Annotated in this window: 47 protein-coding genes, 1 tRNA gene, 4 pseudogenes and 1 riboswitch (2 of these 53 cut by a window edge); of the genes and pseudogenes, 23 read left to right on the forward strand and 29 right to left on the reverse strand. The window is 70.9% G+C overall.

The window, feature by feature from the left end:
- From ACIP94_RS09640 to bldG, 3 genes are all read right to left on the reverse strand, one after another.
- Positions 1-184, reverse strand: partial view of a sodium-translocating pyrophosphatase gene (locus tag ACIP94_RS09640; protein WP_402422007.1) — the 5' portion only. It extends 2,219 nt beyond the left edge of the window; only the first 184 of its 2,403 coding nucleotides appear in the window; it begins with the start codon at positions 182-184; its stop codon lies off the left edge, out of view.
- Between the two features lie 448 nt (positions 185-632).
- Positions 633-1,070, reverse strand: a complete 438-nt coding sequence (locus ACIP94_RS09645; RefSeq protein WP_402422010.1) for an ATP-binding protein — start codon at positions 1,068-1,070, stop codon at positions 633-635.
- Positions 1,071-1,173: 103 nt separating this feature from the next.
- Positions 1,174-1,515, reverse strand: coding sequence for an anti-sigma factor antagonist BldG (gene bldG, locus ACIP94_RS09650; protein ID WP_010986038.1), 342 nt, complete (start codon positions 1,513-1,515; stop codon positions 1,174-1,176).
- A gap of 79 nt (positions 1,516-1,594) precedes the next feature.
- On the opposite strand from bldG, the gene ACIP94_RS09655 reads away from it, so the two are divergent.
- A complete protein-coding gene (locus ACIP94_RS09655) occupies positions 1,595-4,111 on the forward strand; it encodes a DEAD/DEAH box helicase (protein WP_402422013.1) in 2,517 nt (838 codons plus the stop codon).
- 170 nt (positions 4,112-4,281) lie between these two features.
- Here the strand turns inward: ACIP94_RS09655 and ACIP94_RS09660 are convergent.
- The 7 genes and pseudogenes from ACIP94_RS09660 to ssd all read right to left on the reverse strand — a co-directional run.
- Positions 4,282-4,773, reverse strand: a pseudogene (locus ACIP94_RS09660) (Rv3654c family TadE-like protein); the annotation flags it as partial.
- Positions 4,774-4,910: 137 nt separating this feature from the next.
- Positions 4,911-5,240, reverse strand: coding sequence for a TadE family type IV pilus minor pilin (locus ACIP94_RS09665; RefSeq protein WP_402422017.1), 330 nt, complete (start codon positions 5,238-5,240; stop codon positions 4,911-4,913).
- A 49-nt stretch (positions 5,241-5,289) separates the two neighbouring features.
- Entirely contained in the window at positions 5,290-5,508 is a 219-nt protein-coding gene (locus tag ACIP94_RS09670; RefSeq protein ID WP_402422019.1) for a DUF4244 domain-containing protein, read from the reverse strand.
- Between the two features lie 179 nt (positions 5,509-5,687).
- Positions 5,688-6,395, reverse strand: a complete 708-nt coding sequence (locus ACIP94_RS09675; RefSeq protein WP_402423034.1) for a type II secretion system F family protein — start codon at positions 6,393-6,395, stop codon at positions 5,688-5,690.
- A 278-nt stretch (positions 6,396-6,673) separates the two neighbouring features.
- Entirely contained in the window at positions 6,674-7,516 is an 843-nt protein-coding gene (locus ACIP94_RS09680) for a type II secretion system F family protein (protein ID WP_402422022.1), read from the reverse strand.
- Between the two features lie 14 nt (positions 7,517-7,530).
- Complete coding sequence (locus ACIP94_RS09685; RefSeq protein ID WP_402423037.1) at positions 7,531-8,769, reverse strand: TadA family conjugal transfer-associated ATPase; 1,239 nt, start codon at positions 8,767-8,769, stop codon at positions 7,531-7,533.
- A gap of 111 nt (positions 8,770-8,880) precedes the next feature.
- Positions 8,881-9,972, reverse strand: coding sequence for a septum site-determining protein Ssd (ssd, locus tag ACIP94_RS09690; protein WP_402422025.1), 1,092 nt, complete (start codon positions 9,970-9,972; stop codon positions 8,881-8,883).
- A 601-nt stretch (positions 9,973-10,573) separates the two neighbouring features.
- On the opposite strand from ssd, the gene ACIP94_RS09695 reads away from it, so the two are divergent.
- The gene (locus ACIP94_RS09695; protein ID WP_402422028.1) at positions 10,574-11,398 is read left to right on the forward strand and encodes an HAD family hydrolase; all 825 of its coding nucleotides are present in this window, start codon (positions 10,574-10,576) and stop codon (positions 11,396-11,398) included.
- A 511-nt stretch (positions 11,399-11,909) separates the two neighbouring features.
- On the opposite strand, the gene ACIP94_RS09700 is transcribed toward ACIP94_RS09695, so the two are convergent.
- Positions 11,910-12,734 (reverse strand): oxidoreductase, encoded by an 825-nt coding sequence (locus tag ACIP94_RS09700; RefSeq protein ID WP_402422030.1) that lies wholly within the window; start codon positions 12,732-12,734, stop codon positions 11,910-11,912.
- A 100-nt stretch (positions 12,735-12,834) separates the two neighbouring features.
- Between ACIP94_RS09700 and ACIP94_RS09705 the strand changes: the two genes are divergently transcribed.
- Positions 12,835-13,815: an ATP-binding protein gene (locus ACIP94_RS09705; protein ID WP_402422032.1), complete on the forward strand. Its 981-nt coding sequence runs from the start codon at positions 12,835-12,837 to the stop codon at positions 13,813-13,815.
- Between the two features lie 103 nt (positions 13,816-13,918).
- On the opposite strand, the gene ACIP94_RS09710 is transcribed toward ACIP94_RS09705, so the two are convergent.
- Complete coding sequence (locus tag ACIP94_RS09710; RefSeq protein ID WP_402422035.1) at positions 13,919-15,181, reverse strand: hypothetical protein; 1,263 nt, start codon at positions 15,179-15,181, stop codon at positions 13,919-13,921.
- Positions 15,182-15,522: 341 nt separating this feature from the next.
- Here ACIP94_RS09710 and ACIP94_RS09715 point away from each other — a divergent pair, with 341 nt between their 5' ends.
- The 6 genes from ACIP94_RS09715 (at position 15,523) to ACIP94_RS09740 (ending at position 23,866) form a co-directional block, all read left to right on the forward strand.
- The gene (locus ACIP94_RS09715; protein WP_402422038.1) at positions 15,523-17,904 is read left to right on the forward strand and encodes a bifunctional SulP family inorganic anion transporter/carbonic anhydrase; all 2,382 of its coding nucleotides are present in this window, start codon (positions 15,523-15,525) and stop codon (positions 17,902-17,904) included.
- 216 nt (positions 17,905-18,120) lie between these two features.
- Positions 18,121-20,076, forward strand: a complete 1,956-nt coding sequence (acs, locus tag ACIP94_RS09720) for an acetate--CoA ligase (protein WP_402422041.1) — start codon at positions 18,121-18,123, stop codon at positions 20,074-20,076.
- A gap of 394 nt (positions 20,077-20,470) precedes the next feature.
- On the forward strand, positions 20,471-21,901 hold the full coding sequence (gene nhaA, locus ACIP94_RS09725; RefSeq protein ID WP_402422044.1) for a Na+/H+ antiporter NhaA: 1,431 nt from the start codon (positions 20,471-20,473) through the stop codon (positions 21,899-21,901).
- Between the two features lie 140 nt (positions 21,902-22,041).
- On the forward strand, positions 22,042-22,521 hold the full coding sequence (locus ACIP94_RS09730; protein ID WP_402422047.1) for a phage holin family protein: 480 nt from the start codon (positions 22,042-22,044) through the stop codon (positions 22,519-22,521).
- Entirely contained in the window at positions 22,518-23,468 is a 951-nt protein-coding gene (locus tag ACIP94_RS09735) for an alpha/beta fold hydrolase (protein WP_402422049.1), read from the forward strand. The genes ACIP94_RS09730 and ACIP94_RS09735 overlap by 4 nt, the downstream gene beginning before the upstream one ends.
- Positions 23,469-23,686: 218 nt before the next feature.
- Positions 23,687-23,866: a hypothetical protein gene (locus ACIP94_RS09740; RefSeq protein WP_402422051.1), complete on the forward strand. Its 180-nt coding sequence runs from the start codon at positions 23,687-23,689 to the stop codon at positions 23,864-23,866.
- Between the two features lie 39 nt (positions 23,867-23,905).
- On the opposite strand, the gene ACIP94_RS09745 is transcribed toward ACIP94_RS09740, so the two are convergent.
- The 3 genes from ACIP94_RS09745 to nth all read right to left on the reverse strand — a co-directional run bounded on the left by ACIP94_RS09745 (position 23,906) and on the right by nth (position 27,380).
- Positions 23,906-25,105 carry a MarP family serine protease gene (locus ACIP94_RS09745; RefSeq protein ID WP_402422055.1) on the reverse strand — a complete coding sequence of 400 codons (1,200 nt, stop codon included), beginning with the start codon at positions 25,103-25,105 and terminating at the stop codon, positions 23,906-23,908.
- Positions 25,106-25,225: 120 nt separating this feature from the next.
- A complete protein-coding gene (locus ACIP94_RS09750; protein ID WP_402422057.1) occupies positions 25,226-25,912 on the reverse strand; it encodes an NUDIX hydrolase in 687 nt (228 codons plus the stop codon).
- Between the two features lie 175 nt (positions 25,913-26,087).
- Positions 26,088-27,380, reverse strand: coding sequence for an endonuclease III (gene nth / locus ACIP94_RS09755; protein WP_402422060.1), 1,293 nt, complete (start codon positions 27,378-27,380; stop codon positions 26,088-26,090).
- Between the two features lie 275 nt (positions 27,381-27,655).
- Here nth and ACIP94_RS09760 point away from each other — a divergent pair, with 275 nt between their 5' ends.
- Both ACIP94_RS09760 and ACIP94_RS09765 read left to right on the forward strand, forming a co-directional pair.
- A complete protein-coding gene (locus tag ACIP94_RS09760) occupies positions 27,656-28,330 on the forward strand; it encodes a Crp/Fnr family transcriptional regulator (RefSeq protein WP_103837943.1) in 675 nt (224 codons plus the stop codon).
- Positions 28,331-28,570: 240 nt separating this feature from the next.
- Positions 28,571-29,399: pseudogene (locus tag ACIP94_RS09765) on the forward strand (nucleotidyltransferase domain-containing protein).
- 16 nt (positions 29,400-29,415) lie between these two features.
- On the opposite strand, the gene ACIP94_RS09770 reads toward ACIP94_RS09765, so the two are convergent.
- The 4 genes from ACIP94_RS09770 to ACIP94_RS09785 form a co-directional block, all read right to left on the reverse strand.
- Positions 29,416-30,246 (reverse strand): MBL fold metallo-hydrolase, encoded by an 831-nt coding sequence (locus tag ACIP94_RS09770; protein ID WP_402422063.1) that lies wholly within the window; start codon positions 30,244-30,246, stop codon positions 29,416-29,418.
- Between the two features lie 25 nt (positions 30,247-30,271).
- The gene (locus ACIP94_RS09775; protein WP_402422066.1) at positions 30,272-31,141 is read right to left on the reverse strand and encodes an NUDIX hydrolase; all 870 of its coding nucleotides are present in this window, start codon (positions 31,139-31,141) and stop codon (positions 30,272-30,274) included.
- Positions 31,142-31,269: 128 nt separating this feature from the next.
- Positions 31,270-31,737, reverse strand: a complete 468-nt coding sequence (locus tag ACIP94_RS09780) for a RidA family protein (protein ID WP_402422068.1) — start codon at positions 31,735-31,737, stop codon at positions 31,270-31,272.
- Positions 31,734-31,895: a DUF4177 domain-containing protein gene (locus ACIP94_RS09785; protein WP_003975360.1), complete on the reverse strand. Its 162-nt coding sequence runs from the start codon at positions 31,893-31,895 to the stop codon at positions 31,734-31,736. The genes ACIP94_RS09780 and ACIP94_RS09785 overlap by 4 nt, the downstream gene beginning before the upstream one ends.
- 138 nt (positions 31,896-32,033) lie before the next feature.
- Between ACIP94_RS09785 and ACIP94_RS09790 the strand changes: the two genes are divergently transcribed.
- Both ACIP94_RS09790 and ACIP94_RS09795 read left to right on the forward strand, forming a co-directional pair.
- On the forward strand, positions 32,034-33,011 hold the full coding sequence (locus ACIP94_RS09790) for an ArsA-related P-loop ATPase (protein WP_402422071.1): 978 nt from the start codon (positions 32,034-32,036) through the stop codon (positions 33,009-33,011).
- A complete protein-coding gene (locus ACIP94_RS09795; RefSeq protein ID WP_402422074.1) occupies positions 33,008-34,495 on the forward strand; it encodes an ArsA family ATPase in 1,488 nt (495 codons plus the stop codon). Before ACIP94_RS09790 ends, ACIP94_RS09795 begins: the two co-directional genes overlap by 4 nt.
- 461 nt (positions 34,496-34,956) lie before the next feature.
- On the opposite strand, the gene ACIP94_RS09800 is transcribed toward ACIP94_RS09795, so the two are convergent.
- On the reverse strand, positions 34,957-35,295 hold the full coding sequence (locus tag ACIP94_RS09800; protein ID WP_402422077.1) for a WhiB family transcriptional regulator: 339 nt from the start codon (positions 35,293-35,295) through the stop codon (positions 34,957-34,959).
- Between the two features lie 409 nt (positions 35,296-35,704).
- Between ACIP94_RS09800 and ACIP94_RS09805 the strand changes: the two genes are divergently transcribed.
- The gene (locus ACIP94_RS09805) at positions 35,705-38,020 is read left to right on the forward strand and encodes a transglycosylase domain-containing protein (RefSeq protein ID WP_402422080.1); all 2,316 of its coding nucleotides are present in this window, start codon (positions 35,705-35,707) and stop codon (positions 38,018-38,020) included.
- Between the two features lie 130 nt (positions 38,021-38,150).
- Here ACIP94_RS09805 and ACIP94_RS09810 read toward each other — a convergent pair whose 3' ends face one another.
- Positions 38,151-38,618 (reverse strand): GatB/YqeY domain-containing protein, encoded by a 468-nt coding sequence (locus ACIP94_RS09810; RefSeq protein WP_402422083.1) that lies wholly within the window; start codon positions 38,616-38,618, stop codon positions 38,151-38,153.
- A gap of 238 nt (positions 38,619-38,856) precedes the next feature.
- On the opposite strand from ACIP94_RS09810, the gene ACIP94_RS09815 reads away from it, so the two are divergent.
- From ACIP94_RS09815 to ACIP94_RS09830, 4 genes and pseudogenes are all read left to right on the forward strand, one after another.
- A complete protein-coding gene (locus ACIP94_RS09815) occupies positions 38,857-39,783 on the forward strand; it encodes a metallophosphoesterase (protein ID WP_402422086.1) in 927 nt (308 codons plus the stop codon).
- Positions 39,784-39,919: 136 nt separating this feature from the next.
- Positions 39,920-40,690, forward strand: coding sequence for a Pr6Pr family membrane protein (locus tag ACIP94_RS09820; RefSeq protein WP_402422089.1), 771 nt, complete (start codon positions 39,920-39,922; stop codon positions 40,688-40,690).
- A gap of 48 nt (positions 40,691-40,738) precedes the next feature.
- A tRNA-Pro gene (locus ACIP94_RS09825) sits at positions 40,739-40,812 on the forward strand.
- 281 nt (positions 40,813-41,093) lie between these two features.
- A pseudogene (locus tag ACIP94_RS09830) lies at positions 41,094-41,180 on the forward strand (hypothetical protein); the annotation flags it as partial.
- Between the two features lie 387 nt (positions 41,181-41,567).
- Here the strand turns inward: ACIP94_RS09830 and ACIP94_RS09835 are convergent.
- From ACIP94_RS09835 to ACIP94_RS09845, 3 genes are all read right to left on the reverse strand, one after another.
- The gene (locus tag ACIP94_RS09835) at positions 41,568-42,866 is read right to left on the reverse strand and encodes an NRAMP family divalent metal transporter (protein ID WP_402422092.1); all 1,299 of its coding nucleotides are present in this window, start codon (positions 42,864-42,866) and stop codon (positions 41,568-41,570) included.
- Positions 42,863-44,209, reverse strand: coding sequence for a magnesium transporter MgtE N-terminal domain-containing protein (locus ACIP94_RS09840; RefSeq protein WP_402422095.1), 1,347 nt, complete (start codon positions 44,207-44,209; stop codon positions 42,863-42,865). Before ACIP94_RS09840 ends, ACIP94_RS09835 begins: the two co-directional genes overlap by 4 nt.
- A 336-nt stretch (positions 44,210-44,545) precedes the next feature.
- A riboswitch (M-box (ykoK) riboswitch) is annotated at positions 44,546-44,719 on the reverse strand.
- Positions 44,720-44,906: 187 nt separating this feature from the next.
- On the reverse strand, positions 44,907-45,257 hold the full coding sequence (locus tag ACIP94_RS09845) for a hypothetical protein (protein ID WP_402422097.1): 351 nt from the start codon (positions 45,255-45,257) through the stop codon (positions 44,907-44,909).
- A 173-nt stretch (positions 45,258-45,430) separates the two neighbouring features.
- On the opposite strand from ACIP94_RS09845, the gene ACIP94_RS09850 reads away from it, so the two are divergent.
- Positions 45,431-45,730, forward strand: a complete 300-nt coding sequence (locus ACIP94_RS09850) for a putative quinol monooxygenase (protein WP_402422100.1) — start codon at positions 45,431-45,433, stop codon at positions 45,728-45,730.
- Between the two features lie 226 nt (positions 45,731-45,956).
- Here the strand turns inward: ACIP94_RS09850 and ACIP94_RS09855 are convergent, their stop codons facing one another.
- The 3 genes from ACIP94_RS09855 to ACIP94_RS09865 form a co-directional block, all read right to left on the reverse strand.
- Entirely contained in the window at positions 45,957-46,400 is a 444-nt protein-coding gene (locus ACIP94_RS09855; protein ID WP_402422103.1) for a transposase, read from the reverse strand.
- A gap of 306 nt (positions 46,401-46,706) precedes the next feature.
- Positions 46,707-46,952 carry a hypothetical protein gene (locus tag ACIP94_RS09860; protein ID WP_402422106.1) on the reverse strand — a complete coding sequence of 82 codons (246 nt, stop codon included), beginning with the start codon at positions 46,950-46,952 and terminating at the stop codon, positions 46,707-46,709.
- A 24-nt stretch (positions 46,953-46,976) separates the two neighbouring features.
- A complete protein-coding gene (locus ACIP94_RS09865) occupies positions 46,977-47,561 on the reverse strand; it encodes a hypothetical protein (RefSeq protein ID WP_402422109.1) in 585 nt (194 codons plus the stop codon).
- On the opposite strand from ACIP94_RS09865, the gene ACIP94_RS09870 reads away from it, so the two are divergent.
- Positions 47,560-48,453, forward strand: a complete 894-nt coding sequence (locus ACIP94_RS09870) for a phosphorothioated DNA-binding restriction endonuclease (RefSeq protein WP_402422112.1) — start codon at positions 47,560-47,562, stop codon at positions 48,451-48,453. The genes ACIP94_RS09865 and ACIP94_RS09870 overlap by 2 nt on opposite strands.
- A gap of 249 nt (positions 48,454-48,702) precedes the next feature.
- Here the strand turns inward: ACIP94_RS09870 and ACIP94_RS09875 are convergent.
- Positions 48,703-48,894, reverse strand: a pseudogene (locus ACIP94_RS09875) (alpha/beta fold hydrolase); the annotation flags it as partial.
- Positions 48,895-49,218: 324 nt separating this feature from the next.
- Between ACIP94_RS09875 and ACIP94_RS09880 the strand changes: the two are divergent.
- From ACIP94_RS09880 to ACIP94_RS09890, 3 genes are all read left to right on the forward strand, one after another.
- Complete coding sequence (locus ACIP94_RS09880; RefSeq protein ID WP_402422114.1) at positions 49,219-50,982, forward strand: MOSC domain-containing protein; 1,764 nt, start codon at positions 49,219-49,221, stop codon at positions 50,980-50,982.
- A gap of 475 nt (positions 50,983-51,457) precedes the next feature.
- Entirely contained in the window at positions 51,458-55,546 is a 4,089-nt protein-coding gene (locus tag ACIP94_RS09885) for an AAA family ATPase (RefSeq protein WP_402422117.1), read from the forward strand.
- A gap of 311 nt (positions 55,547-55,857) precedes the next feature.
- Positions 55,858-56,484, forward strand: coding sequence for a UTRA domain-containing protein (locus ACIP94_RS09890; protein ID WP_402422120.1), 627 nt, complete (start codon positions 55,858-55,860; stop codon positions 56,482-56,484).
- Between the two features lie 7 nt (positions 56,485-56,491).
- On the opposite strand, the gene ACIP94_RS09895 is transcribed toward ACIP94_RS09890, so the two are convergent.
- Positions 56,492-57,671 carry the 3' portion of an amidohydrolase family protein gene (locus ACIP94_RS09895; RefSeq protein ID WP_402422123.1) on the reverse strand. The gene runs 32 nt beyond the window's last position, so 1,180 of the gene's 1,212 nt are visible here — the last part of the coding sequence; its start codon lies beyond the right edge, outside the window — the gene reads right to left on this strand; the stop codon is at positions 56,492-56,494.

Genomic DNA, 57,671 nt, shown 5'->3' on the forward strand with positions numbered 1-57,671 from the left:
TTTTCATGCTGTCGGTGCCTTCGCCCGCCGCGAGTACCTGGCGCACCAGAATCCCGGCGACCACGAGGGCCGCGAGGGCGACCGCACCGATGACGATCACGATCAGGCGGTTGCTGTCGGTCAGGACTGCCGCTGCAAGGGTTGTGGGATGGTCAAACTGTTGAGGGGTAGAAAGCCCCGCCATTCGTCCTCCTTGACGCTTGGGCTGAGCTCAAGATGTGGACGGATTGTAGGTACCGGAACCTGATCAAAACAGTGCACGGTAAGCGGAATTGGCCTTCACGTGCTCTTCAGTAAAAGATCGCACGCGAGACACAGAACCCGAAAGAGGTAATGCCCCAAAAGCATTGACTGGATCAGTGCTTGATCAAATTATAGGGCGATTGATCGTGAAGGAATTCACGAATACGGGCCGCAGTCGAACAGGTGCCTGTACAAAAAGAAGGGCCCTGCACACCGGCAGGGCCCTCGAAACCGCAACGGCGGCTATGGGAAGAGGGAGGCGTACGGGGCTACGAGGCCGGTCAGGCCGATGAGGCCGGTCAGGCCGATGAGGCCGGTCAGGCCGGTCAGGCCGATGAGACCGGTCAGGCCGATGAGACCGGTCAGGCCGGTCAGGCCGGTCAGGCCGGTCAGGCCGGTAGCGTGGCGGGCGGTGTGGTCGGCCAGCTCATCCTGATCATTCCGCCGTCCTCCCCCGCGGAGACCTCGACATCGTCCACCAGGCCGCTGATGACCGCGAGGCCCATCTCGTCCTCCTCGGCCTCGGCGTCGTCGACGGCACCGGAGGCACCGGACGCCTTGTCGCCGGGTGCCAGATGGGGCGCCTCGTCGCCGACCTCGATGGAGAACTGCTTCTCCTCCTCGGTCAGCAGCACCCGCACCGGCGCCGAAATGCCGTTGCTCTGGTGCAGTCCGACGGCCCGGGTGCAGGCCTCGCCCACGGCGAGCCTGACCTCGTCGAGTACGGCCTCCTCCACTCCGGCCCTGCGCGCCACCGCTGCCGCCACCAGTCGGGCGGTCCTGACGTGCTCGGGCAGCGCGCTGAAGCGGAGTTCAACGGTGGCCATGCATCCCCCTCGGAACTCGGGCGTGCGATCAGGGGGCCGGGCCACCAGGGCCCGGTCCCCCGCTCTTGCTTCACCGTCCGGGCACTACGGCCCGGAAGCGGGGTCAGTCGGTGGCCGCTACCGCTTCCTCGACCGAGGTGTGGATCGGGAACACCTTGGTGAGACCGGTGATGCGGAAGATCTTGAGAATGCGCTCCTGGTTGCACACCAGGCGCAGGGAGCCCTCATGGGCCCGCACACGCTTCAAGCCGCCCACCAGCACGCCGAGCCCGGTGGAGTCGAGGAAGTCCACGCCCTCCATGTCGACGACGAGGTGGAAATTCCCGTCGTTCACCAGCTCGACCAGCTGCTCGCGCAGCTTGGGCGCGGTATATACGTCGATTTCGCCACCGACCTCGACGACCGTACGATCGCCGACGGTACGGGTCGACAGGGACAGGTCCACGGATCCTCCAGCACCTTGCTATCGAGCGGTCGCCCCTTGGGACACCTCGGCAGAGCCCCGGGACGGTTCGCCAGCCGCGATGGCATTCAATCACTTACCGGCAGGCGTGCACGACGCCTTGGGCCCATTGTCCGTCACGCCAGTGACACACTCGGTGCCGATGGCCAAGAATCACCGATCCGATCGACCCCCGACGGACCCCGTGTCCCGCCTCGCGCCGGACACCGTGCTGGACCGGCTCGCCTCGGGACCGAGCCGGGCTTCGCGCATCACTCATACGGAGCACTTGCCCCCGCGAGGGGGCCGCCATGCCGTCTGGCCGGACCGGATCCGCGCGGAGGTCATCGCCGCCGTGCGGGACGCGGGCATCGAGCACCCCTGGGTCCACCAGGCGCTCGCCGCCGAGCACGCCCTGGACGGCGATTCGGTGGTCGTCGCCACGGGCACCGCCTCGGGCAAGTCGCTCGCCTACCTCGTCCCGGTGCTGTCCTGTCTGCTGGACGGCGCCCAGGCCCCGAACGGGCGAGGCGCGACCGCCCTCTACCTGGCCCCCACGAAGGCCCTCGCGGCGGATCAGTGCCGATCCGTGAAGGAACTTTCACAACCCCTGGGCACGGCGGTCCGCCCCGCCGTGTACGACGGCGACACGCCGCCCGAGGAACGCGAATGGGTGCGTCAGTACGCCAACTACGTCCTCACCAATCCCGACATGCTGCACCGCGGCATATTGCCCTCACATCCGCGCTGGTCCTCCTTCCTGCGTGCCCTGAAGTACGTCGTCATCGACGAGTGCCACACCTACCGCGGGGTCTTCGGCTCCCACGTCGCCCAGGTCCTGCGCCGCCTGCGCCGCCTGTGCGCCCGCTATGGCTCCTCCCCCGTCTTCCTGCTGGCCTCCGCGACCGCCGCCGAACCCTCGGTGGCCGCCCGCCGCCTCACCGGCCTCCCGGTCGTCGAGGTCGCGGACGACGCCTCCCCCCGCGGCGAGCTGGTCTTCGCCCTCTGGGAGCCCCCGCTGACCGAGCTCCACGGCGAGAAAGGTGCACCCGTTCGGCGTACGGCGACCGCCGAGACCGCCGACCTCCTGACCGACCTGACCGTGCAGGGCGTGCGCTCGGTCGCCTTCGTCCGCTCCCGCCGCGGCGCCGAGCTCATCTCGGTGATCACCCAGGAGCGCCTGGCCGAGGTCGACCGCTCCCTGGCCCGGCGCGTGGCCGCCTACCGCGGCGGCTACCTTCCCGAGGAACGCCGCGCCCTCGAACGCGCCCTCCACTCCGGTGAACTCCTCGGCCTCGCCGCCACCACCGCCCTCGAACTCGGTGTCGACATCTCCGGCCTGGACGCCGTCCTCATCGCCGGCTACCCGGGGACGCGGGCGTCGCTGTGGCAGCAGGCGGGCCGCGCCGGCCGCGCCGGTCAGGGCGCCCTCGCGGTTCTCGTCGCCCGCGACGACCCGCTGGACACGTTCCTCGTCCACCATCCCGAGGCCCTCTTCGACCAGCCGGTGGAGTCCACGGTCCTCGACCCGGACAACCCGTACGTCCTGGCCCCGCACCTGTGCGCGGCGGCGGCCGAGTCCCCGCTGACGGAGGAGGACCTGGAGCTGTTCGGCCCCGAGTGCGCCGAGCTGCTGCCGCAGCTGGAGGCCGCGAAACTGCTGCGCCGCCGCACGAAAGCCTGGCACTGGACGCGCCGGGAGCGGGCCGCCGACCTCGCGGACATCCGCGGGCAGGGCGGGCGCCCGGTCCAGGTAGTCGAGGCCGGCACCGGGCGACTGCTCGGCACGGTCGACGCGGGCGCCGCGCACACTACGGTGCACGAGGGCGCGGTCCATCTGCACCAGGGCCGTACCTACCTGGTGCGGTCACTCGACCTGGAGGACTCCGTCGCCTTGGTCGAGGAGGCCAATCCGCCGTATTCGACGGTCGCCCGCGACACGACGTCCATCTCCGTCCTGGAGACGGACCTCGAGGTGCCCTGGGGTGAGGGCCGGCTCTGCTACGGCTCCGTCGAGGTCACCAACCAGGTCGTCTCCTTCCTGCGACGACGTCTCATCACCGGCGAAGTGCTGGGCGAGACGAAACTCGATCTCCCTCCCCGTACGCTGCGCACCCGGGCCGTGTGGTGGACGGTCACCGAGGACCAGTTGGACGAGGCCCGGATCAGCCCGGAGATCCTCGGTGGCGCCCTGCACGCCGCCGAGCACGCCTCGATCGGCATGCTCCCGCTGTTCGCCACCTGTGACCGCTGGGACATCGGAGGCGTGTCCGTCCCCCTCCACCCGGACACCCTGCTGCCCACGGTGTTCGTGTACGACGGCCATCCGGGCGGCGCGGGCTTCGCGGAACGGGCCTTCCGCACCGCCCGCTCCTGGCTGGACGCCACCCGCCAGGCCATCGCGTCCTGCGAGTGCGAGGCCGGCTGCCCGTCCTGCATCCAGTCCCCCAAGTGCGGCAACGGCAACGACCCGCTGCACAAGAGGGGCGCCGTACGACTCCTCACGGTGCTGCTGCGCGGGGCGCCGGAGGCGAAGGGGTCCGAGACGGGTGTTGCCGAGCCGGCCGAGGACACGGCGGGCGTTCCGGAGGGGCAGTAGGGCAACCGGGGGCTCGCGGCGGCAAGGGCATGGGACGCTCGAGACGGGGAGGCCGGGAGTACCGGAAGGCCCTCCGAACCCGGAGGCCCCCCGGCACCACCGCTTCCGCTCGGGCCCGCCCGTGCCCTCACCTCGGCGGTGAAGGGACCCACGGTCGACGCCACCGTGACATCGGAGACCTCCCCCGCGACAACGCACCGTGCGAGTCGCTCCCCCTGGGCTCCCGCCACGCGTCCTGCCCTGGTGCATGCCGCTTCACCTCCCTCCATCCAGTGGTCGGCGGCCGCCAGCGCGGCCAGGTCGGCCGCGGCAGCCGCACGATGGCGGACCAGCACGGCCTCCCCCTGCGCCAGCAGGACGCCGAAGACGGCACAGAGGCCTCCGATCAGGCACACGACCCAGACGGTCGCCGAACCGCGGTCCGAGCGGTCGCCTGCCGAGCGGGCCTTGCGCACGCTCTCCGCATGGGCGTTCAGGACCGCGAGCGACCCGAGCAGGGAACGGGCACCGCCGAACCGGCGTTCACCCACCAACCAGCGCTCCCCCGCAGACCCACGCCGGTACACCGTCCTCCGCCCGTCCGTCACCACCCGCTCATCCACCGGCCCACCCACGTCCGTCACCCCCCACTGGTCCAGCTCACCCACGTCCGTCACCCCCACTCATCCGTCACCTCTCCCCCCACGCCCCTGCATCGGTGCTCACCCACCCACCGGTCCTCACCCACCCACCGGTCCTCACCCGCCCACCGGTCCTCACCCACCCACCGGTTCACGTCTGCTCACCGATTCAGGCCTGCTTACCGATTCACCCCCACGGTGTCCTCCGCCAAGGCCACGGCTTCATGGCGCAGTTCGAGAGGCAGGGCGCTCGGGCCCGGTGGGTGAGCGACGACCACCACGTGCACCAGGTCGCCCTGCCGGCTCACCGTGACCCTCGCTCCGTCCGGCGCCGCCTGCCGAGCCACTCTCCGCACCACGTCGGCGGGCTCCTGCCGGGCCGCGGCCCGGGCCCCCGCCCGAGCCGCGTCCACGCACTGGATCTCCGCCGACGCGGCCAGCAGGGCCCACAGAAGGGCCATGGCGAAGAGCACCAGGGCGGGCAGGGCGACCGCGGTCTCCGCCGTCACGAACCCTCGGTCCCGACGGCGGCCTCCTCCCCGGCGTACGCGCGGCCCGTCACATCCGGACACCGAGCGCCCGCTTCACGATGTCCTGCAGTTCCGAGCTGACCTGTCCGCTCGTCAGCACCTTGTAGAGGACCGCCGCGAAGGCCACCGCGGCGATGATCCCCACCGCGTACTCGGATGTGACCATGCCCGCGTCCCCGCGCACCGCGGGCCATACCCGGCGCACCAGCGCACCCAGCCGAGCCCGTACTCGTACCACCTTGCTCATGCCAACCCCCGTCGGTTGCTGTGTCGTTGTCGTTCCATTGATCTGTTCGATTCGTACGATCTCCGCCCCCACCCCCCACCGCCCTCCGCTCACCAACCCCACCGCCCTCCGCTCACCACCCACGCCCTCCGCCCACCACCCACGGCGTCCACCTCTCGTTCCTCGTCCCTCGCCCCTCATCAGCGGCCACCCCCTCCCAGAAGTCCGCCCGCGAGCCCGATCACCACGGGCAGCACCCCGACCGCGATGAAGGCGGGGAGGAAGCACAGCCCCACGGGGGCGGTGACCATGACACCCGCCCGACGCGCACGAGCCGTCGCTCTGCGGCCCCACTCGGCACGGGCCTCCGTCGCGAGTCGCCCGACCGACGCGGCCGCCGGTACGCCGGAATCACCCGCCCGCTCCAGGAGCCGGGCCAGTGCCGCGGCCCCCGGGAGGCAGGCAAGCCGCCGCCAGGCATCGGCCGGCTCACCGCCCAGCCGCACCTCGGCCGCGCCCCGCTCCAGCCGCTCCCCCACCGGCCCCCGCAACGCCTCGCCCACGGCCTGAGCGGCCGCGACGGGGCCCGCACCGGCCGCGATGCACGCCGCCAGCAGGTCGGCCGCCAGCGGCAGTTGGCGGGCCGCCTCGCCGGCGTCGTACTCCTGGGCAAGGCGGTCGCGCTCCTGCCTGACACGCCACCGCGCCACGCCCACCCCGATGACCAGTCCGACCGCCGCCCCGACCAGCCCCCCGATCAGCAGTCGGCCGGCACACAACGCCCCCAGGGCCGGCAACCACCGTCGCAGGAGGTCCCGTAGCAGCCTCGGCTCGATGCCCCGCCGAGCGGCCGGCACCTCGCTCCGCCACCACGCACCGTCCGGCACCGCGGCTCGCGGCCGCCCCACGCTCGGCGCCCCGCCGTCCCGTTCACCGCCTCGACGCGTCACCGCCGGCTGCCCCGCCGGGTCGGCACCTCGCGCCCAAAGACCCCACCGCTCGGGCAGCGCCCCGCGCGCCCCTCCTCCCGGCTCCCCCGCTTCCTCGGGCGCGCCGTCCCCTATCAGCAGCGCACCCAGTCGCCGCCGCACCCTCCGCTCGCGCCGCGTGGCGACGAGGAGCCACGCCGACCACCCCAGCGCCAGGAGCCCACACAGCGCCCACAGCCTGTGGACAACGCCGGCGATCATGCCGCCTCCGCCCCTCGCACGATCCTCAGCGCCCACCACAGCCCCGCGCCCTCCAGCACGCCGCCGGTCACGAGGCAGGCCAGTCCGGCGCCCGTGTGCAACAGCACGTGCAGCGGGTGGGCGCCGAGCGCGGTGCCCAGCACCAGGCCGAGGACCGGAAGCCCCGCGAGCAGGACCGCCGTCGACCGGGAGCCGGCCAACTGGGCCCGCACATCGGCCCGTTGATCGCGTTCGGCACGAAGGGCCGCCTCCAGCCGGTCGAGCCCGGCCGCCAGTCCCGCACCCCGGTCCACGGCCACCCGCCAGCACGCCGCGAGTCCGGACAAGCCGTCGGCCCCGGGTTGCCGTGCCGCGACCGCGAGCGCGCCCGGCACATCCCCGCCGAACCGGGCCGCCGCGAGCACCGCCGCGTGGGCCTCGCCGAGCCCATCCGAGTCGCGCGCGGCCCGCAACAGCGCCTCACCCGGCTGCCGGCCCGCGCGCACCTCCCCGGCGAGCGACGCGCACAGCGCGATCACGGCCTCACCGCGACCGTCCCGTACCCGTCGCGCCTCCCGCGCCAGCCGCACCCTGCGCAGGACCGGCACTCCCACGGCCCCCACCAGCAGGGGCAGAACAGACGCGCCGAGCACCGCGACAAGCGCGCCCACGGCAAGCGACCACCATTCGGCCGTCAGCCTCCGCATCCGGCCGAGGATCCGTTCCCAAGGCGGCGGGCCGCCCCCTGCCGCCGCGCCACCGCCCGCGAACAGCAGCCGGGCGCGATGCGCCCCCGTGTCGGGGCCGCTCACCATCCAGGCCGCCGCGCCGGCACACACCAGTCCCACACCGATCGACATCTCACCGATCCCCCTCACAGCCACGTCCTCCCGTCACGCTCGCTTGCCTCGCCCACACCGCCCACGTCACTTCCGTCACTCCCGCCCCGCAGCAGCTCTCGCAATCGCCGCCATCCCCGCTCGCGCACAAACGCCTCAGGCCCCCAACGCAACGCCGGCACCGTCACCACCAGCCCCGACTCGTCCCGCTCCAGCACATGCACCTCCGCGATCCGACGCCGTCCCCTCCGGTCGCGCACCAGGTGGAGGACCACCGACAGGGCGGCCGCGAGCTGGCTGTGCAGCGCGGCCCGGTCCAGGCCGGCCGCCGTGCCGAGCGCCTCGAGCCGGGCGGGCACCTGCGCCGCCGCGTTCGCGTGGAGCGTCCCGCAGCCGCCCTCGTGCCCCGTGTTCAGCGCGGCCAGCAGGGAGACCACCTCGGGGCCGCGCACCTCTCCGACGACCAGCCGGTCGGGTCTCATCCGCAGGGCCTGCCGCACCAGGTCCTGGAGCTCGACGAGCCCCACGCCCTCCTGGTTCGCGGGCCGGCCCTCCAGGCGCACCACATGCGGGTGGTCCGGGCGCAGCTCCGCCGAGTCCTCGGCCAGCACAATGCGCTCCGCCGGTCCCACCACGCCCAGCAGCGCGCTCAGGAGCGTGGTCTTGCCGGATCCGGTGCCTCCGCTGATCACATAGGAGAGCCGGCCGGCGATCAGCGCCCGCAGCACCCGGTCGCCGCCCGGCGGCACCGTCCCGGCCGCCACCAGCTCTTCCAGGGTGAACGCCCGCGGCCGTACCACCCGCAGGGACAGACAGGTGCAGCCGACCGCGACCGGAGGCAGCACCGCGTGCAGCCGGGTGCCGTCCGGCAGCCGGGCGTCGACCCACGGTCTCGCGTCGTCGAGCCGCCGCCCCGCCACGGCGGCCAGCCGCTGCGCGAGGCGCCGTACGGCCGCCGCGTCCGGAAAGGACACCGCCGTCAGTTCCAGTCCACCGCCCCGATCCACCCACACCCGGTCGGGTTCCGACACCAGGACATCGGTGACGGACGGGTCGGCGAGCAAGGGCTCCAGGGGTCCGCTGCCGACCAGTTCGGACCGCAGTTGCCGGGCAGCGCCGAGCACCTCCGCGTCCCCCAGCACCCGTCCCTGCTCGCGCAAGGCCTGTGCCACGTGCGCGGGTGTCGGTTCGGCTCCGCTCTCCACCAGCCATTGCCGCACGCCGTCCAGCAGCCGTGCGCGTTCACCGGCACCTGCCGCGCGCTCGACTCCCATGCCCGGCCCGGACCCGGCCGCCGCGCCGCGGTCCTTTTCCACCCCCGCATCCCGGACCTGCGCCCTCGCATCCCAGCCCAGCGCCGCCGCGTCCCATCCCGTGCTCATGGGTCAGTCACCCCCCTCGGCCAGCGCGTACTCCCAGAACGCCGCGCAGAACCGGGTGAGCGGCCCCCGCACCGCTCCCCCGGGCGGCACGGAACCATCCTGGGGGAGTGGCTCGTGCGGGACCTCGCCGAGCAACGGCAGTCCCAGCAACCGCGCCACCTCCCGGGGGTCGAGCCCCGGCGCGTACGGCCCCCGTACCGCGACTCTCAGGTCGCCCAGCACCATGCCCACGACCGATGCCACCCGCCGCGCGGCCGCGACGGCTCGTAACTCGGCAGGGATCACCAGCAATCCGACGTCCACCTGGGCGAGGACTTCCACGGCTCCCTCGTCGACGCGGCGCGGAAGGTCGACGACGACCGTGCCGCCGCGTCGCCGGGCGGCGGCGAGGACCGCCCGGACCGCCTGGGGCGGGACGGACACGGTGTCGCCGCGGTCCCAGCTCAGCACCCGCAGGGCGTGCAGTTCGGGCAGTGACTCCTCCAGGGCGCCGCCGCCGACCCGCCCGCGGGAGGCGGCGAACGCCGGCCAGCGCAGCCCCGCTGTGGTCTCCCCGCCGAGGAGTACGTCGAGTCCGCCGCCCAGCGGATCCGCGTCCACGAGCAGGGTGCGCCTGCCCTCGCGCGCGGAGGTGACGGCGAGGGCGCAGGCGAGCGTGGACGCGCCGGCCCCACCGCGGCCGCCGATCACGCCGACGGTGAGCGCCGGACTCCCGGCTCCTTCGGCCACGTCGGCGATACGGTCGACCAGCCATTGCTCACCGTCGGGCAGCAGCAGGACGTGGTCGGCGCCGATCTCCACGGCGCGCCGCCAGATTCCGGAATCGTCCTGATCCCGCCCAACCAGTACCACTCCACGCCTGCGCGCGGCCCCGCGCACGCGGCGTACCGCGTCATCGCCGACGATGACGAGCGGCGGCGTCTCCCAGCCGCCCCGGCTTGCCGGAACCCCCGGGTGGACGTCCGGTTTGGCGCCCGCTGCCGCGCACAGACGCAGCAGGTCGTCGAGGAGTTCGGCGTCCTCGGTGACGATCAGCGGTCCGCTCCGCCGCTGATCGGCGGCGTCCGGCCCGACGTGTGTGATGGCTCCTGTCACGATCTCCAGCCCCCTTCGCTGCGTCTTCCGCGCTTCTTGCGTCCGGTCCACGGGCACCCTCGGGCCCCGCGCCTCCCGCTCGTGTGAAGAACCGGCAACCGGCTTCCATATGAGCGGTCGATAGGAACCGGCCATACGCACCCGACAAACCGGAACCGGCCATGAACTCGCCGCCGGTGGGACGCGTTGGAATCACGGTGCAGCGATCCCGGAAATCATGTGGATCTTGGTCGATAACTGTGGACAAGCCAGTGATTGTGAATATCGCCTTCACTCCGGCCGGCGAGCGTGATGAGGAACGCGACACCTTCCACAGAGCAGCGCAACGGCTACACACAGTGAGAGACCGGGGGTGTGTCGAACTGGGCCACGAGATGGGCCCGACGGCCCGGGGGTCGCACCACACAGCGGAAAAACCCACCCGGACATGCGACGACCCCCGCCGGGGGGGAGAGCGGGGGTCGTCCCCACGGCCGACTCGGGGGGGGAGGAGTCGGACCGGGTTAGCACGGTCGCGAACGATCCGTGACTTCCATGGTGTACCCGAGAGCCCTCTCAGGCAAACCCACGCGCCCTACCTTACGCCGAATGGTGGGCCCCTATGCTCAGGCCCGTGGAAAACCACTCCTTGCCCCGCACAGCGGCGTTCTTTGACCTGGACAAGACGGTCATTGCGAAGTCGAGCACGCTCACCTTCGGCAAGTCCTTCTACCAAGGCGGTCTGATCAACCGCAGGGCCGCGTTGCGCACCGCGTACACCCAGTTCGTGTTCCTGGCGGGTGGCGCCGACCACGACCAGATGGAACGGATGCGCGAGTACCTGTCCGCGCTGTGCCGCGGCTGGAACGTCCAGCAGGTCAGGGAGATCGTCGCCGAGACGCTCCACGAACTGATCGACCCGATCATCTACGACGAGGCCGCCTCCCTCATCGAGGAGCACCACACCGCCGGGCGCGACGTCGTGATCGTCTCCACGTCGGGCGCCGAGGTGGTCGAACCGATCGGCGAGCTGCTCGGCGCGGACCGCGTCGTGGCCACCCGCATGGTCGTGGGCGACGACGGCTGCTTCACGGGCGAGGTGGAGTACTACGCCTACGGACCGACGAAGGCGCAGGCGATCAGGGAACTCGCCCGGTCCGAGGGGTACGACCTCTCGCACTGCTACGCCTACAGCGACTCCGCGACGGACCTGCCGATGCTGGAGGCGGTCGGCCATCCGCATGCCGTGAACCCGGACCGGACCCTGCGACGCGAGGCACTCGCCCGCGGATGGCCGATTCTGGACTTCCATCGCCCGGTCCGGCTCAAGCAGCGGCTCGCCGTGCCGCCCCGGCCGGCCCTCCTCGCGTTCGCGGCGATAGGCGCGGCCGCGGCCACCGCGGGACTCGTGTGGTACGCGAGCAGACGCCGCGCACCGACCATATGAGCCCTCACGTGTGCCGCACGAGCTCCCCGCGCCGGCCGCACGGGCCCCACACCGGGCCGCAAGGGCCCACCACACCGGCCGCACCAGCCCCTTCAGCGCCCCTAAGAGTCCCCGGGCACGCGCGCAGGACGCACATACGCGCCCGGTTCGCCCGTATTTGAACCAGAAAGTAAAGAACTGCGGTGAGGGGGTTCCACTCACCCCGGCCCAGGAGTACAAAGGGTTTAGCGGCCCGCGAGACCAAAGGAAACAATCCGAAGGGATCGCCTTTAAACACGAAATTGGCCCACGGACCCAGCATGAACATCGAGCACCCACGCGACGTCGACCCGTCGATTACGGGCCAGCCGCACCAGGCGCGGGCAACAGCTCCCGGCCTGATGGGCACATATCGAGGACGCTTGGTAACCCGGTGAGCATGCCAGCGGCGGTACGAGCACTCGTACCGCCGCAACCACGAAAGGGCCCTGGGCGAGGGCCTTTTCTCCTGTCCGGGCCCTCCTGCCCAGGCCTACGCCGCCCCGCGCTGCAACGCCTCGCAGACCGCGGTCGACTCACGGACCCCCAGCTCGACCGCCTGTCCGCAGTGGGCGATCCATGCCGCCATGCCCTCGGGGGTGCCCGACGCATAGCCGTCCAGCGCGGCGACATAGGCCGCGCGGCCCAGTTCCGCATGGCCGACCTCCGCCGAGCAGATCGCCTTGGGGTCGAGGCCGCTGCCCACGAGGACGATGCGCTGGGCCGCGCGCGCGACCAGGCCGTTGTGGGAGCCGAAGGGACGCAGGGCGAGCAGCTCCCCGTGCACGACGGCCGCCGTCACGAGGGCGGGGGCCGCACTGCCCGCGATGACGAGCCGGGAGAGCCCCTCCAAGCGGCCGGAGACCTCCGCGGCATCCGGCAGCGGCAGCTCGACCAGTGGCTCCTCGACCGGCTCGCCGTCCTGCCGGGGGCGCCCCACACAGGGGTCGGAGTCCGCGGCCGCCACCAGGTGCAGCCGGGCCAGCACGCGCAGCGGCGACTGCCGCCAGATCGACAGCAGCTGTCCCGCCTCGGCGGTCAGCCTGAGGGCCGCCCCGACCGTCCGGGCCCCGTCGTCGCCGCTGAAGTCGGTACGCCGGCGCACCTCCTCCAGAGCCCAGTCGGCTCCGGAGAGCGCCGCCGAGCCGCGTGCGCCGCGCAGCGCCGCCTCGGAGGTGATCTCGTTGCTGCGCCGCCGCATGATCCGGTGACCGTAGACCCGGTCCACGGCCTTGCGTACGGACTCCACGGACTCGGCCACGCCGGGCAGCGCCGCCAGGACGGCGAGCGGATCGGCGGTCGCACCTGTCGTACTCATGAGTACGACACTACGCACCCGCGCGCGCCCTCCTCGAAGGAGTGGTCTTCTTCACGTCGGTTTGCAACTCGCAGCGACCACGCCGCTACTCTTGGTGAATATGAAAATTGCTTTCGTCGGGAAGGGCGGCAGCGGCAAGACGACCCTGTCGTCCCTGTTCATTCGCCATCTCGCGGCCGCCGGAGCACCCGTCGTCGCGATCGACGCGGACATCAACCAGCACCTCGCGGCCGCCCTCGGACTCGACGAGGACGAGGCCGCGGCATTGCCGGCCATGGGGGAACGGCTGCGGCTGATCAAGGACTACCTCCGGGGCAGCAACCGCCGGATCCCCTCCGCCGAGACAATGATCAAGACGACTCCGCCCGGCGAGGGGTCACGGCTGCTGCGGGTACGGGAGAACAACCCCGTCTACGACGCCTGCGCGCGCCCGGTGGAACTCGACGGCAGCGCAGTCCGTTTGATGGTCACCGGCCCTTTCACGGACGCCGACCTGGGGGTCGCCTGCTACCACTCCAAGACGGGAGCGGTGGAGCTGTGCCTGAACCACCTGCTGGACGGCCGTGACGAGTATGTGGTGGTCGACATGACGGCAGGCTCGGACTCCTTCGCCTCCGGCATGTTCACCCGCTTCGACATCACGTTCCTCGTCGCCGAGCCGACCCGGAAGGGGGTCTCCGTCTATCGGCAGTACAAGGAGTACGCCCGCGACTTCGGGGTCGTCCTGAAGGTCGTCGGCAACAAGGTGCAGGGCCAGGACGACATCGACTTCCTCCGCGCCGAGGTCGGTGACGACCTGCTCGTGACCGTCGGGCACTCGGACTGGGTGCGCTCCATGGAAAAGGGCCGTCCGCCCCGGTTCGAGTTCCTTGAGGACGCGAACCGGCGCTCCCTGCGCGTTCTCCAGGTCGCCGCCGACGCCATGTACGAGGTCCGGGACTGGGAGCGGTACACACGCCAGATGGTGCACTTCCATCTGCGGAACGCGACCAGTTGGGGCAACGAACGCACGGGCGCCGACCTGGCGGCGCAGGTCGACCCCGGGTTCGTCCTCAGAGAGGGCCTGGTCGCCGCCGTGTGAGCAACGGCTGCCCGGAATCGTTGCCTTGGGCGGTGCGGACGCGGCGGGCGCCCCATCCCGGCGCGAGGCGACCGGCGCCGCCAGGGAAACGGCCGCCCCACGTCTACGGCTTGATCGGCGGAGCTCCCGGAACCCCCTTGGGCTCAGGGGCGGGGTGGGCCGCCAGGAAGGACTCCCAGCCCTCCTTGGGGGCCTGGCCCACCTTGAGTGTTCCGAGCTTCCGCAGGATCTGCGGGTCCTGGGCGTCCAGCCAGTCGACGAGCTGGTGGAAGGAGACACAGCGCACCTCGGGCAGGGTGCACACCCGCTCGACGACCTCCTGGACGGCACGCATGTAGGTGCCGCCGTTCCAGGTCTCGAAGTGGTTGCCGACGACCATGGGTGCCCGGTTTCCGTCGTACGCGCGCTGGAAGCCCTGAAGCAGGCCGTCGCGCAACTGGTCGCCCCACTCCCCGAACTTGTCGGGATCACCCTGGGTCCGGGTGCCCGACTGGTCGGTCATGAAGTTGTAGTCCATCGTCAGCTGCTCGTAGGAGTGCCCGGGGAAGGGCACGAGTTGCATCGAGAGGTCCCACAGGCCGTCCTTCTTGCCGGGCCAGACCTGCTTGGCGATACCGGAGGTGTCGTAGCGGAAGCCCAGGTCGCGGGCCGCCTTCACGAAGTTCGTCCGTCCCTCCAGGCAGGGCGTGCGGCCGCCGATGAGCTCCTTGTCGTAATCGAAGGGCAGCGGGGGTTCGTTCTTCAGCTCCGCATTGGTCTTCCATGACTTCACGAACGACTTCGCCTGGGCGATCTCGTCCTTCCACTCCTCGACCGACCACTGGCCGACCCCGCCCTCGTTGCCGCAGAAGTGCCCGTTGAAGTGGGTGCCGATCTCGTTGCCCTCCAGCCATGCCAGGCGCAGTTGCCGGACGGTGTCCCTGATTCCCTTCTCGTCGTTGAAGCCGATGTCCGAGCGGCCCGGGGAGTGCTGAGGCGGCCGGTACAGGTCACGCTTCTCCTCCGGCAGCATGTACACACCGCTCAGGAAGTACGTCATCGTCGCGTTGTTGGCCTTGGCGACCTTGCGGAAGTACGAGAACAGCCTGTGGCTGTCCTCGCCGGCCCCATCCCAGGAGAAGACGACGAACTGCGGGGGCCGCTGACCGGGCTTCAGCCGTTCGGACCTAGGCAGATGCGGCTGCGTACCGGTGTACGCGGTGGACCCGTCACCGATCAGGCGGACCGCGCTCCCCGGTGCCGGCGCACCGGGAGCCTTCGTCGCGCCCTGTCCGGAAGCGGTCCTGCCGGTCGAGCAGCCGGCGAACGCGGTGGCACAGGCCGCGGCCAGTGCGACGCCCGCCGCGATCCTCTGGTTGGCGGCCATCCTCCGCCCACCTTCTTCCTTCAGTCGGGGCCACGCTGATCAGTCCTGCTGTGCGGCGGCGGCAATCCGCCTTCACGCGCAGCCCGGCCAAGGTCGCATGGGGCAAAGGGGGAATTTGTATGACAAGCCGATGAAATTACTAGTTCACTCCGCAGGGTGATCCATTGCCCTATTTGCTTGGATATCAGATACGTTCGCTTTACTCGGCATTACGATCCATTTACCGAGTGTTGAAGCATCCCGCCGCTGTACGCCGTGACCCACGGCCGCGCCCCGACCCCCGGCCCCTCGGCCGGGGCCCATCCATTCCGCGACCGCGCCACCCCGGAGGAGACGGGAACATGCCCGCCTGCGTCCCCACCCGCGCCACCGACTCGACTCGGACGAAGCGCGTGCACCAGCCCCACAGTCCCCCGCCGTCCCGGCCCCGCCGCTTCCCGCTCGCGGGTGCCGATCTGTCGGCCTCCCTCGCGGTCTTCCTGATCGCCCTCCCCCTGTCCCTCGGCATCGCCCTCGCCACCGGCGCCCCGCTCCAGTCAGGCCTCGTCGCCGCAGCCGTCGGCGGACTCGTCGCCGGCCGGTTCGGTGGCTCCCCGCTCCAGGTCAGCGGCCCCGCCGCCGGGCTCACCGTGGTCACCGCCGACCTCATCCACCGCTACGGATGGCGTACGACCTGCGCCATCACCGTCCTCGCCGGCCTCGCCCAACTGGGCCTCGGCTGCCTGCGCGTGGCACGTACGGCCCTCGCGGTCAGCCCCGCGATCGTGCACGGCATGCTCGCCGGCATCGGCGTCACCATCGCCGTCGCGCAGCTGCACATCGTGCTCGGGGGCACCCCGCACAGCGCCGTCCTCGACAACCTGCGTGCGCTGCCCGCCCAGCTGGCCCACCTTCGGCCGGCCGCCGTCTCGGTCAGCGCGCTGACCCTGGCCCTGCTGCTCGTCTGGCCACGACTGCCCGGACGGATCGGACAGCTCCTGCGCAGGGTCCCGGCCGCGCTCGTCGCCGTCACCGGAGCGACCGCCGCCGCCTCGCTCGCCGCCCTCCCGCTGCCCAGAGTCGACCTGCCCTCCTGGCGCAGCCACGCCCTGGCCGGGCTGCCCGAGGGCTCCGTCCCCGGCCTCGCCGCCGCCGTTCTGACCACCACGCTGGTGTGCAGTGTGCAGTCACTGCTCGGTGCCGTCGCCGTGGACAAGCTGGCCGCGGGGCGCCATCCGTACCCCGGCCGCTCGGACCTGGACCGCGAGCTGCTCGGACAGGGTGCCGCGAACGTCGTCTCCGGAGCGCTCGGCGGACTGCCGCTCGCGGGCGTCGCCGTGAGAAGTTCGGCGAATGTCCGGGCCGGCGCCGTCAGCCGGAACTCCACGATGCTGCACGGCGTTTGGGTGGTAGTGGCCGCGCTGCTGATGGCCCCAGTGCTCGAGCTGATCCCCCTCGCCTCGCTCGCCGCACTGGTGATGGCCGTCGGCATCCAGATGGTGTCCCTGCACCACATCCGCACAGTCACCCGCCACCGAGAGGTGCTGGTCTACGCCGTCACCACGGCGGCCGTCGCCCTTCTGGGCGTCCTGGGGGGCGTGAGCCTGGGCGTCGCCGTGGCCGTAGCGGTGGCCCTGCACCGCCTCACCCGCACCCGCATCACCCACGAGGAGAGAAAAGGAGTCCATCACGTACGAGTCAGAGGACAGCTGACCTTCCTCGCGGTGCCCCGGCTCAGCCGGGCGCTGCACCTGGTGCCCGCCGGGGCGGACGCCGTCGTGGAGCTGGAGGGATCGTTCATGGACCACGCGGCGTACGACTCCCTGCAGGACTGGCAGCGGGCGCACCGCGCACAGGGCGGCACGGTGGCCCTCACCGGCCGCGCCGGAAACCGGGGCGCGGTCCCCGCCCTCGGCGCCCCCGCGCTCCCGGGGAGCCAGGAGCCCGCGGAGGCATCCGCGTGCCGGTGCCGGCCCTGGACACCATGGCGCAACCACCAGTGCGATCGGCCTCCCACCGCACCGCTCGGCGACCATCCGGGCGGATCGCCCGGTGGGTCCGGGCCGAGCGGGCAGCAACTCGCACGGGGTATCAGCGCGTTCCAGCGGAACACCGCACCGCTGGTGCGGAGCGAGCTGGCCCGTCTGGCGCGTGAGGGACAGCGACCGTCGCAGCTCTTTCTGACCTGCGCCGACTCCCGGCTCGTCACATCGATGATCACTTCCAGCGGTCCCGGCGACCTGTTCGTCGTCCGCAACGTCGGCAACCTGGTGCCCCGGCCCGGCGCGGAGCGTGGGGACGACTCGGTGGCGGCTGCCATCGAGTACGCGGTGGACGTCCTGAAGGTGCGCTCCATCACGGTGTGCGGGCACTCCGGCTGCGGCGCGATGCAGGCCCTGCTCGCGTCGGCACCGGGCGGTGCGCGCACCCCGCTCGAGCGATGGCTGCGCCACGGGGTGCCCAGCCTGGAGCGGATGTCCGATGAGGAGCGGCCCTGGGCCCGGATCGCCGGGCGGGAGCCGGCCGACGCGGTGGAGCAGCTGTGCCTGACCAATGTGGTGCAGCAGCTGGAACACCTGAGGGAGCACGAGTCGGTGGCCCGTGCCCTCGACGAGGGCACGCTCGAACTGCACGGCATGTACTTCCACGTGGGCGAGGCCCAGGCGTATCTGCTCCCCGGCTCCCAGGAGGGCGATGTCTTCGGACGGGTGGGCGCGGCCGGGGAGGCGCGCAGCCTGGCATGACACCGTGGTGGTGCGGTCCGGGCCCGGATCGCCGGGCCGCACCACCGACGCCGGGTGAACCGAGGTGGCGATGCCCACGTGAACGTGGGCAGAGCTGAAGGACCACACCGGCGCAACAGGTCTAAACCAATTTCGGGGCGGCCCTTGTCATCGAGCCCCCCGGTCTGGTGAGCTGTGGCCCGGGACACAACGGACACCCTGGGAATGGGAGATGTCGTGAGCAACGAAAGCCTGGCCAACCTGCTCAAGGAAGAGCGCAGGTTCGCGCCCCCCGCCGACCTGGTCGCGGGGGCCAACGTCACGGCAGAGGCGTACGAACAGGCCAAGGCTGACAGGCTCGGCTTCTGGGCCGAGCAGGCCCGCCGGCTGACCTGGGCGGTGGAGCCGACCGAGACCCTGGACTGGTCGAACCCGCCGTTCGCGAAGTGGTTCAAGGACGGCAGGCTGAACGTCGCGTACAACTGCGTCGACCGGCATGTCGAGGCGGGCCACGGCGACCGTGTCGCGCTTCATTTCGAGGGCGAGCCCGGTGACAGCCGCGCCATCACCTACGCGGAGCTGAAGGACGAGGTGTCCAAGGCCGCGAACGCGCTGCTGGAGCTGGGGGTCCGCAAGGGCGACCGGGTCGCCGTCTATATGCCGATGATCCCGGAGACCGCGATCGCGATGCTGGCCTGCGCCCGTATCGGCGCCGCGCACTCCGTCGTCTTCGGCGGCTTCTCGGCGGACGCGCTCGCCGCCCGTATCCAGGACGCCGACGCGCGGGTCGTCATCACCTCCGACGGCGGCTGGCGCCGCGGCAAGCCGTCCGCCCTCAAGCCGGCCGTCGACGAGGCGATCGAGCGCGTGGACAACGTCGAGCATGTGCTCGTCGTCCGCCGCACCGGCCAGGAGGTCGCCTGGACCGAGGGCCGGGACGTGTGGTGGCACGAGTTCGTCGAGCGCCAGTCCACCGAGCACACTCCGGAGGCGTTCGACGCGGAGCACCCGCTGTTCATCCTGTACACGTCCGGTACGACGGGTAAGCCCAAGGGCATCCTGCACACCTCCGGCGGCTACCTCACCCAGGCCTCGTACACGCACTGGGCGGTCTTCGACCTCAAGCCGGAGACCGACGTGTACTGGTGCACCGCGGACGTCGGCTGGGTCACCGGGCACTCGTACATCGTCTACGGGCCGCTGGCCAACGGCGCGACCCAGGTCATGTACGAGGGCACGCCCGACACGCCGCACCAGGGCCGCTTCTGGGAGATCGTGCAGAAGTACGGGGTCACGATCCTGTACACGGCGCCCACGGCGATCCGTACGTTCATGAAGTGGGGCGACGACATCCCCGCCAAGTTCGACCTCAGCAGCCTGCGGGTGCTCGGGTCCGTCGGCGAGCCGATCAACCCCGAGGCGTGGATCTGGTACCGCAAGCACATCGGCGGGGACCGCACCCCGGTCGTGGACACCTGGTGGCAGACCGAGACCGGCGCGATGATGATCTCGCCGCTGCCGGGCGTGACCGAGACCAAGCCGGGTTCGGCGCAGCGGTCCCTGCCGGGCATCTGCGCGACCGTCGTCGACGACGAGGCGAACGAGGTGCCGAACGGGGGCGGCGGCTATCTGGTGCTCACCGAGCCGTGGCCGTCGATGCTGCGCACCATCTGGGGAGACGACCAGCGGTTCGTCGACACGTACTGGTCGCGGTTCGAGGGCAGGTACTTCGCCGGGGACGGCGCGAAGAAGGACGACGACGGGGACATCTGGCTTCTCGGGCGTGTCGACGACGTGATGCTCGTGTCCGGGCACAACATCTCGACCACCGAGGTGGAGTCCGCGCTGGTGTCCCACCCCGCCGTCGCCGAGGCGGCCGTGGTCGGCGCCGCGGACGAGACGACCGGCCAGGCGATCGTCGCCTTTGTGATCCTGCGCGGCACGGCGTCCGAGGACGAGAACCTCGTGGGCGAGCTGCGCGACCACGTGGGCGCGACGCTCGGCGCGATCACCAAGCCGAAGCGGATCCTGCCGGTGGCGGAACTGCCGAAGACCCGCTCCGGGAAGATCATGCGGCGACTGCTCCGCGACGTCGCGGAGAACCGTGAGCTCGGGGACGTGACGACGCTGACCGACTCGACGGTGATGCACCTGATCCAGGCGAAACTGCCGGCGGCACCGAGCGAGGACTAGGTCCCTACGTCTCGACAAGGGCGCCCGGCGGTGTGCCGGGCGCCCTTGTCGTGTCCCGGGGGCCCTGCCGGCCCGCCCGCGGAGCCCTGCCCTCGCCCCTGCCCCGCCCCAGACCCAGACCCAGGCCCAGGCCCAGGCCCCAGACCCCAGGCCCCAGACCCAGACCCCAGACCCAGGCCCAGGCCCAGACCCAGGCCCAGACCCAGGCCCAGGCCCAGGCCCAGGCCCAGGCCCCTGAGCCTTCCGCCCGCCCCGTCGGCCCGAAGAGAGAACCCGATCGTAAGGATCCAGTAAAATAAACAGCTCAAGGTGCGCCGGGAAGTCTGGTCGGCAAGCCGTCCGCGGGTTTCCGCGACGGCGGTCAGTCAGCTGCATCCGACCGGAGGTTCCCACCGTGGCCGCGCCCCGCACCCGTAACCGCACGTTCCTCGGACGGCTCTCGCTGCCCGAGCGGACCTTCGTCGCGGACGCGCTGCGCACGGAGACGGTCGGCGGTCTGCTGCTCCTCCTTGCCGCCGCCACCGCGCTGATCTGGGCGAACATACCCGCGCTGCACAGCAGCTACGAGAGCGTGAGCGGCTACCGCTTCGGGCCGGCCGCCCTCGGTCTCGACCTGTCCCTCCGGCACTGGGCCGCCGACGGACTCCTCGCGGTCTTCTTCTTCGTCGCGGGGATCGAGCTCAAGCGTGAACTGGTCGCCGGCGATCTACGGGATCCACGGGCGGCCGTGCTCCCCGTCGTCGCCGCGCTGTGCGGAATGGCCACGCCCGCGGCCGTGTACGCCCTCACCAGTGCCGCGGGCGACGGATCCCTCGCCGGCTGGGCGGTCCCCACGGCCACCGACATCGCCTTCGCGCTCGCGGTCCTCGCGGTCATCGGCACCTCGCTGCCGTCCGCCCTGCGGGCCTTCCTGCTGACGCTCGCCGTCGTCGACGACCTGTTCGCCATCCTGATCATCGCGGTCTTCTTCACGGACCGGCTGAACCTCGCCGCCCTCGCCGGTGCCCTCGCCGGCCTCGCCGTGTTCTGGGTGCTGCTGCGCAAGGGCGTCCGCGGCTGGTACGTGTACGTCCCGCTCGCGCTGGTCATCTGGGGGCTGATGTACAACAGCGGCGTCCACGCCACCGTCGCCGGCGTCGCCATGGGACTCATGCTGCGCTGCCACCGCCACGAGGGCGAGGAGCACTCCCCCGGCGAGCATATGGAGCATCTCGTGCGGCCCCTGTCCGCCGGTCTCGCGGTTCCGCTGTTCGCCCTGCTGAGCGCGGGTGTCGTGGTCTCGGGCGGAGCGCTCGGGGATGTGTTCACCAGGCCGGAGACGCTCGGCGTCGTGCTGGGTCTGATGATCGGCAAGACGGTCGGCATCTTCGGCGGGACATGGCTCACGGTCCGCTTCACCCGGGCCTCGCTCAGCGAGGGCCTCGCGTGGGCCGATGTGTTCGCCGTCGCCTCCCTGGCCGGTATCGGCTTCACCGTCTCCCTCCTCATCGGCGAACTCGCGTTCGACGGGAATCCGGCGCTCACGGACGAGGTCAAGGCCGCCGTCCTCGCCGGGTCGCTGATCGCGGCCGTGTGCGCGACCACGCTGCTGAAGATCCGCAACGCGAAGTACCGGGCCCTGTGCGCGGAGGAGGAGCGCGACGACGACATGGACGGCGTTCCCGACGTCTACGCGGCGAACGACCCGGCCTTCCACCTGCGCATGGCCGAGAGCCACGAGGGCAAGGCCGCCGAGCACCGCAGGCTCGCCGCCCTCGGGACCGCCACGCGCGGGACACCGGCCGGGCCGGGAACGGCTCGGCCGGCCGAAACCCGCGGCAACTAGCGGAGTTGGGACCGGAACGGCGCGCTTGCGAAGTGCCGGGCGGGGCAAGCGGACACAACGGCCGTCCGGCATGATCTGACACATCCGCAAAACTCCGCAGTGTCGGCGGAGTAGCCACGTGAGAGAGCAGGGAGACCGCGATGAGCGCACCCGACGGCAGCCCGGTCGGCGCCGAACGCAGCATCGGCCAGCTGTTCGCCTCGGCGACGACCGAATTGTCCGCACTGGTGCACGACGAGATCGCGCTGGCGAAGGCTCAGCTCAAGCGAGACGTCAAGCGTGGGGCGACGAGCGGAGGCGCGTTCTCGGCCGCGGGCGCCGTGCTGCTGTTCTCCCTGCCCATGCTGAACTTCGCGCTGGCCTACGGGATCCGAACCTGGAGTGGCTGGAACCTGGCCGTCTGCTTCCTGCTCTCCTTCGCCGCCAACGTGGTGGTCGCGGGACTCCTGGCCCTCATCGGCCTGATGTTCGCGAAGAAGGCGAAGAAGGGCAAGGGCCCGCAGAAGGTCGCCGCGTCGATGAAGGAGTCCGCGGGCGTCCTCCAGCACGCCAAGCCGCACCCGCGTCAGCCGCACTCGTCCGGCACGGCCGCCGAAGCTGTGGCACGCTCGTCCTCATGACGGACCCCGCCACCCATTCGGCGCAATCCACCTCGGTCGTACGGCTCGACGTGCCCGGCGGGAAAGAGGTGACACACCGCAACGTCGCGGCCAACGGCGCGCGCTTTCACATCGCGGAGCTGGGCGACGGGCCCCTCGTCCTGCTCCTGCACGGCTTTCCGCAGTTCTGGTGGGCCTGGCGGCACCAGTTGGTGGCGCTCGCCGAGGCGGGCTTCCGCGCCGTGGCGATGGACCTGCGCGGGGTCGGCGGCAGTGACCGCACACCGCGCGGCTACGACCCCGCGAACCTGGCGCTCGACATCACCGGCGTCGTCCGGTCCCTGGGCGAGCCCGACGCCGCGCTCGTCGGCCACGACCTGGGCGGATATCTGGCCTGGACGGCTGCCGCCATGCGCCCCAAGCTGGTGCGGCGGCTCGTCGTCTCCTCGATGCCGCATCCGCGCCGCTGGCGCTCGGCGATGCTCGGCGACGTCAAGCAGACGGCCGCGAGTTCCTATATCTGGGGCTTCCAGCGGCCCTGGATTCCCGAACGCCGGCTGACCGCCGACGACGGCGCCCTGGTCGGCCGGCTCATCCGGGACTGGTCGGGTCCGCGGCTGCCGGACGACGAGGCCGTGGAGGCCTACCAACGCGCCATGTGCATCCCCTCGACGGCGCACTGCTCCGTGGAGCCGTACCGCTGGATGGTGCGCTCCCTGGCCCGGCCCGACGGCATTCAGTTCAACCGGCGTATGAAACGGCCGGTTCGGGTCCCGACCCTGCATCTGCACGGCTCGCTGGACCCTGTCACGCGCACCAGGAGCGCGGCCGGATCGGGGCAGTACGTCGAGGCGCCGTACCGCTGGCGGCTCTTCGACGGACTGGGGCACTTCCCGCACGAAGAGGACCCGGTGACGTTCTCGTCCGAGCTGATCAACTGGCTCAAGGACCCCGAGCCCGACCGCTGACCCGCCGCCGGCCGGCGCGTGGACCGATGACCGCTCCTCGAACCCGTCCGGTGACCGTGCGAACGCGCCCGGTACCCGGACGGGAACGGGGTGCGAACGTACGGCCCGATGCCCGGACGGGAACGACTGTTCCACGATCGGCCACATGCCCGCCGCATAGGCCAATTGGGGCCCCACAGGGCGGTTATCGACCATGGGGCAGGGGCAGACGTCGGGGTATGGGCTGGACGCACGACTACAGTGACGCAGCACGCGACCGCCGCTCGGCCACCGCGCCGGGCTCCCACCAAAGGGGCGCTCCGCAGATGCAGGGCAGGGACCCCCAGGTGGGGATCCCGCACATTCTGCGCCGCCGGGCCCGCTGGGTCTCGGTGCGATTGCGTCACACGCGCGGCTGACCACGGGGCCCCGGTAGCGGCCCGGCCCGACCTCCGGCGTCACAGTGCGCAGCTGTCGCTGTCCACCTGCTGGTTCGCCGTACGACCCTCGGCGATGTCCTTCCGGACCTCGTCCGCGGTGAGCGCGTACCCCGTCTCGGCGTCGTCGAGGGACTTGGCGAAGACCACCCCGTAGACCTTGCCGTCGGGCGTCAGCAGCGGGCCGCCGGAGTTTCCCTGGCGGACGGTCGCGTACAGCGAGTACACATCGCGGCGGACCGTGCCCCGGTGGTAGATGTCCGGGCCGTTCGCCGTGATGCGGCCCCGGACCCGCGCGGGCTGGACGTTGTACGACCCGTTCTCGGGGAAGCCGGCCACGATCGCGCTGCTGCCGCCGGACGCGTCCGTGGCGGTGAACCGGAGCGCCGGCGCCCGGAGGCCCGGGACGTCGAGTACGGCGATGTCGCGCCGCCAGTCGTAGAGCACGACCCTGGCGTCGTACCTCCTTCCCTCGCCGCCTATCTGGACGGTGGGCTCGTCGACGCCGCCGACCACGTGCGCGTTGGTCATGACACGGCGGTCACCGAAGACGAAGCCGGTGCCCTCGAGGACCTTGCCACAGCTCTGCGCGGTGCCCATGACCTTGACGATGGAGCGCTGCGCGCGCGTGGCGACCATGCTTCTCGCGAGGGCCGGATCGGGAGGCCGTACCTCGGTGATGGGTTCGTTCACGAACGGGCTGAAGACCTGCGGGAAGCCGTTCTGCGCGAGCACCGAGGAGAAGTCCGCGAACCAGGTGTTCGCCTGCGTGGGCAGGGCGCGCGAGACCCCGAGGAGCACCTTGGAGCCGCGCACCTCCTTGCCGAGCGTCGGCAGCGTCGTGCCGGCGAGGGCGGAGCCGATCAGCCAGGCGACCAGGAGCATCGCCACCACGTTGACGAGCGCACCGCCCGTGGCGTCCAGGGCACGGGCCGGGGACCAGGTGATGTACCGGCGCAGCTTGTTGCCCAGATGGGTGGTCAGGGCCTGGCCGACGGAGGCGCAGACGATCACCACCACGACGGCGACCACCGCGGCGGTCGTGCTCACCTTGGCGCCGTCGGTGGCGCTGTCCCAGATGACCGGCAGCAGATAGACCGCGACGAGACCGCCGCCCAGGAAGCCGATCACCGAGAGGATGCCGACGACGAAGCCCTGGCGATAGCCCACGATCGCGAACCACACGGCGGCGACCAGCAACAGGATGTCCAGCACGTTCACTGCTTGTAGCCTCGCCTCATCGCTTTCCGGTCGCCGTCATCCGGCCCGAGGGCCGGCCCGTCGCGCAGCGGCAGCGGGGCACAGCGTCCCCCGGAAGACCACAGCACGGAGGCCACCTTGTCATGAGCGCCAGTCGAGCGGGACCTGCTTGTCGCGGTCCCAGGGGCGCTCCCAGCCCGCGTAGTGCAGCAGGCGGTCGATGACTCCGGCGGTGAAGCCCCACACTAGGGCGGATTCGACCAGGAATGCCGGGCCCCGGTGGCCGCTGGGGTGCACTGTGGTGGCCCGGTTGGCCGGGTCCGTGAGATCCGCCACGGGGACGGTGAAGACCCGCGCCGTCTCGTTCGGGTCGACGACTCCCACCGGGCTTCTCTCGCGCCACCAGCCGAGGACGGGGGTCACGACGAAGCCGCTCACCGGGATGTAGAGCTTGGGGAGCACGCCGAAGAGCTGGACGCCGCGCGGGTCGAGCCCTGTCTCCTCCTCGGCCTCGCGGAGAGCGGCCCGCAGCGGCCCCTCGGCCTTGGGGTCGCCGTCCTCGGGGTCGAGGGCGCCACCGGGGAAGGAGGGCTGCCCGGCGTGCGAGCGCAGCGAACTGGCGCGCTCCATCAGCAGCAGTTCCGGCCCGCGGGCGCCCTCGCCGAAGAGGATCAGCACGGCCGACTGGCGCCCCGCACCGTCCTCCGGCGGCAGGAAGCGGCTGAGCTGGAGCGGTTCCACAGTCCGGGTGACCCGCACGACCGGGTCGAGCCAGCCGGGCAGGCCCTCCGTGCTCGGCCGCAGCGGCCCGTCGTCCGTGTCGCTCATGTGGTCCGTATCGCTCACGTGCGTCATCGCCACCCCCGTTCTGCCGATCCCAACGCCCGCGGGACCACCGATCGTTCCGCACGTCCCTCGTGTGGGTGTCCCGTCACCCGCTCCGCGGGGCAACATCCCTTGCCCGGGCCGTATCTCAAGGCGCGCACCGGGCCGCGTGCGCGCCTCACCCGGCCCCCAGCGGCGGCGCCGGGATGCCACCCGCGTCCAGATACGCCTGCGGGGGCTTCAGCCGCTGCCCCGGGAAGCCGCCCTTCTCGTACTTCAGGAGCTTCCTCGCCTTCTCCGGGTCGGTCTCGCCCTCGCCGTACGCCGGGCAGAGCGGGGCGATCGGACAGGCGCCGCAGGCCGGCTTGCGTGCGTGGCAGATGCGGCGACCGTGGAAGATCACATGGTGCGAGAGCATCGTCCACTCGCTCTTCGGGAAGAGCGAGCCGACGGCGGCCTCGATCTTGTCCGGGTCCGTCTCGTCGGTCCACTGCCAGCGGCGGACGAGCCGCTGGAAATGGGTGTCGACGGTGATGCCGGGCCGGCCGAAGGCATTGCCCAGCACCACGAAGGCCGTCTTGCGGCCGACGCCGGGCAGTTTGACGAGATCCTCCAGACGGCCGGGGACCTCACCGCCGAACTCCTCCACCAAGGCCTTGGAGAGCCCTATCACCGACTTGGTCTTGGCCCGGAAGAAGCCCGTGGGACGCAGGATCTCCTCGACTTCCTCGGGGTTGGCCGCCGCGAGGTCCTCGGGCGTCGGGTACCTGGCGAAGAGCGCCGGCGTGGTCTGGTTCACCCGCAGGTCGGTGGTCTGCGCGGACAGGACCGTCGCGACGATCAGCTGGAACGGGTTCTCGAAGTCCAGCTCCGGGTGGGCGTAGGGGTACACCTCGGCGAGCTCGCGGTTGATCCGGCGGGCCCGGCGGACGAGGGCGGTCCGCGTCTCGTTCCCCGGGGGCTTCACGGCGACGGTTTCGGCGGGAGCCACGTGCTCGACGGCGAGGGTGGTCTTCTTGGTGACGGCCTCGGGGTGCGCCGCCGCCTTCCTGGCCGACTTCTTGACGGGGGCCGACTTCTTGACGGGGGCCGCCTTCCCGGGGGCCGCCTTCGCGGTGCGCGGGGTCTTCGCGGCCGGGGCCGTCTTCGTCGCGCGGGAGGTCTTCTCGGCAGCGGCCTTCGTGGGCGCCGTCCTCTTGGCGGCAGCCTTCTTGGCGGCGGTCCTCTTGGCGGCGGTCCTCGCCGAGGTGGCCTCCTCAGCGGCGGCTTTCCTTGCGGGCGTCTTCGCGGCCGCCGTCGCCTTGGACGCCTTGGACGCCTTGGACGACTTCGCTGACGTCGCCCCCGTGGACGTCTCCGCGGAAGTCCTCTCCGCGGATGTCTCCGCGGAAGTGCGCGACGCCTCCTCCGGAGGCGCCGATTGTTGGCGCTTTGCCGTTTTCCTTCCGCCTGCCGGGTCCTGTTCGCCCACAGCGGAATCGCGACGTACAACCACCCGTCCAGCCCCCTTGGCCTGTGCTCTCACCGGCGATTTGGACACCCGGCCAGCCTAAGGCCCGGCGCCGACATCCGCCCTGAAGCCAACGGATCAAGCCCCGATTGGACCCCTGCCGCATACCCCGGCACATCAGTGCGGCATCCTTGTGACAGATCACACTGTTTGGACCGTCCGGCAAAATGGGGAACACGGTCCCCTGGTATCCGGGGGAGCAAGATCCCCTGAGCAGGTCGACAAGGAGAGAACTCGTGGACGACGTTCTGCGGCGCGCCCCGCTCTTCGCGGCGCTCGATGACGAGCAGGCCGCGGAGCTCCGCGCCTCCATGAGTGAGGTGACCCTCGCCCGCGGCGACTCGCTGTTCCACGAGGGCGACCCCGGCGACCGCCTGTACGTGGTCATGGAAGGCAAGGTCAAGCTTCACCGCACCTCCCCCGATGGCCGCGAGAACATGCTCGCGGTGCTCGGCCCCGGTGAGCTGATCGGCGAGCTGTCACTGTTCGACCCGGGTCCGCGCACGGCCACGGCCACCGCGCTGACCGAGGTCAAGCTGCTGGGTCTGGGCCACGGCGACCTCCAGCCGTGGCTGAACGCGCGGCCCGAGGTGGCCGCCGCGCTGCTGCGCGCGGTCGCCCGCCGACTGCGCAAGACCAACGACCAGATGTCCGACCTGGTCTTCTCCGACGTGCCCGGCCGCGTGGCCCGCGCGCTGCTGGACCTCTCGCGCCGGTTCGGCGTGCAGTCCGAAGAGGGCATCCACGTGGTGCACGACCTCACCCAGGAGGAGCTGGCCCAACTGGTCGGCGCCTCGCGTGAGACCGTGAACAAGGCCCTGGCGGACTTCGCCCAGCGCGGCTGGCTCCGGCTGGAGGCGCGCGCGGTGATCCTGCTGGACGTGGAGCGACTGGCCAAACGGTCCCGCTGACGGCCAGGCCCCGGCCATACGACGGGCCCCGTTCTCCGAGGAGGCGGGGCCCGTTGTCGTAGCCGTCACCTTCCGGACGCCGCGCCCCGCACGACGACCGACGACCGACGACCGACGACCACGACCGACGCACTACGCACGACAGCCGACGCACTACGCACGACGACCGACGCACTACGCACGACGACCGACGGCCTGAAACCCCCGCCCCCGGCCGCACGGCACTGGCACAGTTGCCGAATGATCGTCCCACCGCATCGCCACGCCCAGGGCAAAGGCCTCGACGCCCAGGGGTACTTCCGCCGCGAGGGCTCTCTCGGGTTGATCCCGGACGCCTTCCGTCCCGCGGTCGCCGCCGCCCGTCAACGGCTTCCCGTCGTCTTCGGGGCGAGGATGACGGGCGCATACCTCTACGGGTCGATTCCGCGCGGCACCGCGCGCGTGGGGCGCAGCGACCTCGATCTGCTGGTCGCGCTGGACGAGGAGCCCACCGAGGCGGACCGTGAGGACGCCCGCGGCCTCGGGGAGCGGCTCGACAGGGAGTTCCCGCAGATCGACGGTGTCGGCACGCTTCTGTTCAGCCGTGCGCGGCTGCTGAGCGACCTGGAGACGTACGACCTGGGGTGGTTCGTCGCCTGTCTGTGCACCCCACTGCTGGGCGAGGACCTCACTCCCCTGCTGCCCCGCTACCGGCCCGACTCCCGCCTCGCCCGGGAGACGAACGGCGACCTGGCGCTGCTTCTGCCGCGGTGGCGCGCACGGATCGCGGAGGCCACCACCGAGGATGCCCGCCGGAGCCTCGTCCGGGGGAGTCTCGCGCCACCTGGTGCGCACCGGCTTCACCCTCGTCATGCCCTGGTGGAACGGCTGGACCAGCGACCTCGGGGAGATGGCCGGGGCGTTCGCCGCGTACTACCCGGAGCGGGCCCCGCAGATGCGCGACGCGGCCGTACGCGGGTACGAGCCGAACGACGATCCGGCCGTACTGCGGTCCTACGTCGGCGACCTCGGGCCCTGGCTCGCCGAGGAGTACGCGCGCGTGCACGGCATCAAGGCACCCCGGCCCTAGCCGCTCCCCTGGGCACTCAGATCAGGCCGTGTTCCCGGAGGTACTCCAGCTGCGCCCGTACCGACAGCTCGGCCGCCGGCCACAGGGAGCGGTCCACGTCCGCGTACACATGGGCCACGACCTCGGCCGCCGTTCGGTGGCCGTCCTCGACCGCCGTCTCGACCTGGGCGAGTCGGTGGGCCCGATGGGCGAGGTAGTACTCGACGGCGCCCTGGGCGTCCTCCAGGACGGGCCCGTGGCCGGGAAGCACGGTGTGGACGCCGTCGTCGACCGTGAGCGACCTCAGGCGGCGCAGGGAGTCCAGATAGTCCCCCAGGCGGCCGTCCGGGTGCGCCACGACCGTCGTACCGCGGCCCAGGATGGTGTCACCGGTGAGAACGGCCCGGTCGGCCGGGAGATGGAAGCACAGGGAGTCGGCGGTGTGGCCCGGCGTCGGCACGACGCGCAGCTCGAGGCCCCCCACGGTGACCACGTCCCCGTGCCCGAGCCCCTCGTCGCCGAGGCGGAGCGCCGGGTCCAGGGCTCGCACGCTGGTGCGCGTCAGCTCGGCGAGCCGTGCGGCACCCTCCGCATGGTCTGGGTGACCATGCGTGAGCAGAGTGAGTGCGACCCGTCTGCCCGACTTCTCCGCCGTTTCGATCACCAGGCGCAGATGACCGTCGTCGAGCGGGCCGGGGTCGATCACCACCGCCAGCTCGGAGTCGGGCTCGGCGACTATCCAGGTGTTGGTGCCGTCCAGGGTCATCGCCGACGCGTTGGGGGCGAGGACGTTCACGGCGCGTGCGGTGGCGGGACCGGAGAGAACCCCGCCGCGCGGCTGGCCGGGGAGTGCTGCGGCGTCCGTCATGCGGGGGAACCTTCCGTCGCGTGGATCATGCGGGTGCTCCACCCGTCGGGATGTGCTTGGTGAACTCGTCGTGGCCGGGCCAGACCAGCACGACCTCACCGTCCTCCAGGTGGGCCTGGGCCACCACGGGGGCCAGATCTCGGCCGGGCGCGGCCTTCAGCGCGTCCGCAGCGGTGGCATACGGCACCAGCTGGCGCAGGGTCGCGATGGTGGGCGGCATCATCAGCAGCTCGCCCTTGTCGTACGAGGCGGCCGCGTCGCGGGGGCGGATCCACACGGTGCGGTCGGCCTCCGTGGAGGCGTTGCGGGTGCGCTGCCCTTCGGGGAGCGCGGCCACGAAGAACCAGGTGTCGTAGCGGCGGGGCTCGAACTCGGGGGTGATCCAGCGGGCCCACGCGCCGAGCAGGTCGGAGCGCAGCACCAGTCCCCGGCGGTCGAGGAACTCGGCGAACGACAGGTCCCGGGCGACCAGGGACGCCCGGGACGCCTCCCAGTCCGTGCCCGTGGTGTCCCCGACGACCGTTTCCGGGGTGGGGCCGGCGAGCAGGACGCCCGCCTCCTCGTAGGTCTCGCGTACGGCGGCGCAGACGATGGCCTGGGCGTCCGTCTCGCCGACGCCGAGGCGCTCCGCCCACCACGCGCGCGTGGGGCCCGCCCAGCCGATCCGGCGGTCGTGGTCGCGCGGGTCGACACCGCCGCCCGGGTAGGCGTACGCGCCTCCGGCGAAGGCCATGGAGGCGCGTCTGCGCAGCATGTGCACGGCGGGGGCGCCGTCGGTGTCCCTCAGGAGCATGACGGTGGCCGCGCGCTTCGGCGTGACCGGGGTGAGCTTTCCCTCCGCGAGCGCGCGGATCCGTGACGGCCACTCCGGTGGAAACCACTGCCCATTCGCCATGGGCGGAGGCTATCCCTAAGTGCGCGGATGTTCGAGAGGCAATGATCGCCCCGCCCGGTGGGCCACCTGCCGCACCCGGGGAGTCACGTCCGAACGGCGTCTTCGCCGGGCACGGTGTCAGCGGGCGATCAGGCCTCCGTCAGCTCCACCTGGATCTCCACCTCGACCGGCGCGTCCAGCGGAAGGACCGCCACACCGACCGCGCTGCGGGCGTGCACGCCCTTGTCGCCGAGGACCTCGCCCAGCAGTTCGCTGGCACCGTTGACGACGCCCGGCTGGCCCGTGAAGTCCGCGGCCGACGCCACGAAGCCGACGACCTTCACCACGCGCGCGATGCGGTCCAGGTCACCCGTGACGGACTTGACGGCGGCGAGCGCGTTCAGGGCGCACGTGCGGGCCAGGCCCTTGGCCTCCTCGGCGGTGACCTCGGCGCCGACCTTGCCGGTCACCGGGAGCTTGCCCTCCACCATCGGAAGCTGGCCGGAGGTGTACACGTACACCCCGGACTGCACGGCGGGCTGGTAGGCGGCCAGCGGCGGCACCACGTCCGGGAGGGCCAGCCCGAGCTCTGCGATGCGGGACTCGACCGCGCTCATGCCTGCTTCTCCCGCTTCAGGTAGGCCACCAGCTGCTCGGGGTTGTTCGGCCCGGGCACGACCTGGACGAGCTCCCAGCCGTCCTCGCCCCAGGTGTCCAGAATCTGCTTCGTGGCGTGGACGAGCAGCGGCACGGTTGCGTATTCCCACTTGGTCATGGGCCGACTGTAGCCGCTGCGGCGACGGGGTCATGCGGCCGACCGGGCCCCGCCACGGCCCGGCGTGCGGCCGACTGTGACCAGCGTTGTCCACAGCCTCGCGCGTAGCCCGCGCGCGGACTGGTTAGGCTCGAAGACGTGAGCAGGCTCCAGGTCGTCAGTGGCAAGGGCGGGACCGGAAAGACCACGGTCGCCGCGGCACTCGCGCTCGCCCTCGCGACCGAGGGCAAGCGCACCCTTCTCGTCGAGGTCGAGGGCAGACAAGGGATCGCACAACTCTTCGAGACGGAGGCGCTTCCGTACGAGGAGCGCAAGATCGCCGTGGCCCCGGGCGGCGGCGAGGTCTACGCGCTGGCCATCGACCCCGAACTGGCCCTTCTGGACTACCTCCAGATGTTCTACAAGCTGGGCGGCGCGGGACGGGCCCTGAAGAAGCTCGGCGCCATCGACTTCGCCACCACCATCGCGCCCGGCCTGCGGGACGTGCTCCTCACGGGCAAGGCGTGCGAGGCCGTCCGCAGGAAGGACAGAAGCGGCCGGTTCGCGTACGACTACGTGGTGATGGACGCACCCCCCACCGGCCGCATCACCCGCTTCCTGAACGTGAACGACGAGGTGGCGGGCCTCGCCAAGATCGGCCCGATACACAATCAGGCCAGGGCGGTGATGCGGGTGCTGAAGTCCCCGGAGACGTCCGTGCACATGGTGACGCTCCTGGAGGAGATGCCCGTCCAGGAGACGGCGGACGGAATCACCGAGCTGCGTGCCGCGAATCTCCCTGTGGGCCGCGTCATCGTGAACATGGTGCGGCCCGCGGTCCTGGAGGAGTCGGAGCTGGACCTCGCGCACGCCGTGCCGCGGACGGCCCTCGCCAAGGCCCTGTCGGGCGCCGGACTCGGCGGTGCGCGCCGCGGCGGGCTAGCGGAGAGGCTGGTGGACCCGCTGCTCCGGCAGGCCGACGAGTACGCGGAGCGGTTCGCCCTGGAGCGCGAGCAGCGTGCCGTGCTCACGGACCTCGGCCTGCCGCTGCACGAACTGCCGCTGCTCGCCGAGGGCATGGACCTGGCGGGCCTGTACGAACTGGCCACGGAACTGCGTCAGCAAGGGATCTCATGAGTCAGGACCCGGCCCCCGCGCACGACGACAAGGCCTCCACGGCCCCCACGGCCGAGGGGGCCTCCGACACCCATGCGGCCTCCACCGCGGACACAGCCCTCGCGGCAGACGCGCCCATCGCGAGCGATGCCGCCGCCGCGGGGGACGCGTCGCCGCTCCATGACCTGGGCTCCCCGCGCGCCTTGCAGCACGCGCCCGTCCTGGAGATCGACGCCCTCCTCGATGATCCGGACACCCGCATCGTCGTGTGCTGCGGCTCCGGCGGCGTCGGCAAGACGACCACGGCGGCGGCCCTGGGCCTGCGCGCGGCCGAGCGCGGACGCAAGGTGGTCGTGCTCACCATCGACCCGGCCCGCCGGCTCGCCCAGTCGATGGGCATCGACGCGTTGGACAACACTCCGCGGCGGGTGAAGGGCATCGAGGACACCGCGGGCGGCGAACTGCACGCCATGATGCTCGACATGAAGCGCACCTTCGACGAGATCGTCGAGGCGCACGCGGACCCCGACCGGGCGGCCGCCATCCTGGGCAACCCCTTCTACCAGTCGCTGTCGGCGGGCTTCGCGGGCACGCAGGAGTACATGGCGATGGAGAAGCTGGGGCAGCTGCGTGCGCGGGACGAGTGGGACCTCATCGTCGTCGACACACCGCCCTCGCGCTCGGCCCTGGACTTCCTGGACGCCCCCAAACGGCTCGGATCCTTCCTGGACGGCAAGCTGATCCGGGTCCTGATGGCCCCGGCGAAGGTGGGCGGCCGCGCGGGGATGAAGTTCCTGAACGTCGGGATGTCGATGATGACCGGCGTGCTGGGGAAGCTGCTCGGCGGTCAGCTCCTTAAGGACGTCCAGACGTTCGTGGCCGCCATGGACACCATGTTCGGAGGGTTCCGCACGCGCGCGGACGCCACGTACAGGCTGTTGCAGGCGCCGGGCACGGCATTCCTGGTGGTGGCGGCCCCGGAGCGGGACGCACTGCGCGAGGCCGCGTACTTCGTGGAGCGTCTGGCCGCCGAGAACATGCCGCTGGCCGGCCTGGTCCTCAACCGGGTGCACGGCAGCGGCGCCGCCCAGCTGTCGTCCGAGCGCGCGCTCGCCGCCGCCGAAAATCTTGAAGACCCCCGCATTGTGGATCAGCAGGGCGGGAAAGCTGGATTTCGTAACTCTCCCGACACGTACGGCAGTTCAGAATCCCCCTCATCCGAAGCACCGGTTCCCGACTCAGGCTCCCCCGCCTCCGCGGACCAGGACCGGAGCATCGAGCAACTGACCGCGGGCCTGCTCCGGCTGCATGCCGAACGTATGCAGCTGCTCTCCCGCGAACAGCGCACGCGTGACCGTTTCACCGCCCGTCACCCCGAGGTGGCCGTGGCGGAGGTGGCCGCGCTGCCCGGCGACGTCCACGACCTCGTAGGACTCCGGGACATCGGGGAACGCCTCGCGGCCAACCGGCCCGAGTACCCCGGGGAGCGCGAGGCGCGCGCGTAGGGGCCCCCGGGTGCCTGCCCTGCTCCCGGGTCGCCTCCTACGGCGTGCGCGCCGTCCCGGCCGTGACGTGGTGGACACGTGAACGCCTGACGGCCCGTGTGGGACGGACCGCGGGAGACGCTTCTTGAGGCCGTCGCCCGACGAGGGAGGTCGCTTGCTGGGGCACGCCTGAGACGCCAGCCGCCGGCCACCCTCACCTCGACGGCCAACAGACTGACTCGCCTCACCAAGGCACTCGCCCGGCGAGGACCGCCCGAACAGGGACCCGCCCAACCAAAACAGCCCGTCCAAGGACCGACCGACCAAAAACCGACCAGCCAAGGACCGACCAGCCAAGGACCGGCCGCCCACATACCGCCGGCCCAAGGGACCGGCCCCACAGCGGGAACCACCCGTTCAACGGCCGACAGCCCCCTCGGGCGGCCGGCGGCCGACAGGTCGTGCCGGGCGGCGAACCGCCCTCAGCCCACCGCCGCGTAGTGCTCGTACGCCTCTTCCTCATCGAGGGGCAGCAGACCCGCTCCACGCTCGTACTCCGTACGAGCGGTCTCCAGCAGGCGACGCCACGAGGTGACGGTCGGCCGCCTGCGCAGCAGTGCGCGGCGCTCCCGCTCCGTCATGCCACCCCACACGCCGAATTCGACGCGGTTGTCCAACGCGTCGGCCAGGCACTCCGTGCGCACCGGGCAGCCGGTGCACACCGCCTTGGCCCTGTTCTGCGCTGCTCCTTGAACGAACAGTTCATCCGGATCGGTAGTGCGGCAGGCCGCCTGCGCACTCCAGTCGGTTACCCAGCCCATACCGGCGCCGTCCTCTCCCGAATCGAGGCTCCCCCACGGCGGCAGCGGCATATTCACCGCCGCCAGTTGAGGACGTTACGGAAGGTGGGCACAGCGCAACACCCCCAGCGGGCCCAATCTTGAATGGTCCGAACGGACTATGGGTAAACGGCAGATCACCCGGGGGAGTGAGCTGGCGACATGCGTGACTTTCGGGGCAAACCGGCACAGTTCAGTTGCGTCACAACGGACACCTGATGACACACAAGGCGAATTCGGGCACGCATCCAGCGAAAAAGTTGGGGGAACACCGGAACGATTCGGGGTCGCCGGACGTACTTGATACGTGGCCCTGCTGCTGTGACAGTTGAGAGCAGCTTAGGCCAAGGCCTAGACGCGTGTCCGGCGAATCAGAACGTAGGCTGCCCTCATGCCAAAGAAGCGCTCGGGCGGGGGAGTGTCCCCCGTGCAGCAGGCCGCCAAGTTCCTCGGAGTGAGTGTGCTCGCGGGGGCGGTGATGGCCGGCATCGCGCTGCCCGCCGCGGGTGCGCTCGGACTCGCCGCCAAGGGGTCGGTCCAGGGATTCGACGACATCCCGTCCAACCTGAAGAGCCCCCAGCTGAGTCAGCGCACCACGATCCTGGACAGCCAGGGCGGCCAGATCGCCACGGTCTACTCCCGTGACCGCACGGTGGTGGACCTCAAGGACATCTCGCCGTACATGCAGAAGGCGATCGTCGCGATCGAGGACTCGCGGTTCTACCAGCATGGCGCGATCGACCTGAAGGGCGTCCTGCGCGCGCTGAACCAGAACGCGCAGAGCGGAGGAGTGGCCCAGGGCGCCTCCACGCTCACGCAGCAGCTGGTGAAGAACTACTTCGTGGAGGAGGCCGGCGACGACCCGACGAAGGTCGCCCAGGCCACCCAGCAGACCCTCGGCCGCAAGGTCCGCGAGCTGAAATACGCGATCCAGATCGAGGAGAAACTCGGCAAGAAGAAGATCCTCGAGAACTATCTGAACATCACGTTCTTCGGCCAGCAGGCCTACGGCGTGGAGGCGGCCTCCGAGCGCTACTTCTCCAAGCACGCCAAGGACCTCAACCTCCAGGAGGCCGCGCTCCTCGCCGGCCTCGTCCAGTCCCCCACCCGGTACGACCCGGTGAACGACGAGGCGGAGGCCAAGAAGCGGCGCAACGTGGTGCTGCAGCGCATGGCCGAGGTGCACGACATCTCCCAGGCCGAGGCCGACAAGGCCAAGAAGACGCCCCTCGGGCTGAACGTGAGCGAGCCGAAGAACGGCTGCATCACGGCGGTCAAGGGCGCGGGCTTCTTCTGCGACTACGTCCGCGAGGTGTTCCTGAACAACCCGGTGTTCGGCAAGACCAAGGCCGACCGGGCGAAGATCTGGAACCGCGGTGGCCTGACGATCCGTACGACACTGGACCCGCAGGCCCAGGAGTCGGTGCAGACGTCGGTCAAGGACCACGTCAACAAGAGTGACGAGGTGGCCACGGCCGCGACCATCGTCGAGCCCGGCACCGGCAGGATCCTCGCGATGGGCCAGTCCCGTCCCTACGGCTTCGGCAAGAACGAGACGCAGATCAACCTCTCCGTGGACAAGGCCATGGGCGGCGGCGCGGGCTACCAGCCCGGTTCGACGTTCAAGCCGATCGTGGCCGCGGCCGCCATAGAGGGCGGCACGCCGGCGACCCAGGAGTACCCCTCGCCGTACGAGATGGACTATCCGAGCCCCGTGTCCGCCTGCGACGGCAAGCAATGGGTGAACACGGAGAACGCCAAGCTCACGAACGAGAACGAGTCGGAGCACGGCCCGTACGGCATGAAGGAGGCGACCGCCAAGTCGGTCAACACCTACTACGTGCAACTGATCAGCGACATCGGCATCTGCCCGGTGATAGACATGGCCAAGAAGATGGGCGTGAACCGGGCGGACGGGCTGAAGATCGACCAGGCGCCGTCGATCGCCCTCGGCACCCAGGAGATGTCGCCGCTGACGATGGCGAGCGCGTACGCGACCTTCGCCGACCGCGGCACGTACTGCACGCCGGTCGCCATCGAGTCGATCACGCAGACCATCGGCAACGAGAAGAAGTCGCTACCCGTCCCGCAGTCGACGTGCTCGCGCGCGATGTCCCAGACCACCGCGGACACGATCAACACGATCCTCAAGGGCGTGGTCGAGGACGGTACGGGTACGCAGGCCGGCCTCGGCAGCCGCCCCAGCGCGGGCAAGACCGGTACGACGGACTTCCGCTACGCGGCCTGGTTCGTCGGCTACACGCCGAACATGGCGGGCGCGGTCTGGGTCGGCGACCCGGCGCACAAGCGGCAGATGACCCACATCACCATCGGTGGTGTCCCCTACGACAAGGTCTACGGCGGCCAGGTCCCGGGCCCGATCTGGCGCGACATGATGACGGGCGCGCTGGCGGGCAAGCCGGTCGAGGACTTCAACCTCGTCGACATCCCCGAGGACAACCACGACCAGGGCCAGGGCGACCAGAACGGCAATGGCAACGACAACGGCAACGGGAACGGCGGCCAGGACACGGGTGGGCTGATCGGCGGGCTGATCGGCGGCGCGGACGGAGGGGCCAACGGAGGGGCCAACGGAGGGGCCAACGGCGGCCCCTTCCCGACGCCCTCCTTCTCCATCCCGGCGGGCTGGATCCAGGGCACCGGAGGCGGCAGGAACGGGCACGGCAACGGCGGACAGCGGGGATAGCCCCGCTGGAGCACCGCGGAGGGTTCCGCCTCCCGCGGTCCCGCCCCACCGTCCACTACGACAGCGGGGGCGCCCCTCGAGCCGAGGGGCGCCCCCGCTGTCGTACGCGCCGGGTCGAGCGGTGGGCCGGTCAGCTCCCCGCGAGGAGCTCCTTGACCACGGCGGCGACGCGTCCGCCCTCCGCCTGGCCCGCGACCTTCGGGTTCACGATCTTCATGACCTGGCCCATGGCGCGCGGACCCTCGGCGCCCGCCGCCCTTGCCTCCTCCACGGCCTGGGCCACGATCCGCCGCAGCTCGTCGTCGGACAGCTGCTTGGGCAGGTACGCGGCGAGCACCTCCCCCTCCGCCTTCTCCCGCTCGGCCTGCTCCGGGCGCCCACCCTGCGCGAAGGCGTCGGCGGCCTCACGGCGCTTCTTCGCCTCGCGAGTGATCACCTTGGTGACCTCATCGTCGGAGAGCTCGCGCTTCTCCTTGCCCGCGACCTCTTCCTTGGTGATCGCGGCGAGCGTCAGCCGGAGCGTCGAGGAGCGGAGCTCGTCGCGCTCCTTGATCGCGGCGTTGAGGTCTTCCTGCAGCTTCGACTTGAGCGTGGTCATGGCCCCGATTGTCGCAGGTGTGACGGCCCACCCGCCCCATGATTTCCGGTGGCGTGGGGATGTTCCGCGGTGCTCGTCGACTTTCCGCAGCCCCCAACTACCCCTCCGTGGCCGCCTACCGCTCCCTACCGCTCCCTACCGCCCCCTACCGCCCGGCGCTGCTTCTGTTTCCCCCGCCCGGCTGGGGTTGTCCACAGGCGGGGACGTGGGTGTGCCGTGGTTCTGACACGATGGTCGTATGCGCGCGCGATACGGAGTGCCCCTGGGAATCACGGCGGTGGCCGCCGCCGGACTGCTGTACTCGGCCGGGTTCGAGGTCCGTTCCTTCCGGCTGCGCCGGGTGACGGTCCCCGTGCTGCCGCCCGGGACCCGTCCACTGCGAGTGCTCCAGGTCTCCGACATCCACATGGTCAGCGGACAGCGGAAGAAGCAGCGCTGGCTGCGCTCGCTTGCCGGGCTGAACCCCGACTTCGTGATCAACACCGGGGACAACCTCTCGGACCCCGAGGGCGTGCCGGAGGTCCTGGACGCGCTGGGCCCGCTGATGGAGTTCCCGGGGGCGTACGTCTTCGGGTCGAACGACTACTACGGCCCCAGATTCCGCAACCCCGCCCGCTATCTGGTGGAGAAGGCAGGGGGAAGCCACGGTCTGAACGGCAACCCGCCCGTAGTCGGAGCCCTCCACAACCCCTGGGAGGACCTGCGGGACGGCTTCGACGCCGCGGGCTGGCTGAACCTGACGAACACCCGGGGGACGCTGAAGGTCGAGGGCCTGGAGATCGAGCTGACGGGCCTGGACGACCCCCACATCAAACGCGACCGATACGCACGGGTGGCGGGCGGCCCCTCCGCGTCGGCCGACTTCTCGATGGGTGTGGTGCACGCGCCGTACCTGCGCAGCCTGGACGCGTTCACGGCGGACGGCTACCCGCTGATCCTCGCGGGCCACACCCACGGCGGCCAGCTGTGCATCCCGTTCTACGGCGCCCTGGTCACCAACTGCGACCTGGACACGGACCGGGTGAAGGGCCTGTCCCGGCACACGGCGGAGGGTCTCACCTCCTATCTGCACGTGTCGGCCGGCTGCGGGACGAACCGTTACACCCCGGTACGGTTCGCCTGCCCGCCGGAGGCGACGCTGCTGACGCTGGTCGCAAGGGGGTAGCGCAGGGACGCCGACGCGCGGAGCGAGCGAAGCGAAGCCGACGCGAAGGGCCAGGGAGCGGGCGCCACGTCCCGCCCCGTAACCCACCCAGACCACCCACATCGCCCGCTGTGCCCGATCTGCTTAGCGTGAGGACATGATCGGGCCGATCCCCAAGGACATCCCGGACCTCCCCGCGGTGCCGGGCGTGCAGACGGTGTTGCCGTCCGCCGTTCCCGCCACCGCCGTGGTGATCCCCGTGCACCGCCCGAAGGTGGGCACCTACCGCCTGCTGGTGGCCCTGACCGCGGCCGCCGCGGTTGCCTTGGACCTGCGTCTCGGCAGCCCGACGCGGGTGCTGGGCTACTTCACGATCCAGGTCAACGTACTGCTCGTGCTCGTCTTCGTCCTGTCGGCCTGGCGAGCGCGGACGGCCCAGCGCCCGCTGCCCGCACTGGTGACCGGCGGCACTGTCTTCTACGCCCTGATCGCGGGCCTCGTCTACCACGTGCTCCTGGTGAACGAACCAGGCCCGTTCTCCCTGATCGGCCAGCCCGGCACCCACCCCATCTGGCAGGCGCTCACCAGTCAGATCCTGCACTCACTGATCCCGCTCGCGGCGCTGTTCGACTGGCTGGCACTCACGAGCCCGGCCCCACTGAGCGTGCGGCAGGCGAGGAAGTGGCTGCTGTACCCCATCGCCTACCTGGCCTTCTCCTTGATCCGCGGGGAGCGGCTGCCACCGGGCGCGCCGGATCGCTACCTCTACCCGTTCCTGGACGCCGGCCGGCTCGGCTACCGGAGCGTCCTCGCCAACGCACTCCTGCTCGGCCTCGCGTTTTTCACCGTGGCCCTCCTCATGGTCGCCGTCGACCACCTCCGCCCGGACCCCACCCGCCGCCGCTCGAAAACCGGATTTCGTCTCTAGCCGCCAGTGGGCTAAAGTAAACGTCGTCGCCGCGACAGGCAGCGACATCGGGGTGTAGCGCAGCTTGGCAGCGCGCTTCGTTCGGGACGAAGAGGTCGTGGGTTCAAATCCCGCCACCCCGACGCTGGTCAGGGCCCACCTACTAGTCACTAGTAGGTGGGCCCTGACGTCTCCGGGGCCAAACAGGGGGCCAACCGAAGTTGATCAGGCCACCGCGTCGCCCTCTTCGTAGTCTTCCGCGTCCTCCCCTTCCTGATCTTCGGCGAAGATGTCGTTCATCGCTTCGGCACCCTTCGTGATCACGGGTCGGAGCTGTTTGCGGTAGACCGCTTCTGTGGTCGCCTGACTACTGTGACCGACCAGGAGCGCGATTCCTCTCCTGGAACGCTTTGGGGGTGGCGGTATGAACCGGCACCTCCTGTACGCCGCGCTGGACGCCGCAGAACGGGGATGGGCCGTGCTCCCGCTCCGTCCCGGCGACAAGCGTCCGTGCTGGTCGAGTGGGGCTTCAGCAACGTGTTCGGACCAGACGGAGAGCCGCTGAACTGGTGGCAAGCATCTGAGGCGTGACCGGCGGGGTGCATCTGTCAAGACTGCATGTACTGGATGACACCAGCAGCTGACGCCAACAGGCGCGTACGGTGGCGGTCAGCGCCGAACCCGAGCAGACGATCAGCCGAGGCTGCGCGCAAGTTGACTGGCGTCACCGACACCCCGTGATCGACCTGACAAGGATGAGGCCGCACTGCAAGCCTGTGTCCGGATAGGCGTCGCTCCGTCGATGAACGGCGCCTCTCCAGCTTGAGTCGGTCGTTGGTCCTCACCTAGAAGCCGTGCTGCAAGCGGCAGGGCGCTTCGCTGCGGTGCCTGGGCGGGTTCAGGCGAGGCCGAACCAGCCGAGGATTGTCTGGATGAGCAGGATGGAGGACATGCCGGCGACGCCGATCACGACGGTGGTGGCGGCGATGCGGTAGCGCGGGCTGTTGGCCGCGGGACCGAGCAGTGAGCGTCGGTTGGTGAGGACCAGCAGGTAGACCAGCACGATCGGGCTGATCAGGCCCTGCAGCACTTGTGTCCCGATCAGGAGCTGGATGACGTCGACCGGGGTCATCGCCACCGCGGCACCGAGGACGATCTGGGCGGTGAACAACCCCAAGAACAGTGGGGCGTCGCGGAAGCTTCGGGAGACGGAGCGCTCGACGCCGGCGGCTTCTCCTATGGCGTAGCTGGCGGACAGTGGGACGACGGCACCGGCCAGGGCGGATGCTCCGATCAGGCCGACGGCGAAGAGAAGTTCCGCGTTCTTCCCCGCGACGGGCTTGAGCGCTTCGGCGGCCTGGGCGGCGGAGTTGAGCGGGCCGGTGCCGCCGATCGCGGAGGCGGTGGCGATGATGATCGTCAGGCTGATGATGCAGGCGAAGACGGCGCCGAGCACGGCGTCCAGTTTGATAAGCCGGTAGTCCTCGGGCTTGGCGCCCCGGTCCACCACGCCTGCGGCGGCGTAGAACTGCATGTAGGGGCTGACGGTCGTGCCGATCAGTGCGACCGCGAGCAGGATGAAGTCCTTGCTCGGCTCCACGTGCGGAACGACTAGGTGCTTGCTGACGTCGCCCCAGTGGGGGTGGCCGAGGATCATCGCGATGGGGTAGGCGAAGAACGCCAACGACATGATCAGGAAGATGCGTTCGGCCCACCGGTAGGAGCCGAACAGCACCAGTGACCACAGCAGCATCGCCGCAGGCGGGATGACCGCCCACTTCGGCACGCCCAGGAGTTCGAAGGCCGCGCCGATTCCCGCGAACTCGCTCACCACCAGACCGGTGTTGGCCAGCAGCAGGCAGAGCACCGCGAGCCCGGTCAGGCGGAGGCTGAACTGTTCGCGGATCAGTGCACCCAGCCCTTTGCCGGTGTGCGCGCCGAGGCGTACGGCCATCTCCTGCACCATCACCAGGGCGATGGTGACCAGCACCATGAAGAACAGGGTGCCGTAGGTGAACTGGGACCCGGCGGAGGCGTAGGTGGCGATGCCGGCGGCATCGTTGCCGGCGTTGGCGGCGACCAGACCGGGACCGGCAATCGCGGCGATCATCGCGAGGCGGCCGAAGCCGCGCCGCTGCGTGCCGGTAACGGTGGCGGGCGCCGCCACCGTGGTGGTGTCGCGGTCGCTCGTGGTCACTGCAGGATCCTCCGGAAGTGCAGGCGCCCGCGTTCGGGCAGCAGGGTGTCCAGGACGTCGTCGGCGAGGATGCGGCCCAGGGGGCGGCCGGTGTCGTCGACGACCAGGAGGGAAGAAACCCGGGCGGCCACGAGCTGCTCGGCGGCTTCGGGCAGACGTGTGTCGGGGCGGACGGTCACCGGTGGCCCGAACTGGGCGAGCCAGCTGATCAGGTCGGCGACCTTGGTGGCGTCCTCGGCCACCGCCAGGTCAAACAGGGCGATGTCGGTGACGAGGCGACCGTCGTCGTCCAGGACCGCGATGGCATCGATCTCGGTGCGGTGCTCGGCTTGTGCAGCCAGTACAGCCCGTACCTCTGCGACGGTCTGTTCGCGACGGGCGGTCACCAGCAGCGTGGTCATCGCACCGCCGGCCGTGCCCTCCGGGTAGGCCAGCAGTCGACGCAGGTGTGATGCACGGTCGGCGGGCATGCCCTCCAGCAGCCGCTCGCGCTCGTCCGCGTGGAGGTCACGTAGCGCGTCCACGGCCTCGTCCGACTCCATCTCTTCCACCAGCCGCGCGGCATGCTCCGGTTCGGCTTCGCGCAGCAGGTTCTCCAGCTCGGCCGGCTCCATCTCCTCCAGCGCATCCGCGGCGGCTCCCGGCTCCAGCATGTGCAGCAGCTGCTGTCGCTCGGCCCGGCCGAGGTCTTCGAGCAGGTCGGCCAGGTCGGCCGGACGCAACTGATGCAGCCCACGTCGGGAGGCACGCAACTGGACCTGGGCAGGCCCGTCGGTGGCGTGCTCGGCGAACGGGGCGACGGACTGCCAGTCCAGCACCCGCTCCGGAGTCGGGCGCACCTGCCAGCGGCGCGGGCAGAGTCGGCGCAGCAGGGTCGGCAGGCTCACGTCCACCCCGACCAGGACCACCCGGTCCGAGAGTGGAGCCAGGTACAGGTCGGCGGCGCGGGTGACCTGCACCCCGTCGACGTCGACGAGTTGGTGATCGAGTACGTCTCGGGCGAGCAGCACTTCGCCGGGACGGCGCTCATATTCGCGCAGGTCAAGACGGGCGGTGCGCAGGGCGATCCGCCCGGAGTGGACTTTCTCCACGGCGTCGGCGGGCAGGAAGGCGTGGCGGCGGCCGACCCGGACGACCAGGCCGGTGACCGGCGGGTAGGGCTCGGCCCCGTACAGGCGGGCGACGATGTCAACCACGCGGCCGACTTCCTCCCCGGCCTGGTTGGTGACCGAACCCCCGACCAGCCCGGCCAGCGAAACCAGGGAGGCGCGTACGGCCTTGGAGGCAGTGGCCCGTCGTTCCAGCTGGACGCGGCGGCCGCGCAGGCGGGCAGTGGTGGACATGAGCAGAGTGTTGGTGGCCAAGATGAACACCCCCTAGCCCCGGCAAGACGGCGGGGCACCGGGCGGCAGCAGACAGCACCAAATCGCCCTGACCATGAGAAACGCCCAGGTCAGCCGAGAGATCGGCAGATATGAGCGTTCGGCCGACGGCGGGCCGGACGACGCGTCAGGGGAGGATCGGCTGCCTCGTGCCGCGGCGGGACGGCAAGGACGAGGACAACACGGAATGGGGCCGACTATGGCCCGGACTACTGTCCATCTCTCGCCTCCTTCCGGCCGGGACACCCTGGGGCGTCGCAACGACTCGGCAAGGAGCGACCAGGACGCGCTGCGCCTGGTACACCCCAACTCGTCAGAGCTTTGGCACTCCACGGCGTAATCCCGCCCGGCGGGAAGCCACTTGGCCTCACCCCTTAGGCCGGGGAGAGGTGTCCTGAACCTGGGCGTCTCTCGACGTCGTCGGGTCAGTGGCCTGTGTCCGTGAAGACGCCTCACCGAACGAGGTGCCTCAATCAAACCGGGCCCAGCATACGCCCGCTGTGGCTCCCCCACGAACGGCGCCGGTCACCTTCGGTAAGACTGACCCGCCTGTCCCAGTGTGGCTCCAGATACGCGGAGCGACCGCAGCGCTCTCCCTCTCCGGCCCTTCCCACCTGGAGCACCGCTAGACCAATTCAACGTTCGGGCGGCGGTCCAGCTAGGCGGTCTCGGCCCGCTCGGTACGCACCCTCTTCGCGACAATCGTCGGCAGGTTGGGCAGAACCACCAGCTCGACGCAGCCTCCTCCACACCAGCCTCCTACCAAGCTCCTACCAGAGGAATAGGTGCGCCCCTCGCCCTGACTCGCGAGCGCGTGGGCCTGCAACCTGCGCTGTCCGGCGGGGAGGCCGGCGGAGTCCAGGTGGCGCAGGACGTTGCCGATCTCGCCTGTTGTCTTGTTGACCGCGCACTCCGTGCGGTGGCCGTCGAGGCGGAGGGGCTGGGTGCAGCTTCTCAGGCCGGAGAGTTGGTGGGCCGGCTCGGGCATGGTGCCGAGGGAGGCCAGCATGGAGAGCTCCTTGTCACTTGTGGGTGCCGTTGACCACGCCGACTCCCGAACGGGGGCCGGACTCGATGGCGGGGGTGTTCGGCCGTGACCTCCCGTCCTTGTGTCTTCAGGCCGCCGATGGCAGGGTCCTGGTCCAGGCAGGCACCGGCCCATCCCTGGGAGAGGGAGTCACGATGACTTACGGCTACATCGGCTCGATGAAGACCCAGCCCGGCTCCCGCGACGAAGTCGTCTCCATTTTGCTGAGTGGTGTGGACGGTCTCCGCGAGGCGGGATGCCACCTCTACGTTGTCAGCGTGTCCGACGACGATGACGTGACGATCTGGGTGACCGAGGTCTGGGAGAGCAAGGGGCATCACGATGCTTCGCTAGAGCTGCCGGAGACAAAGGCTGCCATCGGCAAGGCGATGCCGATTTTGACGGGAGAGTTCACCAGGCAGGAGTTGTCTGTTATGGGCGGCCTGGGACTTTAGACTTTGTCAAGACCGCATCAGTCGCTGACACCACCGGCTGACACCAACAAGCACGGACAGCAGCGGTCGGTGCCGGAACGAGGTGGAGAAAGTACGCCACCGCGCCTATATGCCCAAGACGCGCGGCTGGCTGGTACGCCAGAACGGGCTGTTCAGGCCCGCGCCGGAGACAACCGGTGGGCCCACTTCTCCGGCCAGTGCGGAGCATCCCCGGCCAGACGACGGGTCAGCCTGATCGAGGCGGCCCACCACACCTTCTGCTCGTGGTGGTCGCCGCGCCCCTCGTGATCACGGTTGAGACGACGTGAGCGCGACAGCCAGCCCAGCGTGCGCTCGGCCAGCCAGCGGCGGGCCAGCACGGTGAAGCCGCGCTGCCCTCGGGGCGACGCACCACCTCGACCTTCAAGCCAGGGCGGGCGAACGCCTCGGCCGGCGCCTGCCCCCGGTAGGCGGAGTCGACCCACACCAGCTTGAGCAGCCGGCCCGGCTCGGCCATGAACTTCTCCATCAGCTCCGGCGCGGCCTTGGAATCGTGCACGTCGGCCGGGGTGACGGTCGCCTTGAGCAGCTGGCCCTCGCTGTCGGTCAACACGGGGCGCTTGCGCCCGTCGCGCATCTTGCCGCCGTCGTATCCGCGGCTCTCCTCGCCGACGGTCTCGGAACCGTCCACCGATCGGGAGTCGGTGATCCCCGCACTCGGCTCGGCGTTACGCCCGCGCCGCGTGCGCGCTGCGGCGCAGGCGCTCGTACGGTTCGCGGACGTAGCCCTAGCCCCGCCGGCGGCGGAAGAAGTCACGAAACCCTCGGCGGACTCGTCAACGAGTATGACCGCGCGGCCTGAGGCCACATCACCCGTCGGCCGAATCACCGCAGGTCAGCAGCGATACGCGAATATTGGCACCCTTCAGGCGTAGCAGGCCCGCTGTTTGGCACGCTGTCGCCCTGCCGCCTCCGCAGGGGCCACGGGATGTGCGGCTCAGTACAGCCACACGCCGACGGCGATGATCGCGAGGCCCAGGACCCCGAAGCACCCCGTCGTGGCAAGGAGCACCCGCCAAAGACCCTTTTCACGCGGCTGCTCGGCGCGACGCCACGTAGTGAAGCCCGCGGTCACACCCGCCAGGATGAGTGCACCCCCAGCAATGACGATCAGCGCCGAGAAGAAGCCCTTCCAGCCGGGGTCGTAGTTCGGGTTGTTGTGGGCGACCCCCGCGAGGATCACGTTCCCGAGCTCACCGTACACAGATCACTCGCCCGCTTTCTCGGTGTCCTTGGCCAGGTTGTGGACATCCGACTCGATGCCGGAGGCCGCCGCGTAGACCGCCGTGTTGAGGCCGGTGCTGAAGGAGTTCTTGTACGCGGAGTCGGTGAGTTTGCCCCTGTCGCTGAGGTGTTCGCCGACGAGGCTGCCGCGTTCCTCCATGTGATGGAAGTGCGCGTCGTCGGCGGCGTTTCCGGCCGCTCCGGTCACTGCGTTCGTCACTGCGCCCCACCCGATCGTCGCGCCGTCCTGATGGTTCCACACGTCGGCCGTCAGGCCGCCGCTGATGTTGCCGAGCGCCCCGTTGACTGCGCTCCCGACCCGGCCGTCGCCGCTGAGGACCTTGCCGACTGTGCCGTGCTGCTGTTCGGCGCCGGGTCCGTACTCGCCGTCAAGACCAAGTCCGCCGCAGGCGGCTCCGCCATCGTCCTGTTCCTCGGTAGCGGGCCCGCGCTGGAATGGCTGGCCGGCAGGCGCATGGGCGAAGCCGGTGGGCCCGTCGCGGGCGCAGGAGGAGTTGGAGCCCGGACAGCATGATGTGCGGCGAAGCCTCACTACGATCACCGTCATGGATTGGCTGGAGCGCGCCGCGAAGCTGAGGCAGTGGAGCCGGGACGGGGTGCGGGCCCCGCACAAGCCGTTGCTTCTGCTGTACGCGCTGGGCCGTTTTCAGGCGGACGCCGCGGACGAGTTGGCGTACAGCGCGGTGGAAGCGGACCTGAAGCAACTGCTGGCGGAGTACGGTCCGGCGCGCGGGACCACCCCTGCCTATCCCTTCCATCACCTGGTCAGTGACGGGGTATGGGAGGTGCGGACCGATCACGGCGTCGGCAGCCCTGGCACCGGGGTGCGGGAACTACGGGCCAGCCGGGCCACCGGTCGGCTGGCACCGGACCTTCGTGCGGCCCTCGGGCGGGAACCGTCGCTGCTGGGCCGCATGGCAAGGGTGCTGCTGGATCTGCACTTCCCGCCGTCGCTGCACCAGGACCTGTGCGACGCGGTCGGCCTGGAACTGGAAGTGGCGGAGACAGACGCTCTGGCGGCGTCCGAGAGGCGGCAGCGGGACCGGCGGATGCGGGAGATGGTGCTGACCGCCTACGAGTACCAGTGCGCTTTCTGCGGCTACGACGGCATGATCGGCACGGCGCCCGTCGGACTGGAGGCCGCGCACGTGCGCTGGTGGGCGTTCGACGGCCCGGACGACGTCGACAACGGACTGTGCCTGTGCTCGCTGCACCACAAGCTCTTCGACAAAGGCGTCCTCGGCATAGGCGACGGCCACCACATCCTGGTCTCACAACGCTTCGTCGGCCGCAGCCAGGCTGCCCGCGAGCATGTCACAGCACTCGCGGGCCGTCCGCTCATCGGCCCTCAGCCCGGCACGCCGCCCATCGCCGCCGCCCACCGCTCCTGGCACACCAGCCAGGTCTTCCACGGCAGCCCACGCCCCACCGCCGCCTGACCCGGTGTTCAATGCGGGATTTCCAAGGGGCTAGGTGTAGTGATCACGAGCGTTGTCAACGCCAGCCGGTCTTGATCGTGGCGAAGGCCCCCGTGTGTGTGAAGGTGTCGAATCCTCACCGCGCGCAGGCCCTCGTGTCCCACCGTAATGTCCGGCCGGCCGTTCACGGCAGGCGGCTGCTCGTCGGTGGGCAGGGCGGGCCGCCGGGGAGTCGGCCGGGGTCTGCACCGCGTGGTGTCCCCCTGCGCGTCATGCGAGGACGCGGGACAGGAAGTCCCGGATGTGCTCGGTGATGGTCTCGATGTGACTCCCCGGGGCGAAGTGCCCGGAGTCGAGCAGATGGATCTCTGCGTCGGGCAGGTCCCGGCCGAAGGCCGTGGCGCCGTCGGGGCCGAAGATCTCGTCGTTGGCGCCCCAGACCGCCGGCAGCGGCACCCGGGCGTATGAAGGCCAGGCGTCGCTATCAGCGCTCCCGCGGGACCTCAGCCGAGTGACGCCGCAGCCGAGTGACGCCGCAGCCGAGTGACACCTCCGGCGGCGCTTTCGCCGCGGCCTCGCACCCCGCACAGCCGCCACCTCCCACCCCGCACAGCCGCCGCCTCGCGCCATGCACAACCCAACCCCTCGCGCCATGCACAATATGAAGGGTCCGCATGATGAATGGCCGCCCGGGAAAGCGAATGGCTCGGCCTTTCGCTCCCGTTCCTCCGTTCGAAAGAATCCCTGGAGTCCCCCTCTGGCCGGCCACCCCGCAGGAGGTCCGCTATGGCGACGCTGTTGTCCGTCAATGTGGGAATGCCGAGGGACGTCTCCTGGCAGGGCAGGACCGTCCACACCGGGGCCTGGAAATCCCCCGTGCGGGGACCCCGGATGGTGCGGCGGCTGAATATCGAGGGGGACGGTCAAGGTGATCTGGCCGGTCACGGCGGTGACATTCGTGCCGTTCTCGTCTACCAGGTGCAGTCCTACCGGTACTGGCGGAGGCAACTCGGCCGTGACGACCTGACGTTCGGCATCTTCGGGGAGAATTTCACCGTCGACGGCCTGCCCGACGACGAGGTGTGCATCGGCGACCGTTATCGCATCGGTGAGGCCGAGTTCGAGGTCACCCAGCCGCGCGTGACCTGTTACCGCGTCGGCATGCGCCTGGGCGAACCCGCCATGGCCGCCCTGCTGGTCGCCCACCACCGCCCCGGCTTCTACCTGCGCGTCCTCACCGAGGGACGCGTCCAGGCCGGTGACGAGATCACCCTGATCCGCAAGGGTCCCGAAGAACTCAGTGTCGCCGACACCGACGCGCTGCTCTACCTCCCCGACCGCGACCCCGCGAAGCTGCGCAAAGCACTGAACATCCCGGCCCTCAGCCCCGGATGGCAGCAGTCCTTCCGCGAACTCGCCGCCGCCCGGCAGCCCGAACAGGAACCGGGATGGCCGGGTGAACGCGCGGCCACCCAGCAGCCCAGAGAAGAGCCGGCCTGGCCGGGCTTCAAGGCCATGCGCGTCGCCCGCATCGTCCCCGAGACCCCCACCGTCTTGTCGCTCTACCTCGACACCACCGACGACACGCCCCTGCCCGAGGCTCGCGCCGGCCAGTACCTCTCCCTCCGCCTCGCACTCGGCGAAGCGGCCCCTGTGGTACGCAGCTACTCCCTGTCCTGCGCACCCACCGCCTTCACCTACCGCATCAGCGTCAAACGCGAGCCCCACGGGAAGGTCAGCGGCTGGATCCACACCTCGCTGCGCCCCGGGGACCTCGTGGACGTCGCCGGCCCGCGCGGAACGTTCGTACTCGGCGAGGGCACCCGCCCGGTCGTCCTCATCTCCGCGGGGATCGGCGCCACTCCCGTGCTCGCCATGCTCCACCAGCTCGCCGCCGTACGGGACACCCGCCTCATCTGGTGGATCCACACCGCCCACGACCGCGCCCACCACGCCTTCGCGGACGAGGCCCGGGGCCTCCTGGCACAGCTCCCCCACGGCCACGAGCACATCTACTACACCGGCGAAGCCGCCCCCGGTCCCGACGAGCCCCGCATCACCCGGGGCCGCCCGAACGCCGCCTCGCTCGCGGCCGAGGGCATTCCCCCCGACGCCGACGCCTACCTGTGCGGACCGACCGCCTTCATGGACGACCTCGGTGGGTTTCTGCGGGATCAGGGTCTGCGTCCCGAGCGGATCCACACCGAACGGTTCAGCGCACTGCCCGCCATCAATCCCGGCGTATCGCCCACGGCGGCGGTCCGGCCCCACCAGCCGCCCGGTCCGCCGGGCACCGGTCCCCTCATCACCTTCGCCCGCAGCGGCGTCATCACCCCCTGGTCACCCGCTCACGCGTCACTCCTGGAACTCGCCGAGGCCTGCGACATCCCGACCCGCTGGTCCTGCCGCACCGGTGTCTGCCACACCTGCGTGACCCACCTGGTGTCGGGCGAGATCACTTACACCGTCCCGCCCCTCGAACTCCCCGAGGCCGGCACCGTCCTCGTCTGTTGCAGCGAACCGGCCACCGAGGTCGTTCTCGACCTCTAGGCCTCCAGCCCAGGACCGAGGGCGGCAGCCGCCGTGGGCGGTAATCGGTGAGTGGCGAGCGGTGAGTTGGGGGCGAGCCCGTGCGCGACGCGGCGCTCGGTACCGGTCCCTCCCCTCGTGGGGACCGGTACCGAACGGCGCGAATCGGCGGAAGGCCGGATCCGTGATCGGCGCGACAGCGGCGCCGGGAGTAGATCCCGGCTCCACGGATCGCTCCGGCTCCCGCGGCGGGACCGTCGCCACCGCCCCGTCACTGCGGCGGAGGCGACCGAGAACATACGCCGTGAGGTGTCTCTCGAACGCTGGTCCGTTGGCTTGTTCCGGACGATGCGCGTTGCTGCGCTGTGGGTCATGATCCTGCCAGCCGGTACGTCCCCCCGAGGAGGATCCGGTGCCAAACCGGCCGCTTCATCGCAGGTCAGCCTTATAGAGTGAGTTTTCCGGTCCGGATGTCCAGCTGCGGGGGAAGTAAGGAGTGGAGGCCTTGAGCTCCGATTCAGGGGCACGCTCAGCCTTCGCGGAACGTCTCGCGCTGTTGTACAGGGAGGCCGGCAATCCTCCCCTCAAGCGCGTGGCCGAAGCGGTCGACCGACTGCAGCGGGTCGACGAACGGGGGCGGCCCGTACGGGTGTCGGCGCAGCGGATCAGCGACTGGCGACGGGCCAGGAACGTGCCGGCCCAGTTCCCCGCGCTCGCGGCGGTGCTGCACATCCTGATACCCCAGGCGCGGCGCCTGCGGCCCGCTGCGGTGTCCAAGGGCCTGTACGACGTGGTCCAGTGGCAGCGTCTGTGGGAGCGGGCCGTGGCCGATCCGGTCAGCGAACGACCCGAGACAGCCGCAGAAGAGGAGGAGGGGCCTCCGGCCGAGGCTCCGGACGTCACCGGCGTGTGTCCGTACCGGGGTCTGGCCGCCTACCGGCGGCAGGACGCCTGGTGGTTCTTCGGCCGGGAGCGGTACACGGAGGCGCTCGTCGCCCAGCTCGGCGCGGCGGAGGAGACGGGTGGGCTGGTCATGCTCGTCGGCGCCTCGGGGGCGGGAAAATCGTCTCTGCTGAACGCCGGTCTGGTACCCGCCTTGCAGAACGGCGCGCTGGACGACGAGAGCAGCCGGGCGCGGGAGGTACTGCACCTCGTACCGGGAAGTGATCCCCTCGGGGAACTGGTCCGGCGGATTCCCGCACTCGCACCCGTGATCCCGGCCGCGAGGAGGGCCATTGCGCAGGACGCCCTTTCGCGCAACGCCGTTGCCCGGGACGGCGTTTCACGGAACGCCGTTGCGCAGGGCCCCGCCTCCGGGGAGACCGGCACTCCGCACTTCGCGCACGCGGTGCGGGAGGCCGTCGCGGCCTGGGCGTGCCGTGAGGCGCCTGCGGCCGCCCGTCCGGTCCTCATCGTGGACCAGTTCGAGGAGGCGTTCACCCTCTGCTCCGACGAGGCGGACAGGCGCACCTTCATCCAGCTGCTCCATGCCGCCTGCTCCCCGGCCGGCCCCGGCGAGCGGGCCCCGGCGCAGGTCCTCCTCGGCATACGCGCCGACTTCTACGAGCAGTGCCTGGACTACCCCGAACTGGCCGATGCACTGCAACACCGCCATATGCTGCTCGGACCGCTGACCGCCGCCGAGTTGCGCGACGCGGTGACGGGTCCGGCCAAGGCCGTAGGGCTCGAACTGGAGCCGGGACTGGCGGAGCTGATCGTCCGTGAGGTGTGCGCCGACGGCCCGCGCGGAACCCAGAACGCGGGGGTTCTGCCGCTTCTGTCCCACGCCCTGCTCGCCACCTGGCAGCGCCGGAAGGCGGGACGGCTGACACTGGCCGGCTATCGCGCTGCGGGCGGCATCCAGGGAGCGGTGGCGGCGACCGCCGAGCGGGCCTGGTCCGGCCTCGACCCGGCGGCGCGCACGGCCGCGCGGCTGCTGCTGCTCCGGCTGGTCCGCCTCGGGGAGGACACCCAGGCCACCCGTCGCCGGGGAACGCGGCGCCAGTTGGCACATGAGTCGACCGACCCCGGCAAGACGGAGGAGTCCCTCGAGGCACTGGTGCGGGCCCGGCTGGTGACACTCGACGCGGAGACCGTGGAGATCACCCATGAGGCGCTGCTCCACGCCTGGCCCCGGCTGCGCGACTGGATCGACGAGGACCGGAACGGCAACCTGCTGCGCCAGCGGCTGGAGGAGGACGGCAGGGCCTGGGACGCCTCGGACCGGGACAGCTCGCTGCTCTACCGGGGCTCCCGCCTCGAGCAGGCCCGCGCCTGGGCGAAGTCCGCCGGGGACACCTATCTGACCCGCAGCGCCGTGCAGTTCCTCGCCGCGTCGGTCAGGCTGCGCAAGCGTACGGTCCTGATCGCGCGCTCCGCGGTGGCGGCGCTGGTGGTGCTCGCGGTGCTCGCGGCCGGCTCGGCGGTGGTCGCGTGGCAGCAGCGGGACGACGCCGAGTTCGAGCAGGTCCTCGCGGAGGCGGACCGGGTCCAGCACACGGATCCGTCGCTGGCCGCCCAGCTCGACCTGGTGGCGCACGACCTGCGGCCGGGCGACAAGGGGACGTTCAGCAGGCTGATCTCGATCGTGAACGCTCCCCTGGCCACCCCCCTGCTCGGCCACCGCGGCGCCGTCTACCTCACCTCGTTCAGCCCTGACGGCAAGACACTGGCCACGGCCGGCTACGACCGGACCGTCCGCCTGTGGAACGTGGCCGACCGCAGCCGACCCGAGCCGCTGGGCAAGCCCCTCACCGGTCACACGAGCTGGGTGAGCAGTGCCGTCTTCAGCCCGGACGGACACACCCTTGCCAGTGCCGGGGACGACGGCACCATCCGGCTGTGGGACGTGACCGACCCGGCCCACCCCACCTCCCTCGGCAACCCCCTGACGGGCCACGAGGGCACGATCTACCTGGTCGCCTTCAGCCCGGACGGACACACGCTGGCCTCCGTCGGCGAGGAGCGCACCGTACGCCTGTGGAACGTGGCCGACCCGCGCCGGCCGAAGCCGCTCGGCTCGCTGGGCGGCCACACGGCCGCGGTGCGCTGCGTGGCGTTCAGCCCGGACGGGCGCACGCTCGCAACGGGCGGCGACGACCACACGATCCGGCTGTGGAACATGGCCGACCCACGCCATCCCAAGCCGCTGCCGAAGGTGCTCACCGGCCACACGGACCTGGTGCACTCGGTGGCCTTCAGCCCCGACGGGCGCACGCTCGCCAGCGGCAGCGCCGACGACACCATCCGGCTGTGGGACGTCTCCGTCCCGGCGCACGCGGCACCGATCGGCTCGCCGCTCACCGGCCACACGGGCCCCATCTGGTCCGTGGCCTTCAGCCCCGACGGCAGGCGGCTCGCCGCCGCCAGCGCGGACAGCACGGCGAGCCTGTGGAACGTCAGCGACCCCCACTGGCCCTCACAGGTCGGCGAGCCGCTCGCGGGCGGCAGCGGCGAGATGTACGCCCTCGGGTTCAGCCCGGACGGCCGTACGCTCGCCACCGGCAGCGGTGACAGCAAGGTCCGGCTGTGGTCGATCCCGACATCGGACATGACCGGCCGCAACGGGGTGTTCCGCCCGGACGGCAAGGTGCTCGCGACGGCGGCGAGCGACGGCAGGGTCCGGCTGTGGAACGTGGCGGCCCCCGGCCGGCCGAGGCTCATGGGCAGGCCTTTCATGCCCGCCGACGGCGGCCAGCGTTCACTGGTGTTCTCCCCCGACGGCCGCACGCTCGTGGTGCTGACCGACAAGGAGTCGGTGTACCTCTGGAACGTCGGCGATCCGGCCCGCCCGGTCTCCACCGGGCCGCGCCTGCCGCTGCGGACCCGGTTCATGGGGTCGTACGCACTGGCGTACAGCCCCGATGGACGGATCCTGGCCACCGCCTACGACCAGCGCACCATCCGGCTGTGGAACGTGAGCGACCCCTCCCATGCCGTCGCGCTCGGCAAGCCGCTCACCGCCCACCGGGGCTTCATCAACGCCCTGGCCTTCAGCCCGGACGGGCGCACGCTGGCCAGCGGCAGCGCGGACAGCACGATCCAGCTGTGGAACATGACCGATCCCGCGCATGTGGCCCCGCTCGGCCGGCCGCTCACGGAGCACTCCGGGCCCGTCAACGCGCTCGCCTACAGCCCCGACGGCCATACGCTGGCCAGCGGGAGCGACGACGACACCGTACGGCTGTGGAACGTCGGCGACCCCCGCGCGGCGACCGAGCTGGGCCCCCCGCTCACCGGGCACACGGAGGCGGTCACGTCCGTGACGTTCAGCAAGTCCGGCCAGACCCTGGCCACCGGCGGCAACGACAACACGGTCCGGCTCTGGGACGTCGCCCGGCCGGCGTCGCCCACCCCCATCGGCCAGTCGATGAGTCCCTACGCCAAGACGGGCAACTTCCTGTCCTTCAGCCCCAGCAGCCAGGTGCTCGGGGTGTCGAGCGGCGCCGACACGGTCCGGCTGTGGCCGCTGGACGCCGACGAGGCCATCCGGCACATCTGTTCGGTCACCCGGGGTGTGCTGACCCCGCAGCGATGGCACGAGTACCTGCCCCGGCTCTCGTACAAGCCGCCGTGCGGGCAGTGAGGAAGCGGGAGCGGACCAGAGCGGGTTCGAGGTGATCCCGCTCACAACTGCCCGCTACGGCCGAGCAGTCGGCTCCCGCCGCCCGAGCGGCGTTGTTAGGCTGGGCCTCAGCCCGATCGCTGGTGCATCCCCCGTCGCCAGCGGTCGGGCGCTTCCATGCCCGGGAGCGGGCGCCGTCGAGGACGTGATTCCCGGCGACCCGCGCGCTCCGCGCGGCAGGAACTCCTGAGGAGTCGTAGGCTGATCTTCGGCCGTCGGCCGGTCCCGCCCGCCGCCGCGCCAGGCCCCAGACCCCGGACCGGTGAGCGCCAGTGCCCAAGCCGTACGAAGCGATCGGGGACGGTCTCCGACGCCGCCCGCGCCTCGCGGTCGTCCGCGACAACGGGCGCCACCAGTGGGAGAAGAACCGTGCGCGCCGGCCCCTGGCGGAGCGGGCCCGGACCGGCGCCACCGAACACGACACCGGCCTGAGACGCCAGGACCTCGTGATCCGCGCCCGGTACCGCGAGATCGAGGCGCCCCGGAAGCTGGCGGAGGCGTTCGGGGTGCCCGAGGGCACCGCGCTCGTCGAACGCGCCTACCGGACGCGGTATGTGGCGGAGTCCGCCCCGTTCAGCCTGGTGACCTCGTACCTGGTCCGCGAACTGGTCGCCGGGAACCCCGATCTCCTGGACGAGCGGAACGAGCCCTGGCCCGGCAGCACCCAGAACCAGCTGTTCACGGTGGGCATCGAGGTGGACCGCGTCGAGGAACGGATCACCGCGCGCCCGCCGACGCCTCAGGAGACCGAGGAGCTGGAGCTGCCGCCGGGCACGTCGGTGATCCTCCTCCGGAAGACGTCATACGACATCGACGGCCGCGTGGTGGAGGTCTGTGACATCACGCTGCCCGGCGACCGCACGGAGCTGGTCTTCACCACAGCCCTGGACAGGTGGTGAGCGGGGCTCACCGGTCGAAGGGCAGCTCCAGCATCCGGATGGCGTTGCCGCGCAGCAGCTTGTACGTGATGTCGTCGGGCAGGCCGGCCACATGCTCCGCCGCCACTTCCCTGGTGTGCGGCCAGGTCGAGTCGACGTGCGGGTAGTCCGTCTCGAAGGTGGCGTTGTCCACGCCGACGGTCTCGATCGCCTCGATGCCGTGCCTGTCGCGGAAGAAGCAGCAGAAGATCTGCCGGTAGTAGTACGTCGACGGCGGCTCCGGGATCAGGTCCCTGACCCCGCCCCAGGCCCGGTGTTCCTCCCACACGTCGTCGGCGCGCTCCAGGGCGTAGGGGATCCAGCCCATCTGCCCCTCGCTGTAGGCGAGCTTGAGCCGGGGGAACTTCACGAGGACCCCGGAGAAGAGGAAGTCCATCATCGACGCCATCGCGTTGTTGAAGCTGAGCGACGCCTGGACGGCGGGCGGGGCGTCGGGGGACGCCGCCGGCATCTGCGACGACGACCCGATGTGCATGTTGACGACGGTCCCGGTCTCCTCGCAGGCCGCGAAGAACGGGTCCCAGTATCCGGAGTGGATCGACGGAAGGCCCAGACAGGTCGGGATCTCGCTGAAGGTCACGGCCCGGACGCCCCGTGCGGCGTTGCGCCGGATCTCCGCGACGGCCAGGCCGACGTCCCAGAGCGGTATCAGACACAGCGGGACCAGCCGCCCTCCGCTGTCGCCGCACCACTCCTCGACCATCCAGTCGTTGTAGGCGCGGACGCAGGCGAGCGCGACCTCCTTGTCACCGGCCTCCGCGAAGGTCTGTCCGCAGAAGCGCGGGAAGGTGGGGAAGCAGAGCGATGCCTCGACATGGTTGAGGTCCATGTCCCCGAGCCGGGCCTTCGGGTCCCAGCAGCCGCGGCGCATCTGCTCGCGGGTGATGCCGTCGAGGGTCATCTCGTCCCGGGAGAAGCCGACGGCCGCGATGATGCGCTTGTACGGGAACAGCACGCCCTCGTACTCCCACCAGTCGGTGATCTGGCCCTCCGGGTCGGTGGTGAACCGGTACTTGCCGCCGACGTACCGGAGACCGCCGATGCCGGCGGTGAGGGGCTTCGGTCCCCTGTCCCGGTACTTGGCCGGGAGCCACGTCCGGAAGAGGTGCGCGGGCTCGATCACATGGTCGTCCACGCTGATGACCTTG

The sequence above is a fragment of the Streptomyces sp. NPDC093261 genome (assembly GCF_044753645.1).
Lineage (GTDB): Bacteria > Actinomycetota > Actinomycetes > Streptomycetales > Streptomycetaceae > Streptomyces.

Coding starts and splice junctions, on each gene's coding strand:
- ACIP94_RS09645 (WP_402422010.1), bottom strand. CDS start 1,070: ATGGCCACCGTTGAACTCCGCTTCAGCGCGCTGCCCGAGCACGTCAGG.
- ACIP94_RS09655 (WP_402422013.1), top strand. CDS start 1,595: ATGGCATTCAATCACTTACCGGCAGGCGTGCACGACGCCTTGGGCCCA.
- ACIP94_RS09670 (WP_402422019.1), bottom strand. CDS start 5,508: ATGAGCAAGGTGGTACGAGTACGGGCTCGGCTGGGTGCGCTGGTGCGC.
- ACIP94_RS09680 (WP_402422022.1), bottom strand. CDS start 7,516: ATGTCGATCGGTGTGGGACTGGTGTGTGCCGGCGCGGCGGCCTGGATG.
- ACIP94_RS09685 (WP_402423037.1), bottom strand. CDS start 8,769: ATGGGAGTCGAGCGCGCGGCAGGTGCCGGTGAACGCGCACGGCTGCTG.
- ACIP94_RS09695 (WP_402422028.1), top strand. CDS start 10,574: ATGCTCAGGCCCGTGGAAAACCACTCCTTGCCCCGCACAGCGGCGTTC.
- ACIP94_RS09700 (WP_402422030.1), bottom strand. CDS start 12,734: ATGAGTACGACAGGTGCGACCGCCGATCCGCTCGCCGTCCTGGCGGCG.
- ACIP94_RS09705 (WP_402422032.1), top strand. CDS start 12,835: ATGAAAATTGCTTTCGTCGGGAAGGGCGGCAGCGGCAAGACGACCCTG.
- ACIP94_RS09710 (WP_402422035.1), bottom strand. CDS start 15,181: ATGGCCGCCAACCAGAGGATCGCGGCGGGCGTCGCACTGGCCGCGGCC.
- ACIP94_RS09715 (WP_402422038.1), top strand. CDS start 15,523: ATGCCCGCCTGCGTCCCCACCCGCGCCACCGACTCGACTCGGACGAAG.
- ACIP94_RS09730 (WP_402422047.1), top strand. CDS start 22,042: ATGAGCGCACCCGACGGCAGCCCGGTCGGCGCCGAACGCAGCATCGGC.
- ACIP94_RS09735 (WP_402422049.1), top strand. CDS start 22,518: ATGACGGACCCCGCCACCCATTCGGCGCAATCCACCTCGGTCGTACGG.
- ACIP94_RS09740 (WP_402422051.1), top strand. CDS start 23,687: ATGGGCTGGACGCACGACTACAGTGACGCAGCACGCGACCGCCGCTCG.
- ACIP94_RS09750 (WP_402422057.1), bottom strand. CDS start 25,912: ATGAGCGACACGGACGACGGGCCGCTGCGGCCGAGCACGGAGGGCCTG.
- ACIP94_RS09770 (WP_402422063.1), bottom strand. CDS start 30,246: ATGACGGACGCCGCAGCACTCCCCGGCCAGCCGCGCGGCGGGGTTCTC.
- ACIP94_RS09775 (WP_402422066.1), bottom strand. CDS start 31,141: ATGGCGAATGGGCAGTGGTTTCCACCGGAGTGGCCGTCACGGATCCGC.
- ACIP94_RS09780 (WP_402422068.1), bottom strand. CDS start 31,737: ATGAGCGCGGTCGAGTCCCGCATCGCAGAGCTCGGGCTGGCCCTCCCG.
- ACIP94_RS09785 (WP_003975360.1), bottom strand. CDS start 31,895: ATGACCAAGTGGGAATACGCAACCGTGCCGCTGCTCGTCCACGCCACG.
- ACIP94_RS09795 (WP_402422074.1), top strand. CDS start 33,008: ATGAGTCAGGACCCGGCCCCCGCGCACGACGACAAGGCCTCCACGGCC.
- ACIP94_RS09800 (WP_402422077.1), bottom strand. CDS start 35,295: ATGGGCTGGGTAACCGACTGGAGTGCGCAGGCGGCCTGCCGCACTACC.
- ACIP94_RS09805 (WP_402422080.1), top strand. CDS start 35,705: ATGCCAAAGAAGCGCTCGGGCGGGGGAGTGTCCCCCGTGCAGCAGGCC.
- ACIP94_RS09810 (WP_402422083.1), bottom strand. CDS start 38,618: ATGACCACGCTCAAGTCGAAGCTGCAGGAAGACCTCAACGCCGCGATC.
- ACIP94_RS09815 (WP_402422086.1), top strand. CDS start 38,857: ATGCGCGCGCGATACGGAGTGCCCCTGGGAATCACGGCGGTGGCCGCC.
- ACIP94_RS09820 (WP_402422089.1), top strand. CDS start 39,920: ATGATCGGGCCGATCCCCAAGGACATCCCGGACCTCCCCGCGGTGCCG.
- ACIP94_RS09840 (WP_402422095.1), bottom strand. CDS start 44,209: ATGTCCACCACTGCCCGCCTGCGCGGCCGCCGCGTCCAGCTGGAACGA.
- ACIP94_RS09845 (WP_402422097.1), bottom strand. CDS start 45,257: ATGCTGGCCTCCCTCGGCACCATGCCCGAGCCGGCCCACCAACTCTCC.
- ACIP94_RS09850 (WP_402422100.1), top strand. CDS start 45,431: ATGACTTACGGCTACATCGGCTCGATGAAGACCCAGCCCGGCTCCCGC.
- ACIP94_RS09870 (WP_402422112.1), top strand. CDS start 47,560: ATGGATTGGCTGGAGCGCGCCGCGAAGCTGAGGCAGTGGAGCCGGGAC.
- ACIP94_RS09865 (WP_402422109.1), bottom strand. CDS start 47,561: ATGACGGTGATCGTAGTGAGGCTTCGCCGCACATCATGCTGTCCGGGC.
- ACIP94_RS09880 (WP_402422114.1), top strand. CDS start 49,219: ATGGCGACGCTGTTGTCCGTCAATGTGGGAATGCCGAGGGACGTCTCC.